Source organism: uncultured Nocardioides sp., assembly GCF_947488025.1.
Taxonomy (GTDB): Bacteria; Actinomycetota; Actinomycetes; order Propionibacteriales; family Nocardioidaceae; genus Nocardioides.
This window is the reverse complement of the sequence record NZ_CANKYS010000002.1, coordinates 168,449-224,729: the sequence shown is the minus strand read 5'-3', so window position 1 is coordinate 224,729 and position 56,281 is coordinate 168,449. Positions and strand designations below refer to the sequence as shown.

The 56,281-nt window shown below is 71.7% G+C and carries 57 protein-coding genes and 1 tRNA gene (2 of these 58 cut by a window edge); 48 read left to right on the top strand and 10 right to left on the bottom strand.

All coding sequences use genetic code 11. From position 1 onward, the window contains the following. Positions 1–911: the 5' portion of a MoxR family ATPase gene (locus tag Q1B24_RS04470; RefSeq protein ID WP_299923799.1), read on the bottom strand. The gene continues 97 nt to the left of window position 1, outside the view; the window shows 911 of its 1,008 coding nt (coding positions 1–911); it begins with the start codon at positions 909–911; its stop codon lies off the left edge, out of view. A gap of 379 nt (positions 912–1,290) precedes the next feature. Between Q1B24_RS04470 and mraZ the strand changes: the two genes are divergently transcribed. The 23 genes from mraZ to Q1B24_RS04355 all read left to right on the top strand — a co-directional run bounded on the left by mraZ (position 1,291) and on the right by Q1B24_RS04355 (position 23,814). After that, the gene (mraZ, locus tag Q1B24_RS04465) at positions 1,291–1,719 is read left to right on the top strand and encodes a division/cell wall cluster transcriptional repressor MraZ (RefSeq protein ID WP_056607086.1); all 429 of its coding nucleotides are present in this window, start codon (positions 1,291–1,293) and stop codon (positions 1,717–1,719) included. Positions 1,720–2,010: 291 nt separating this feature from the next. Continuing rightward, entirely contained in the window at positions 2,011–2,172 is a 162-nt protein-coding gene (locus Q1B24_RS04460; protein WP_268112445.1) for a hypothetical protein, read from the top strand. Between the two features lie 4 nt (positions 2,173–2,176). Further along, entirely contained in the window at positions 2,177–3,160 is a 984-nt protein-coding gene (gene rsmH, locus Q1B24_RS04455) for a 16S rRNA (cytosine(1402)-N(4))-methyltransferase RsmH (protein ID WP_299923781.1), read from the top strand. Further along, on the top strand, positions 3,157–3,717 hold the full coding sequence (locus Q1B24_RS04450; RefSeq protein ID WP_299923778.1) for a hypothetical protein: 561 nt from the start codon (positions 3,157–3,159) through the stop codon (positions 3,715–3,717). Before rsmH ends, Q1B24_RS04450 begins: the two co-directional genes overlap by 4 nt. A 94-nt stretch (positions 3,718–3,811) precedes the next feature. Next, the gene (locus tag Q1B24_RS04445; protein ID WP_299923775.1) at positions 3,812–5,590 is read left to right on the top strand and encodes a penicillin-binding protein 2; all 1,779 of its coding nucleotides are present in this window, start codon (positions 3,812–3,814) and stop codon (positions 5,588–5,590) included. 17 nt (positions 5,591–5,607) lie between these two features. Further along, on the top strand, positions 5,608–7,161 hold the full coding sequence (locus Q1B24_RS04440) for a UDP-N-acetylmuramoyl-L-alanyl-D-glutamate--2,6-diaminopimelate ligase (protein WP_299923772.1): 1,554 nt from the start codon (positions 5,608–5,610) through the stop codon (positions 7,159–7,161). Then, positions 7,158–8,558 (top strand): UDP-N-acetylmuramoyl-tripeptide--D-alanyl-D-alanine ligase, encoded by a 1,401-nt coding sequence (gene murF / locus Q1B24_RS04435; RefSeq protein ID WP_299923769.1) that lies wholly within the window; start codon positions 7,158–7,160, stop codon positions 8,556–8,558. The genes Q1B24_RS04440 and murF overlap by 4 nt, the downstream gene beginning before the upstream one ends. Continuing rightward, positions 8,555–9,667, top strand: coding sequence for a phospho-N-acetylmuramoyl-pentapeptide-transferase (gene mraY, locus Q1B24_RS04430; protein ID WP_299923766.1), 1,113 nt, complete (start codon positions 8,555–8,557; stop codon positions 9,665–9,667). Before murF ends, mraY begins: the two co-directional genes overlap by 4 nt. Beyond that, positions 9,660–11,204 (top strand): UDP-N-acetylmuramoyl-L-alanine--D-glutamate ligase, encoded by a 1,545-nt coding sequence (gene murD / locus Q1B24_RS04425; RefSeq protein ID WP_299923763.1) that lies wholly within the window; start codon positions 9,660–9,662, stop codon positions 11,202–11,204. Before mraY ends, murD begins: the two co-directional genes overlap by 8 nt. A gap of 29 nt (positions 11,205–11,233) precedes the next feature. Further along, complete coding sequence (gene ftsW, locus Q1B24_RS04420) at positions 11,234–12,565, top strand: putative lipid II flippase FtsW (protein ID WP_299923760.1); 1,332 nt, start codon at positions 11,234–11,236, stop codon at positions 12,563–12,565. 11 nt (positions 12,566–12,576) lie between these two features. Next, positions 12,577–13,656 carry an undecaprenyldiphospho-muramoylpentapeptide beta-N-acetylglucosaminyltransferase gene (gene murG, locus Q1B24_RS04415; RefSeq protein WP_299923757.1) on the top strand — a complete coding sequence of 360 codons (1,080 nt, stop codon included), beginning with the start codon at positions 12,577–12,579 and terminating at the stop codon, positions 13,654–13,656. Then, positions 13,653–15,065: a UDP-N-acetylmuramate--L-alanine ligase gene (murC, locus tag Q1B24_RS04410; RefSeq protein ID WP_299923754.1), complete on the top strand. Its 1,413-nt coding sequence runs from the start codon at positions 13,653–13,655 to the stop codon at positions 15,063–15,065. Before murG ends, murC begins: the two co-directional genes overlap by 4 nt. Further along, positions 15,066–15,935 (top strand): FtsQ-type POTRA domain-containing protein, encoded by an 870-nt coding sequence (locus Q1B24_RS04405; protein WP_299923750.1) that lies wholly within the window; start codon positions 15,066–15,068, stop codon positions 15,933–15,935. Positions 15,936–16,157: 222 nt separating this feature from the next. Beyond that, the gene (gene ftsZ / locus Q1B24_RS04400; protein ID WP_299923746.1) at positions 16,158–17,429 is read left to right on the top strand and encodes a cell division protein FtsZ; all 1,272 of its coding nucleotides are present in this window, start codon (positions 16,158–16,160) and stop codon (positions 17,427–17,429) included. Continuing rightward, complete coding sequence (locus Q1B24_RS04395) at positions 17,426–18,118, top strand: polyphenol oxidase family protein (RefSeq protein ID WP_299923743.1); 693 nt, start codon at positions 17,426–17,428, stop codon at positions 18,116–18,118. Before ftsZ ends, Q1B24_RS04395 begins: the two co-directional genes overlap by 4 nt. Next, entirely contained in the window at positions 18,115–18,813 is a 699-nt protein-coding gene (locus Q1B24_RS04390) for a YggS family pyridoxal phosphate-dependent enzyme (RefSeq protein ID WP_299923740.1), read from the top strand. Before Q1B24_RS04395 ends, Q1B24_RS04390 begins: the two co-directional genes overlap by 4 nt. Positions 18,814–18,874: 61 nt before the next feature. Continuing rightward, positions 18,875–19,360 carry a cell division protein SepF gene (sepF, locus tag Q1B24_RS04385; RefSeq protein WP_299923737.1) on the top strand — a complete coding sequence of 162 codons (486 nt, stop codon included), beginning with the start codon at positions 18,875–18,877 and terminating at the stop codon, positions 19,358–19,360. 14 nt (positions 19,361–19,374) lie between these two features. Further along, positions 19,375–19,668 carry a YggT family protein gene (locus tag Q1B24_RS04380; protein WP_299923734.1) on the top strand — a complete coding sequence of 98 codons (294 nt, stop codon included), beginning with the start codon at positions 19,375–19,377 and terminating at the stop codon, positions 19,666–19,668. Positions 19,669–19,772: 104 nt separating this feature from the next. After that, positions 19,773–20,531, top strand: coding sequence for a DivIVA domain-containing protein (locus Q1B24_RS04375; RefSeq protein ID WP_299923731.1), 759 nt, complete (start codon positions 19,773–19,775; stop codon positions 20,529–20,531). 158 nt (positions 20,532–20,689) lie between these two features. Then, on the top strand, positions 20,690–21,658 hold the full coding sequence (locus tag Q1B24_RS04370; protein ID WP_299923729.1) for a TraR/DksA C4-type zinc finger protein: 969 nt from the start codon (positions 20,690–20,692) through the stop codon (positions 21,656–21,658). Next, a complete protein-coding gene (gene lspA, locus Q1B24_RS04365) occupies positions 21,631–22,191 on the top strand; it encodes a signal peptidase II (protein WP_299923727.1) in 561 nt (186 codons plus the stop codon). The genes Q1B24_RS04370 and lspA overlap by 28 nt, the downstream gene beginning before the upstream one ends. Beyond that, positions 22,188–23,126, top strand: a complete 939-nt coding sequence (locus Q1B24_RS04360) for an RluA family pseudouridine synthase (protein ID WP_299923723.1) — start codon at positions 22,188–22,190, stop codon at positions 23,124–23,126. The genes lspA and Q1B24_RS04360 overlap by 4 nt, the downstream gene beginning before the upstream one ends. Beyond that, the gene (locus Q1B24_RS04355; protein ID WP_299923720.1) at positions 23,116–23,814 is read left to right on the top strand and encodes a GNAT family N-acetyltransferase; all 699 of its coding nucleotides are present in this window, start codon (positions 23,116–23,118) and stop codon (positions 23,812–23,814) included. The genes Q1B24_RS04360 and Q1B24_RS04355 overlap by 11 nt, the downstream gene beginning before the upstream one ends. A gap of 90 nt (positions 23,815–23,904) precedes the next feature. Here Q1B24_RS04355 and Q1B24_RS04350 read toward each other — a convergent pair whose 3' ends face one another. Next, a complete protein-coding gene (locus Q1B24_RS04350; protein WP_299923717.1) occupies positions 23,905–25,044 on the bottom strand; it encodes a ThuA domain-containing protein in 1,140 nt (379 codons plus the stop codon). A 175-nt stretch (positions 25,045–25,219) separates the two neighbouring features. On the opposite strand from Q1B24_RS04350, the gene Q1B24_RS04345 reads away from it, so the two are divergent. From Q1B24_RS04345 to Q1B24_RS04330, 4 genes are all read left to right on the top strand, one after another. Further along, positions 25,220–26,182, top strand: coding sequence for a DUF2332 domain-containing protein (locus Q1B24_RS04345; RefSeq protein ID WP_299923714.1), 963 nt, complete (start codon positions 25,220–25,222; stop codon positions 26,180–26,182). A 170-nt stretch (positions 26,183–26,352) separates the two neighbouring features. Continuing rightward, positions 26,353–29,916: a DNA polymerase III subunit alpha gene (dnaE, locus tag Q1B24_RS04340; RefSeq protein WP_299923711.1), complete on the top strand. Its 3,564-nt coding sequence runs from the start codon at positions 26,353–26,355 to the stop codon at positions 29,914–29,916. Further along, positions 29,913–30,500 (top strand): hypothetical protein, encoded by a 588-nt coding sequence (locus Q1B24_RS04335; protein ID WP_299923709.1) that lies wholly within the window; start codon positions 29,913–29,915, stop codon positions 30,498–30,500. Before dnaE ends, Q1B24_RS04335 begins: the two co-directional genes overlap by 4 nt. A gap of 68 nt (positions 30,501–30,568) precedes the next feature. Continuing rightward, a complete protein-coding gene (locus Q1B24_RS04330) occupies positions 30,569–32,314 on the top strand; it encodes a DUF3352 domain-containing protein (protein WP_299923706.1) in 1,746 nt (581 codons plus the stop codon). 33 nt (positions 32,315–32,347) lie between these two features. Here Q1B24_RS04330 and ybaK read toward each other — a convergent pair whose 3' ends face one another. Together ybaK and Q1B24_RS04320 are read right to left on the bottom strand one after the other, a co-directional pair. After that, entirely contained in the window at positions 32,348–32,836 is a 489-nt protein-coding gene (gene ybaK / locus Q1B24_RS04325; protein WP_299923703.1) for a Cys-tRNA(Pro) deacylase, read from the bottom strand. A 16-nt stretch (positions 32,837–32,852) separates the two neighbouring features. Further along, positions 32,853–33,518 (bottom strand): LON peptidase substrate-binding domain-containing protein, encoded by a 666-nt coding sequence (locus Q1B24_RS04320; protein WP_299923700.1) that lies wholly within the window; start codon positions 33,516–33,518, stop codon positions 32,853–32,855. An 85-nt stretch (positions 33,519–33,603) separates the two neighbouring features. Here Q1B24_RS04320 and hisD point away from each other — a divergent pair, with 85 nt between their 5' ends. From hisD to hisH, 4 genes are read left to right on the top strand one after another with little or no spacing between them, the layout of a single operon-like run. Further along, a complete protein-coding gene (hisD, locus tag Q1B24_RS04315) occupies positions 33,604–34,920 on the top strand; it encodes a histidinol dehydrogenase (protein ID WP_299925085.1) in 1,317 nt (438 codons plus the stop codon). Then, complete coding sequence (locus tag Q1B24_RS04310; protein WP_299923698.1) at positions 34,917–36,065, top strand: histidinol-phosphate transaminase; 1,149 nt, start codon at positions 34,917–34,919, stop codon at positions 36,063–36,065. Before hisD ends, Q1B24_RS04310 begins: the two co-directional genes overlap by 4 nt. Then, a complete protein-coding gene (hisB, locus tag Q1B24_RS04305; protein WP_299923695.1) occupies positions 36,062–36,670 on the top strand; it encodes an imidazoleglycerol-phosphate dehydratase HisB in 609 nt (202 codons plus the stop codon). The genes Q1B24_RS04310 and hisB overlap by 4 nt, the downstream gene beginning before the upstream one ends. After that, on the top strand, positions 36,667–37,314 hold the full coding sequence (gene hisH, locus Q1B24_RS04300) for an imidazole glycerol phosphate synthase subunit HisH (RefSeq protein WP_299923692.1): 648 nt from the start codon (positions 36,667–36,669) through the stop codon (positions 37,312–37,314). Before hisB ends, hisH begins: the two co-directional genes overlap by 4 nt. 1 nt (position 37,315) lies before the next feature. Here hisH and Q1B24_RS04295 read toward each other — a convergent pair whose 3' ends face one another. Then, positions 37,316–38,011 (bottom strand): hypothetical protein, encoded by a 696-nt coding sequence (locus Q1B24_RS04295; RefSeq protein ID WP_299923689.1) that lies wholly within the window; start codon positions 38,009–38,011, stop codon positions 37,316–37,318. 117 nt (positions 38,012–38,128) lie between these two features. Here Q1B24_RS04295 and Q1B24_RS04290 point away from each other — a divergent pair, with 117 nt between their 5' ends. Next, complete coding sequence (locus tag Q1B24_RS04290; protein ID WP_299923687.1) at positions 38,129–38,761, top strand: hemerythrin domain-containing protein; 633 nt, start codon at positions 38,129–38,131, stop codon at positions 38,759–38,761. Here the strand turns inward: Q1B24_RS04290 and Q1B24_RS04285 are convergent. Continuing rightward, positions 38,728–39,249: a hypothetical protein gene (locus Q1B24_RS04285; RefSeq protein WP_299923684.1), complete on the bottom strand. Its 522-nt coding sequence runs from the start codon at positions 39,247–39,249 to the stop codon at positions 38,728–38,730. The genes Q1B24_RS04290 and Q1B24_RS04285 overlap by 34 nt on opposite strands. 269 nt (positions 39,250–39,518) lie before the next feature. Between Q1B24_RS04285 and Q1B24_RS04280 the strand changes: the two genes are divergently transcribed. From Q1B24_RS04280 to Q1B24_RS04240, 9 genes are all read left to right on the top strand, one after another. Next, complete coding sequence (locus Q1B24_RS04280) at positions 39,519–40,301, top strand: alpha/beta hydrolase (RefSeq protein WP_299923681.1); 783 nt, start codon at positions 39,519–39,521, stop codon at positions 40,299–40,301. A 9-nt stretch (positions 40,302–40,310) separates the two neighbouring features. Continuing rightward, the gene (priA, locus tag Q1B24_RS04275; protein WP_299923678.1) at positions 40,311–41,057 is read left to right on the top strand and encodes a bifunctional 1-(5-phosphoribosyl)-5-((5-phosphoribosylamino)methylideneamino)imidazole-4-carboxamide isomerase/phosphoribosylanthranilate isomerase PriA; all 747 of its coding nucleotides are present in this window, start codon (positions 40,311–40,313) and stop codon (positions 41,055–41,057) included. 2 nt (positions 41,058–41,059) lie between these two features. Then, entirely contained in the window at positions 41,060–41,521 is a 462-nt protein-coding gene (locus Q1B24_RS04270; protein WP_299923675.1) for an NUDIX hydrolase, read from the top strand. Continuing rightward, positions 41,518–42,291 (top strand): imidazole glycerol phosphate synthase subunit HisF, encoded by a 774-nt coding sequence (hisF, locus tag Q1B24_RS04265; protein ID WP_299923672.1) that lies wholly within the window; start codon positions 41,518–41,520, stop codon positions 42,289–42,291. The genes Q1B24_RS04270 and hisF overlap by 4 nt, the downstream gene beginning before the upstream one ends. 27 nt (positions 42,292–42,318) lie before the next feature. Continuing rightward, the gene (locus Q1B24_RS04260; protein ID WP_299923669.1) at positions 42,319–43,236 is read left to right on the top strand and encodes an ABC transporter substrate-binding protein; all 918 of its coding nucleotides are present in this window, start codon (positions 42,319–42,321) and stop codon (positions 43,234–43,236) included. Continuing rightward, entirely contained in the window at positions 43,236–44,099 is an 864-nt protein-coding gene (locus Q1B24_RS04255) for an amino acid ABC transporter permease (RefSeq protein ID WP_299923666.1), read from the top strand. Before Q1B24_RS04260 ends, Q1B24_RS04255 begins: the two co-directional genes overlap by 1 nt. A 74-nt stretch (positions 44,100–44,173) precedes the next feature. Then, on the top strand, positions 44,174–44,899 hold the full coding sequence (locus Q1B24_RS04250) for an amino acid ABC transporter ATP-binding protein (protein ID WP_299925082.1): 726 nt from the start codon (positions 44,174–44,176) through the stop codon (positions 44,897–44,899). A 135-nt stretch (positions 44,900–45,034) separates the two neighbouring features. Next, positions 45,035–46,855, top strand: coding sequence for an ABC transporter ATP-binding protein (locus Q1B24_RS04245; protein ID WP_299923664.1), 1,821 nt, complete (start codon positions 45,035–45,037; stop codon positions 46,853–46,855). Beyond that, the gene (locus Q1B24_RS04240; RefSeq protein WP_299923661.1) at positions 46,852–48,660 is read left to right on the top strand and encodes an ABC transporter ATP-binding protein; all 1,809 of its coding nucleotides are present in this window, start codon (positions 46,852–46,854) and stop codon (positions 48,658–48,660) included. Before Q1B24_RS04245 ends, Q1B24_RS04240 begins: the two co-directional genes overlap by 4 nt. A 13-nt stretch (positions 48,661–48,673) precedes the next feature. On the opposite strand, the gene Q1B24_RS04235 is transcribed toward Q1B24_RS04240, so the two are convergent. After that, positions 48,674–49,108, bottom strand: a complete 435-nt coding sequence (locus tag Q1B24_RS04235; RefSeq protein WP_299923658.1) for an SsgA family sporulation/cell division regulator — start codon at positions 49,106–49,108, stop codon at positions 48,674–48,676. A gap of 208 nt (positions 49,109–49,316) precedes the next feature. On the opposite strand from Q1B24_RS04235, the gene Q1B24_RS04230 reads away from it, so the two are divergent. The 7 genes from Q1B24_RS04230 to Q1B24_RS04200 all read left to right on the top strand — a co-directional run bounded on the left by Q1B24_RS04230 (position 49,317) and on the right by Q1B24_RS04200 (position 54,498). After that, positions 49,317–49,820, top strand: a complete 504-nt coding sequence (locus Q1B24_RS04230; protein WP_299923655.1) for a PGPGW domain-containing protein — start codon at positions 49,317–49,319, stop codon at positions 49,818–49,820. Positions 49,821–49,868: 48 nt separating this feature from the next. Beyond that, positions 49,869–49,940, top strand: a tRNA-Val gene (locus Q1B24_RS04225). Positions 49,941–50,006: 66 nt separating this feature from the next. After that, a complete protein-coding gene (locus Q1B24_RS04220) occupies positions 50,007–51,836 on the top strand; it encodes an MFS transporter (protein WP_299923652.1) in 1,830 nt (609 codons plus the stop codon). A gap of 178 nt (positions 51,837–52,014) precedes the next feature. Beyond that, positions 52,015–53,424, top strand: a complete 1,410-nt coding sequence (locus Q1B24_RS04215; RefSeq protein WP_299923649.1) for an HAD-IC family P-type ATPase — start codon at positions 52,015–52,017, stop codon at positions 53,422–53,424. After that, positions 53,324–53,686 (top strand): DUF6325 family protein, encoded by a 363-nt coding sequence (locus tag Q1B24_RS04210; protein WP_299925079.1) that lies wholly within the window; start codon positions 53,324–53,326, stop codon positions 53,684–53,686. Before Q1B24_RS04215 ends, Q1B24_RS04210 begins: the two co-directional genes overlap by 101 nt. Positions 53,687–53,713: 27 nt before the next feature. Next, positions 53,714–54,007 carry an SHOCT domain-containing protein gene (locus Q1B24_RS04205; RefSeq protein WP_299923646.1) on the top strand — a complete coding sequence of 98 codons (294 nt, stop codon included), beginning with the start codon at positions 53,714–53,716 and terminating at the stop codon, positions 54,005–54,007. 131 nt (positions 54,008–54,138) lie between these two features. Further along, the gene (locus Q1B24_RS04200) at positions 54,139–54,498 is read left to right on the top strand and encodes a hypothetical protein (RefSeq protein ID WP_299923644.1); all 360 of its coding nucleotides are present in this window, start codon (positions 54,139–54,141) and stop codon (positions 54,496–54,498) included. 1 nt (position 54,499) lies between these two features. Here the strand turns inward: Q1B24_RS04200 and Q1B24_RS04195 are convergent, their stop codons facing one another. The 3 genes from Q1B24_RS04195 to Q1B24_RS04185 form a co-directional block, all read right to left on the bottom strand. After that, positions 54,500–54,934 carry a hypothetical protein gene (locus Q1B24_RS04195; RefSeq protein ID WP_299923642.1) on the bottom strand — a complete coding sequence of 145 codons (435 nt, stop codon included), beginning with the start codon at positions 54,932–54,934 and terminating at the stop codon, positions 54,500–54,502. A gap of 124 nt (positions 54,935–55,058) precedes the next feature. Then, positions 55,059–55,586 carry a DUF1269 domain-containing protein gene (locus Q1B24_RS04190; RefSeq protein WP_299923639.1) on the bottom strand — a complete coding sequence of 176 codons (528 nt, stop codon included), beginning with the start codon at positions 55,584–55,586 and terminating at the stop codon, positions 55,059–55,061. A 10-nt stretch (positions 55,587–55,596) separates the two neighbouring features. Beyond that, on the bottom strand, positions 55,597–56,281 hold the 3' portion of the coding sequence (locus Q1B24_RS04185) for a class II glutamine amidotransferase (RefSeq protein ID WP_299923636.1). 173 nt of this gene lie beyond the right edge of the window; the window shows 685 of its 858 coding nt (coding positions 174–858); the start codon falls outside the window, past its right edge; the stop codon is at positions 55,597–55,599.

Here is a 56,281-nt window from a genome sequence, read left to right as displayed (position 1 = left end):
CCGCTCATCGTCGCCTCGACGTTGGGCAGCAGCCGGTGGGCGAGGACCGGGGACGTGATCCCGTGGATGTCGTCGGGGAGCACGTAGTCGCGTCCCTGCGTGGCGGCGACGGCCTTGGCGGCCCGCACGAGGTGGAGCGTCGCGCGGGGCGAGGCACCGAGGTGCAGGTCGTTGCTGGTGCGCGTGGCGGTGGTGAGCGCCACGGCGTAGCGCTGCACGGCCGTTGACACGTGCACGCGGCCGACGATCTCGATGACCTTGCGGATCTCCCCGGCGTCGGTGACCGGCTCGAGGTCGTCGAGCGGGTTGTGCGCGGTGTGGCCCTCGAGCATCGCGATCTCCGCGGACTCCACGGGGTAGCCGACGGAGACGCGCGCCATGAAGCGGTCGCGCTGCGCCTCCGGGAGGGCGTAGGTGCCCTCCATCTCGATCGGGTTCTGGGTCGCGATGACCATGAACGGCTTCTCGAGCATGTAGGTCGCGTTGTCGACGGAGACCTGGCGCTCCTCCATCGCCTCGAGCAGCGCGGACTGGGTCTTGGGGGAGGCGCGGTTGATCTCGTCGCCGACCACGATGTTGGCGAAGACGCCGCCGGGGCGGAACTCGAACTCGCGGGTGTCCTGGTTGAAGATCGAGACGCCGGTGACGTCGGACGGCAGCAGGTCGGGCGTGAACTGGATGCGCGCGACGGTGCAGTCGATGCTGCGCGCGAGCGCCTTGCTGAGCTGGGTCTTGCCGACCCCGGGGACGTCCTCGATGAGGAGGTGGCCCTCGGCGAGCAGGACGACGAGCGCGGCGTTGACGACGTCGGGCTTGCCGGCGATGACGCGCTCGATGTTGTGGCGTACGGCGCCGGTGACCCGCCGCACGGTGTCCAGGTCGGGCGCCTGCCCGGAAGACCCACTCGTCACGTTGTTGTCCGTCCCCTCGTGCGTGCTCGCCACCACGGTATGTGGTGCGCGCAACATACCCGCCCGATCGCGCGAGAGGCGCCGCCGTCGTCGGACGTCCCCCACCCGGGCGACCCGCCGTCCCCCACTTCGCTCCACCACTCGTGCCCCGCTCTCCCCACCGGCGCTCCATCGAGGCCGTCCTGAGCGTGGATCCACGCTCAGGAGCGCGGACCCGGGCGTGCCGACGCGGGTGGCGTCGACGTACCGACCTGCCGTCAGCAGCCCGAAATTCGTGCGTGAAACACGCGGGATCTGGTTGACGGTGGAGCGAAGTGGAGTACTGTGGTGCGAAGTGGGGGACAGGGTCGATCTGCCCGCCGAGCAGGGGAGGTGCCGGATGTTCTTCGGCACCTACACGCCCAAGCTCGACGAGAAGGGCCGGCTCTTCCTCCCGGCGAAGTTCAGGGACGAGCTGACGGAGGGACTCGTGGTGACCAGGGGGCAGGAGCGCTGCCTCACCGTCTGGTCGCTGGAGGACTTCGGAAGGCTCACCGATCGGCTCCGCGAGGCGCCGGTCACGCAGAAGAACACCCGTGACTACGTCCGCATGCTGTTCGCCGCCGCCAGCCAGGAGGTGCCGGACAAGCAGGGACGCATCAACATCCCGGCACCGCTGCGGGAGTACGCCTCGCTCCGCAAGGAGTGCGTCGTCATCGGGTCGATGAACCGGATCGAGATCTGGGACCCGACCGCGTGGGCGACCTACTCCGAGGAGCAGGAGCAGAAGTTCTCCGAGCTCAGCGACGAGGTCTTCCCCGGCATCTGAGCCAGCACCCGACAACTCCACAGCTGACATCGCGACCCGTATCACCAGGTCTCGAGCCCGCTCCTCGCGTGGCCATCTGGGGCACTTCCCCGGCACCAGAGGGCTTCCTTTCCCCATCAGGGGAGCGGGCAGGGACCTGGTGCGGCGGCTCGCCCCGTGCCACTTGGCGGGGAGTGTCAGCCGCACCGCCAACCGATCAGCACCAGCCAGCACCAGCACCAGCACCAGCACGCAGCAGCCAGCACCAGCACGCATCCGCAGCACCGAGCAGCAACGAGTGGGGTCGAGACCATGAGCACCACCCAGCCTGTGGGACGCACGGCAGCGGCACCGCCGCTGCGGGTGCGCGACCAGGCGCGCGAGGCGGCTGCCCTGATCGCCTTCTCGGCCGCCACGGCGTGCGGCCTGGCGCTGGCCCTGCTGCTGCTGACGCACCTGGGCTCCCAGGGCTGAGCAGATGACGACTCCCCGCCACGCCCCGGTGCTCCTCGACCGGGTCGTCGCCCTGCTGGCTCCTGCGCTCGAGGCACCCGGCTCGGTCTACGTCGACTGCACGCTCGGCCTCGGCGGCCACAGCGAGGCGGTCCTCGAGCGGCTGCCGCACGCCCGGGTCATCGGCATCGACCGTGACCCGACCGCCCTGGACATGTCCCGCGAGCGGCTCGCGTCCCACGGCGACCGCTTCACCGCCGTGCACGCGGTGTACGACGAGCTGCCCGAGGTGATGGGGTCGCTGGGCCTCGACCACGTCGACGCCGTGTTCTTCGACCTCGGGGTCTCCTCGATGCAGCTCGACGTCCGCGACCGGGGCTTCGCCTACGCCGAGGACGCCCCGCTCGACATGCGGATGGACCCGACGACCGGCCGGACCGCGGCCGACCTGCTCAACACCGCCACCGCACAGGAGCTCACCCGCATCCTGCGCGAGTACGGCGAGGAGAAGTTCGCCAGCAGGATCGCCCGCGAGGTGGTCCGCCGGCGCGACACCACGCCCTTCTCCACCAGCGCCGACCTCGTCGAGCTGCTCTACGCGACGATCCCTGCTCCGGCCCGGCGTACGGGCGGCCACCCGGCCAAGCGCACCTTCCAGGCGCTGCGGATGGCGGTCAACGACGAGCTCGCCGTGCTGCGCCGCGCCATCCCGGAGTCCATCGAGGCCATCGGGGTCGGCGGCCGCGTGGTGGTGGAGTCCTACCACTCGCTGGAGGACCGGCTGGTGAAGCGGGCGTTCGCCGACGCCACCCGGCTCGACGTGCCGCCGGACCTGCCGTTCGTGCCCGAGGGCGCAGAGCCCGCCCTGCGGCTCGTCACCCGGGGAGCCGAGCAGGCCGACGAGCACGAGATCGCCGAGAACCCCCGGGCCGCCTCGGTCCGCCTGCGCGCCGTCGAGCGCGTCCTCCCGTCCTCCTCCTCTCCCTCTTCCCCAGGAGTCGCCCGATGAGCAGTCCCGCCCTGCAACCCCGGACCCGGGTCACGCGCATCGCCCAGGAGGCGGTCGACAAGGCGCGTCTCACCGTGGTGCCCCGGGTGCGGACCCGCGCGCCGCGCGTGCCGTTCATGACGCTGGTGAGCCTCGTCCTCGTCGGTGGCATCGTCGGGCTCCTGCTCTTCAACACCTCCATGCAGCAGGCGTCGTTCACCGCGTCGGCGCTCGAGACCGAGGCCGACACCCTCGCCGCCCGCGAGCAGACGCTGCGGATGGAGCTCGACGAGCTCCGCAACCCGCAGCGCGTGGCCACCGAGGCGCAGGCCATGGGCATGGTCATCCCGTCGGCGCCGGTGTTCCTCGACCTCGAGACCGGCGAGACCGTCGGCGTCCGGACGCCGGCCACGCCGGAGAACGCCATCCAGCTGCAGCCGCCGGCGCCGATCAAGCCGGCGGTCCTCGCGCCCGAGCCGACGTACGTCGAGGTGCCCGCCGCACCCACGGTCGAGGAGCAGGCGGCGACGGACCCCGGGGTGACGAGCGCGAAGCCGCGGAAGAACCGCAACCGCTGACGGCGCGGTCGCGCCGCTGCGCGGCGACGCGCACCTAGATTTGTCGAGCAGGCCGGGCCCAGCAGGGGGACCGTCCGGGAACTGAGGGAGACCAGTGCCGAGCACCCGCGCCACCGGCAAGCGCGGCGCCTCACGTGGCGCACCGATGCTGCGACTGCGCATCGGGTTCGTCCTCATCGCGATCGTCCTCTCCTTCTTCGGCGCCCGGCTCGTCCAGCTCCAGGGCGTCGACCCCCGCTCCTACGCCGTCCGCGCGGCCGCCGAGGGCGCGGTGCGGCTCCCGCTCGTGGCCGAGCGGGGCGACATCCTCGACCGCAACGGCGTACCCCTGGCCGACTCCGTCAAGGGCAAGATGGTCATCGCCGACCCCGACCTGACGGCCGACCGCGCGCCCGAGCTCGCGCGCCTGCTCTCCGAGCGGCTCTCGGTCGACTACTTCAAGACCCTCACGGCGCTGCGCGGTCGCAAGGAGGGCAGCCGCTACGAGTACGTCGCCCGACGGGTGCCCAGCACCCTCGCCGGCGACACGCTCGCGGCCCTCGACGAGGCCGGCTTCACCGGCATCAGCCTCCAGGACGACCCGATCCGCTCCTACCCCTCCGGCGACGTCGCCGCCAACCTGCTCGGCTACATGGGCACCGACGAGCCGCTCGGCGGCTTCGAGCGCACCTTCGACGAGCAGCTGGCCGGCGTCGACGGCGAGGCCACGTGGCAGTCCAACTCCGGCAAGGGCGTCCGGATCCCGCTGCGCGAGAGCACGCTGAAGGCGGCGCAGAACGGCGCGCCCCTGCGCACGACCATCGACCGCGACCTGCAGTGGTTCACCCAGAAGGTTCTCGCCCAGTCGGTGCGGCAGTACCGCGCCGAGAGCGGCGCCGCTGTCGTCATGGACACCCGCACCGGTGAGATCCTCGCGCTCGCCGACGTGCCCACCTTCGACGCCAACGCGCCCACCGAGGCCGACCAGGACGACCTCGGCTCGCGCGCGATGAGCGACACCTACGAGCCCGGCTCGGTGGAGAAGGTGCTCACCGCTGCCTCCCTCATCGACGCCGGCAAGGCGTTCCCGCGCCAGCGGTTCAAGGTGCCGCCCAACCTCGCGCGCCAGGATCGGGTGATCGGTGACTGGTTCGACCACGGCACCATCCGGCTCACGCTGGCGGGCATCATCGCCAAGTCGTCCAACATCGGCACCGTGCTCGCCGCCGACGCGTTCTCCCCGGTCGAGCTGGTCACCTACCTGCAGAAGTTCGGCCTCGGCCAGCGCACCGACGTCGGCGTACGCGGCGAGACCCCGGGCATCCTCACGCCGGGCGAGGCGATGACCTCGCAGACCAAGGACCGCGTCGCCTTCGGCCAGTCCCTGTCGGTCAACGTCGCCCAGATGGCGGCGGCGGTCAACACGGTCGCCAACGGGGGCGTGCGGGTCTCACCGAGCCTCATCGCCGGCTCTGCCGTCACCGACGACGGGGTCACCGTCGGCACCGACGTCGCCACCCGCACCCGGGTCGTCAGCAAGCAGGCCGCCCGGGCGACCGCCCGCATGATGGAGAAGGTGGTCGACCCCGAGGACGGCGTGGCGCCCGCCGCGCAGGTGCCCGGCTACCTCGTGGCCGGAAAGACCGGCACCGCCCAGCGCGTCGCCAGCGACGGCACCGGCTACGACGGCAGCACGTCGGTGTCCTTCGGCGGCTTCGCGCCCGCCGACGACGCCCGCTTCACCGTCTACGTCGTCGTCCACGCACCCAAGGTCGACGGGGGCGGCGGCTCGATCGCCGGTCCGGTCTTCTCCCGGATCATGGGCTACGTCCTGGGCCGCTACGGCGTCGAGCCGACCGACGGCAAGCCGTCGCGCCTGCCCGTCGAGTGGTGACTCGATACGCTCGGTCGGTGCACGAGCCTGTGAGTGCGGCGCGACCCCAGCGGGTCCCGTCGACCCCTGCGACCGAGCTCGCCCAGTGGCTCTCGGCCGCGACCGACGTGACCGTCCACGGCGACCTCGGCGTCGCCGTCTCCGGGATCTCGCTGAGCACCGCACGCATCCGGCCCGGTGACCTGTACGCCGCCCTGCCGGGCGCCCGCGCCCACGGAGCCGACTTCGCACCCCAGGCCGTCGCGGCCGGCGCCGTCGCCGTGCTGACCGACCCGGCCGGCCTCGACCGGCTGCCCGCGGGCACGCCGGCCGTCGTGGTGCCCGACCCGCGCCGTGTCCTCGGCCGCCTCGCCGCCCGGATCTACGGCGAGCCGGCGACGGGCCTGCGCGTCATAGGCGTCACCGGCACCCAGGGCAAGACCACCACCACCCGCGTGCTCGAGCAGGGGCTCACCGAGGCCGGGGTCACCTCGGCCGTCATCGGCACCGTGGGCACCCGGATCGCGGGGGAGGACGTGAAGACCCAGCTCACGACGCCGGAGGCACCGGACCTGCACGGCCTCTTCGCGGTGATGCGCGAGCGCGGCGTCGACACCTGTGCGATGGAGGTCTCCAGCCACGCCCTCGTGCTCGGCCGGGTCGACGGCGTCGTCTTCGACGTCGCGACCTTCCTCAACCTCGGTCGCGACCACCTCGACTTCCACGCCGACCTCGACGACTACTTCGCCGCGAAGGCCGGTCTCTTCACCCCGGAGCGGGCGCGGGTCGGGCTGACCAACGTCGACGACGAGTTCGGCCGTCGCCTGCTGGACGTCGCCGGCATCCCGATGTCGACGTACTCCTCCCGCGGCGCCGACGCCGACTGGCGGGCGGTCGACGTCGACCTGACCGCGGGCGGCGCGACCTTCACCGTGCTCGGCCCCGGCGTCGAGCTGCGCGCGGAGGTCCACGTCCCGGGCGAGTTCAACGTCTCGAACGCGCTGGCCGCGATCGCCTCGGCCGCGCTCGCCGGGCTCGACGCCCGGCAGGTCGCCGACGGCATCGCCCGGGTGGGCGGGGTGCCGGGACGGCTGGAGCAGGTCTCCGCCGGGCAGGACTTCACCGTGGTCGTCGACTACGCCCACAAGCCCGACGCGCTCGAGGCCGTGCTGGCCACGCTGCGCCCGTTGACCGACGGGCAGGTCGTGGTCGTGGTGGGCGCGGGCGGCGACCGCGACACCGTGAAGCGTCCGGTGATGGGCGAGATCGCCGCACGTCTCGCCGACGTCGTGGTGGTCACCGACGACAACCCCCGCACCGAGGACCCCGCGTCGATCCGCGCCGCGGTCCTGGCCGGCGCCCAGGGTCCGGCGGAGGTCGTCGAGGTCGGCGACCGCCGGCTCGCGATCCGTGAGGCCCTCCGCCGCGCGCGACCCGGCGACGTCGTGCTGATCGCCGGCAAGGGCCACGAGTCCGGGCAGGAGGTCGGCGACGTGGTCCACCCCTTCGACGACCGGGTCGTCGCCGCGGAGGAGGTCGCCGCGCTGGGTGCCGGTCACGACGGCACGGACCGGACCGGGAGCGACGCATGATCGAGATGACCCTGGACGAGATCGCCGAGGTCGTCGGCGGCACCGCTCACGGCGAGGCGGTCGTCAGCGGGGGCGCGTTCGTCGACACCCGTACGCCGGAGGCGCGTGGGTTGTTCGTGGCGATCGCCGGCGAGCGCGTGGACGGCCACGACCTGGCAGCCGCAGCCGGTGCGGCCGGTGCGGCCGCGGCGCTGGGCAGCCGACCCACCGACCTGCCCACCGTCGTCGTCGACGACGTGACCGCGGCGCTGGGGCTGCTCGCCCGCCACGTCGTGGACCGGCTGCCCGACACCGTGGTGCTGGCGATGACCGGATCCCAGGGCAAGACCGGCACGAAGGACTACCTCGCCCACCTGCTGTCGGAGGCCGGGCCGACGATCGCCACGCGCGGCAACTTCAACAACGAGCTCGGCGTGCCGTTGACCGTGCTGCGGGCGACGCCCGACACGCGCTACCTGGTCGTCGAGATGGGTGCGCGGGGCGTCGGCCACGTCGCCGAGCTCTGCGCCATCGCCCCGCCCCGGGTCGCCGCGGTGCTCAACGTCGGCACGGCCCACATCGGTGAGTTCGGCAGCCGCGAGGCGATCGCAGCGGCGAAGGGGGAGATCGTCGAGGCGCTGCCCGCCGACGGCACCGCCGTGCTCAACGCCGACGACGACCTCGTGGCCGCCATGGCCACGCGCACCGCGGCGCAGGTCGTCACCTTCGGTGCGGCTGCGGACGGCCGCACCCCCGACGTCGCCGTCAGCGAGGTCACCACTGACGAGCTGGGCCGCCAGTCCTTCGAGCTGGCCCACCGCGGCTCCGGCGCCACCGTCCACCTCGCCCAGGTCGGCGCCTTCCAGTGGCGCAACGCAGCCGCTGCTGCCGCCATGGCCCTCGCCGCCGGGCTCGACCTCGACACCGTGGCCGACTCGCTCGCCGACGCCGTCCCGGCCAGTCGCTGGCGCATGGAGCTGTCCGAGCGCCCCGACGGGCTCGTCGTGCTCAACGACGCCTACAACGCCAACCCCGAGTCTATGTGCGCCGCGCTCGAGACGCTCGCGGGCATCGGCGCCCGCACCGGTCGGCGTACGGTCGCCGTGCTGGGGCAGATGCTGGAGCTCGGCGACGGTGCGGCCGAGGCCCACCGGGAGGTCGGGGCCTACGCCGCCCGCTCCGGGGTCGACGTGCTGGTGGCCGTGGGTGACGACGCGGCCGGGATCGCGGACGGCTTCGCCGCCGTCGGAGGTGGGGGAGTGAGCAGGACCACGGCGGGGCGTGACGAAGCCGCCGACTGGCTGCGGCACAATGTCTCGGCTGCTGATGTCGTCCTGGTGAAGGCATCGCGGGGGGCGGCGCTGGAACTGATCGCCGACGACCTGACCGGGAGCGGCAAGGAAGGAAGCACCGCATGAGAGCCATCCTGTTCGGAGGAGGCCTCTCCCTGCTGATCTCCCTGCTCGGCACGCGCTACGCCATCAGGTTCTTCACCCGGCAGGGATTCGGCCAACCGATCCGCGACGACGGACCCACCACCCACCACGTCAAGCGCGGCACGCCCACCATGGGCGGGGCGGTGATCATCCTCGCCACGGTCATCGGCTACTTCGCGGCCAAGCTGATCACCCAGACCGCCCCGACCGCCTCGGCGCTGCTGCTGCTGTTCCTGCTGGTGGGCATCGGCGCGGTCGGCTTCCTCGACGACTTCCTCAAGGTGAGCCGGCAGCACAACCTCGGCCTGCGCAGCCGCGCCAAGATGATCGGCCAGACTGTCGTCGGGCTGGTCTTCGGGTTCCTCGCGCTGTCCCCGGTGCTCGAGGACGAGCGCGGCTGGCGACCGGCGTCCAACCACCTGTCCTTCATCCGCGACTACGAGGGCTTCGCGCTCCCGACGTTCCTGGCGATCCTGCTGATCTGGCTCATCGTCACCGGCGCCAGCAACGCGGTGAACCTCGCCGACGGGCTCGACGGGCTCGCGGCGGGCGCCTCGATCCTGGTCTTCGCCGCCTACACGCTGGTCAACATCTGGCAGAACAGCCAGTCGTGCGCGCTCGAGGCCGGACCCAAGTGCTACGAGGTCCGCGACCCGCTCGACCTCGCCGTCGTCGCCGCGGCCATCACCGGCGCCTGCTTCGGCTTCCTGTGGTGGAACGCCTCGCCCGCCCAGATCATCATGGGCGACACCGGGTCCCTCGCGCTGGGCGGCGCGATGGCCGGCTTCGCGATCATGACGCGCACCGAGCTGCTGCTCGTCATCATCGGCGGTCTCTTCGTGGCGATCACCCTGTCGGTGATGATCCAGGTCTCCGTCTTCAAGCTCAGCCGCGCGAGCGGGCTCGTGCGGTCGGTCTTCAAGATCCAGCCCGGGCACCGCGTCTTCCGCATGACGCCGCTGCACCACCACTTCGAGATGCTCGGCTGGGAGCAGGTGACGATCGTGATCCGCTTCTGGATCGTGACCGGCCTCGCCGTCGCCACCGGCCTCGGCATCTTCTACGCCGAGTGGGTCGCCGGCATTGGATAGCACCCCGCGCACCCCGCCCGACGTCGAGCAGCTCGGCCGCACCAGTGACTGGTCCGGCGTACGCGTCGTCGTCGCCGGGTTCGGCGTCTCCGGCTTCGCGGCCGCCGACAACCTGCTGTTCCTCGGCGCGCAGGTGACGGCGCTCGACGAGTCGACCAGCGAGGAGAAGGCGGAGAAGGCGCAGCTCCTCGAGACGCTGGGCGCGACAGTCCGGCTCGAGCCGGGCGCGACCGGCGTGCTGCCCGACGACGTCGACCTCGTGGTCACCTCGCCCGGGTGGAAGCCCACCGCGCCGCTCCTCGCCCAAGCCGTCGAGCGCGACATCCCCGTGTGGGGGGAGGTCGAGCTGGCGTGGCGGCTGCGCGACCCCGACGCCCCCGCGCCGTGGCTGGCCGTCACCGGCACCAACGGCAAGACCACGACGGTACAGATGCTCCAGTCCATCCTCACCGCCGCCGGGCTCCGCGCCGTCGCGGTCGGCAACGTCGGTCTGCCGATCGTCGAGGCGGTGATGGACCCCGAGCCCTACGACGTGATGGCCGTCGAGCTCTCCAGCTTCCAGCTCCACTACACGCGCTCGATGGCCGCGGAGTCGGCCGTGGTGCTCAACATCGCCGAGGACCACCTCGACTGGTACGACGACGAGCCGGGCGCAGGCGTGGACCCGGGCGCCCGGACCGGCATGGAGGTCTACGCGGCAGACAAGGCCCGCGTCTACGACGGCGTGCAGCTCGCCTGCGTCTACAACCTCGCCGACCCCGCCACCGAGGACATGGTCCGCGAGGCCGACGTCGTCGAGGGCGCCCGGGCCGTCGGCTTCACCCTCGGCACGCCGGCCCCGGGCGACCTCGGCGTCGTCGAGGACCTCCTCGTGGACCGCGCGTTCATCGAGGACCGGGCGACCAGCGCCGCCGAGCTGTGCACGCTGGGCGACCTCGCGTCGCCCGCACCCCACTTCGTCGCCAACGCCCTGGCCGCGGCCGCGCTGGCCCGCGCCCACGGCGTCAGCCAGCAGGCCGTGCGTGACGGCCTGCGCGCCTTCCGTCCCGACGGCCACCGCATCGCCCACGTCGCCGAGGCCGCCGGCGTCACGTGGATCGACGACTCGAAGGCCACCAACCCCCACGCCGCCCAGTCCTCGCTGTCCGCGTACGACGACATCGTGTGGATCGCGGGCGGGCTCGCCAAGGGCGCCCGGTTCGACGACCTCGTCGCCGCCGTGCGCGGCCGGCTTCGCGGCGTCGTGCTGCTCGGACGCGACCGGCAGGTCGTCGCCGACGCTCTTTCGCGACACGCGCCCGATGTGCCGGTCATCGATGTGGGCGCCGACGAGACTGGGGATCCGATGGAGCGCGTGGTCGACGCGGCCGCCGGGCTCGCCAGGTCCGGTGACACGGTGTTGCTCGCGCCGGGGTGCGCCTCCATGGACATGTTCGCCAACTACGGCGCCCGCGGCGACGCGTTCGCGGCCGCCGTCCACGCGCACATCACCCGCACCGACCAGCCCCGCCACCCAGACCAGCCCGACAGCGACTAGCAGCCACCGACCCGAGGGGAGCCGCGACGATGACCACCGCGAACCCCGGAGGAGTCGGCCTGGACGTCGGCCCGTCGCTGGAGCCGCAGTCCGCGCAGCCCCACCAGCCCCACCAGCCCCATCAGGGCGGCGGGACGGCCGGGGTCCGGCGTCCACCGCTCGGGTCGGGACTCGTCGCGGGCCTGCGTTCGGTCCGCGAGGCGCTCGACAAGCCGCTCGCGTCCTACTACCTGCTGCTCGGCTCGTCGGCCCTGCTGCTCACCATCGGCCTGATCATGGTGCTCAGCGCGTCCAGTGTGCGCTCCTACCTCACCTACGACGACTCCTACGCCGTGGTGAAGCGTCAGCTGCTGTGGGTCGCGCTCGGGCTGCCCGCGGCGTGGATCGCGTCCCGGATCCCGGTGCGGCACGTCCGCAGGCTCGCCTACCCGGGCTTCCTGGTGGCCCTCGTGCTGCTCGCCCTCGTCGCCCAGTTCGGCGTGCTGGTCAACGGCAACAAGAACTGGCTCGCCCTCGGTCCGGTCAACATCCAGCCCGCCGAGATCGCGAAGCTCGCGATCGTGCTGTGGGCCGCCAACATCTACGCCCACAAGGAGCGCCGGCTGCGCGAGCTGCACCACCTGCTGGTGCCGGTCGTGCCCGGGCTCTTCGCCGTCATCGCCCTCGTGCTGGTCGGCCGCGACCTCGGCACCGCGATGGTGCTGGCGGCCATCCTCCTCGGCATGCTGTGGGTGGTCGGGGCGCCCCTGAGGCTCTTCGGGCTCAGCCTGTCGGTGCTCGGCGTCGCCGCCGTCGCCCTCGCCGCCACCGACCCGGAGCGGCTCGAGCGCATCACCAACTTCACCGACCCGTTCAAGGACTACACCGACGCGGGCTGGCAGCCGGCCCACGGTCTCTACGCCCTGTCGAGCGGTGGCTGGTTCGGCCAGGGCATCGGCGCCTCCGCCCAGAAGTGGGGCGACCTGCCCGAGGCGCACACCGACTTCATCTTCGCGGTGCTGGGGGAGGAGCTCGGCCTCGTCGGCACGCTGCTCGTCATCGGGTTGTTCTTCACGATCGCCTACGCCGCGGTCCGTGTCGCCCTCAGCACCGAGGACCCGTTCGTCCGCTACGCCACCTTCGGCATCGTGGTGTGGCTGCTCGGCCAGATGATGATCAACGTCGGCATGGTGCTCGCCGTCCTGCCGGTCATCGGCATCCCGCTCCCGATCGTGTCCTACGGCGGGTCGGCGCTGCTGCCCTCCCTCGTGGCCCTGGGTCTCGTGATCGGCTTCGCGCGCCGCGAGCCCGAGGCCGCGGCCGCGCTGGCGGCGCGCCGACGCAACCGCTCCGCCGGTCTGTCCGCGGGTCCCGCTCGCTAGATTTGCCCCTGATGCGCGTTCTTCTCGCCGGCGGCGGCTCCGCCGGCCACACCTCGCCCCTGCTCGCCACTGCCGACGCCCTGCGCCGGCTCGACCCGACGACCGAGGTCACCTGCCTCGGCACCCGCGAGGGGCTCGAGGCCCGCCTCGTCCCCGAGGCCGGGCTCCCGCTCGAGGTGGTGCCTCGGGTCCCGCTCCCGCGCCGGCCCGGCCCCGACCTGCTCCGTACGCCGACCCGCCTGCGCGCCGCGCGCGCCGCCGCCCTGGAGGTGGTCGACCGGGTGCGTCCCGACGTCGTCGTCGGCTTCGGCGGCTACGTCTCGGTGCCCGCCTATCTCGCCGCCCGCAAGCGCGGCCTGCCCATCGTGGTGCACGAGGGCAACGCGATCCCCGGCATCGCCAACAAGCTCGGCGCCCGCATGACCAGGCACGTCGCCACCAGCTTCCCCGGCACCGACCTGCCGCGTGCCGTGTGCACCGGCCTGCCGATCCGCCGGCTCATCTCGACGATGGACCGGGGTGCGCTGCGTGCCGAGGCCCTGGCCGCCTTCGGGCTGCGCGCCGACCTCCCGACCCTCATGGTCACGGGCGGCTCGCAGGGCGCTGCGCGCATCAACGCGGCTGTCTCCGGGGCGGCGCCCGCCCTCGCCGCCGCAGGCGTGCAGGTGCTGCACGTCGTCGGACCCAAGCACGAGCTCAGCGTCGCGTCGGGGGAGGTGCCCTACGTCGTGCTCAACTACGTCGACCGGATGGACCTCGCCTACGCCGCCGCCGACGCCGTGCTCTGCCGCGCGGGCAGCAACACCGTCACCGAGGTCTCCGGCGTCGGCCTGCCGGCCGTCTACGTCCCGCTGCCGATCGGCAACGGCGAGCAGGCGCTCAACGCGCGTCCGGTCGTCGACGCCGGTGGCGGGCTGCTCGTGTCCGACGCCGCCCTGACCCCGGAGTGGGTCGCGGCCAGCATCCCCGGACTGGTCAACGACACGGCGCGACTCGCCGCCATGGGGGCCGCCGCCACCGGTGTGATCCCGCTCGACGCCGACGAGAAGCTCGCCCGCATGATCCTCGACGCCGGAGGTGCGCGCGCGTGAGGATCCCGGTCCCCGACGAGGTGCTGCCGGCCGAGGAGCTGGGACGGGTGCACTGCGTCGGCATCGGCGGTGCCGGCATCTCCGCCATCGCCCGCATCCTGGCGCAGCGCGGCATCACCGTCACCGGCAGCGACGACCACGACACCCCGTTCCTGCCCGCGCTGCGCGAGCTCGGCGTGGTGTGCCACCTCGGCTACGACGCCGCCCACGTCGGGGGCGCCGACACGCTGGTCGTGACGACCGCCGCGCGCGAGGACAACCCCGAGGTGCTCGAGGCCCGACGCCGCGGCCTGCGGATCCTGCCGCGCTCGGCCGGGCTCGCCGCGGTGATGGCCGGGACGCGCGTCCTCGCCGTCGCCGGCACCCACGGCAAGACGACGACCACGGGTTTGCTCACCTCCGCGTTGCTCGCGGCCGGGGTCGATCCGTCGTACGCCGTCGGTGGCGTGCTGACCGCCACCGGCCGCAACGCCGACGCCGGGGCCGACGACCTGTTCGTCGCCGAGGCCGACGAGAGCGACGGCGCCTTCCTCCACTACCGGCCCCACGCCGCGATCGTCACCAACGTCGAGGCCGACCACCTCGACAACTGGGGCACCGAGGAGGCCTACCACCGCGCCTTCGAGGACTTCGCCGACACCCTCGACCGCGACGGCTTCCTCGTCTGCGTGGTCGACGACCCGGGTGCCGCGCGGCTCGCCGGGCTGGCCCGCGAGCGCGGCCTCGACGTCGTCACGGTGGGGGAGTCGCCCGAGGCCGACCTGCGCGTGCGCGACCTCACGCTCGACGGCTCCACCTCCTCGTGCCGGGTCACCCGCGGCGACGACGTCCTCGGCGAGCTGCGCCTGCGCATCCCGGGCCGCCACTACGTCCTCGACGCGGTGGCCGCGCTGGCCATGGGCCTGCGCCTCGACCTGCCGTTCGACGCCCTGGCCGAGGGGCTGGGCGACTTCACCGGCACGGGTCGCCGGATGGAGCTCAAGGGCGAGGTGGGCGGCGTGCGTGTCTACGACTCCTACGCCCACCATCCCGTCGAGATCCGCGGCGACCTCGAGGCCGCCCGCGCACTCGCCGGCGAGGGTCGCGTCGTCGCCGCCTTCCAGCCCCACCTGGTCTCGCGCACGCGGATCTTCGGCGAGGCGATGGGACGCGAGCTCGGGGCGGCCGACGAGGTCGTCGTGCTCGACGTCTACGTCGCCCGCGAGGATCCCGATCCCGACGTCACCGGCCTGCTCGTCGCCGACGCCGTTCCGCTGCCCGTCCAGCACGTCACCTACGTCGACGGCCTGGGTGCAGCCGCGCAGGCGCTCGCCGAGCGCGCGCGACCGGGCGACCTGGTCATCACCCTCGGCGCGGGCGACATCACGGGCGTCGGGCCGCGGGTGCTCGACCTGCTCGGAGGTGGCTGAGTGGACCGCGAGGCGCCGGAGCGGGGCGCGCGCGACGCAGGCGGGACCACGAGCACCGGCAGCGGCGAGCCCGGCGCGGGCGCCCCGCGGGACGACACCGGGTCGGGCGTGGGGGGCAGCAAGCACGACGCCCGTCGGAACCGCTCGGAGCGCCGGACGCGCCGCCGCTTCGCGCGGCGGCAGTGGGCCCGTCGCTGGCTGTCCCTGCGCTACGTCGTGGCCGCGCTGCTGCTCCTGGCGCTGCTGGCCACGTCGGTCCACCTGGTCTTCTTCTCGACCAGGTTGCAGGTCAAGCGGGTCGAGGTGGTCGGCAACAGCCTGCTGAGCGACGGCCGGATCCGCGAGGTCGCCGACGTCCCGGTGGGCGACCAGCTCGCCCTCGTCGACCTCGGCCGGGCCGGTGCCCGCGTCGGCTCGCTCGCCGAGGTGGAGTCCGTCGACGTCACCCGCACCTGGCCCGACGCCGTACGGATCTCCGTGGTCGAGCGCACCGCGGTGGCGGTGGTGGAGCTCGCCGGCAGGCTCCGCGGCCTCGACGCCGACGGCGTCGTGTTCCGCGACTACGAGACCGTCCCCCGGCAGATGCCACGCGTACGCCCCGGGGCCAACGCCGGCACCGACGCGCTGCGCGAGGCGGCCACCGTGGTCAGCGCGTTGCCGGAGGACCTCGTGACGCGGGTCGACCACGTCGAGGTGGCCACCGTCGACCAGATCACCCTCGTCCTGCGCGACAAGCGCCAGGTGCTGTGGGGGAGTGCAGAGGAGTCGCAGCTCAAGGCCCAGGTGGTCGACAAGCTGCTGGCCGCGCAGCGGGCCCCCTACTACGACGTCAGCGTCCCGGGGAACCCCACCTATCGCACCACCCCCTGACGCCGCGGCCCAGAAATTCTTCGCCGACCTGGGACGCGCGGGCGTGTCCGACGGGGAATCGCGGTGCTCGGTGCCTAATGTCTTGCGAAAGGCGAGGTTGACATAACTATAACCCTCAGGCTCACGGTTAGAGTTCCGCGGGCCGCGGAGGGTGCAGGAACCTCGTCCATCCAGACTTCACCCCCAGACTTCACAGACCCACTCGAGGAAGGCCCCGGAGCCGTGGCAGCAGCACAGAACTACCTGGCGATCATCAAGGTCGTCGGCATCGGTGGCGGCGGCGTCAACGCCGTCAACCGCATGATCGAGGTCGGCCTCAAGGGCGTCGAGTTCATCGCCATCAACACCGATGCCCAGGCACTCCTGATGAGCGACGCCGACGTCAAGCTCGACATCGGGCGTGAGCTCACCCGCGGCCTCGGAGCCGGCGCCAACCCCGACGTGGGCGCCAAGGCCGCCGAGGACCACGCCGACGAGATCGAGGAGGTCATCAAGGGCGCCGACATGGTCTTCGTGACCGCCGGCGAGGGTGGCGGCACCGGCACCGGCGGCGCGCCGGTCGTGGCCCGCATCGCCCGTTCGCTGGGTGCCCTGACGATCGGCGTGGTGACGCGCCCGTTCGCCTTCGAGGGTCGTCGTCGCGCCAACTCGGCGGAGGAGGGCATCAGCCAGCTCCGCGAGGAGGTCGACACCCTCATCGTGATCCCCAACGACCGGCTGCTGTCGATCACCGACCGCAACGTGTCGATCCTCGACGCCTTCAAGCAGGCCGACCAGGTGCTGCTGCAGGGTGTCTCGGGCATCACCGACCTGATCACCACCCCCGGCCTGATCAACCTCGACTTCGCCGACGTGAAGTCCGTGATGGCCAACGCCGGCTCCGCCCTGATGGGCATCGGCTCGGCCCGCGGCGAGGACCGTGCCGTCGCGGCTGCGGAGATGGCTGTCTCGAGCCCCCTGCTCGAGGCCAGCATCGAGGGTGCGCACGGCGTGCTGCTCTCCATCGCCGGCGGCTCCGACCTCGGCCTGTTCGAGATCAACGAGGCCGCGGCCCTCGTCTCGCAGGCCGCGCACGCCGAGGCCAACATCATCTTCGGCGCGACGATCGACGACGCCCTCGGCGACGAGGTGCGCGTCACCGTCATCGCGGCCGGCTTCGACGGCGGCATGCCCAAGCGTCGTTCCGACGGCAACGTGCTGCGCCAGGGCCAGCCGGCCCAGACGCAGGAGCAGACCCGCGCGGCGGCGCAGCAGCTCTCCTCGACCCCGCAGGCCCCGGCGCGCAACGAGCCGGCGTCCGCCAGCCCGGCGCAGGCGACGTTCGCCCCGTCGACGCGCGACGACCGCTCGCAGTCGGCGCCCTCGCAGCAGGGCCAGCACGGCGGCCAGCAGTCGCAGCAGGGCCAGCAGTCGCAGCAGCCTGCCCCGTCGCGGCCGGCCCGTCAGGTGCAGTTCGACGACGACGACCTCGACGTCCCTGACTTCCTGAAGTGAGGTTCCTGCACCGCGACACCCTGGCCACGGCGCACGGCGCCGTGGCCGTGGGCTTCACCGAGCCCCTGCCGATCGTCGCCGACGTGAGCCGGGCGCGGGCCACCGTGCTGGCCGACGTCGCCGCGGCGACCGGCAGGACGCCCTGGGTGATGCACCAGGTGCACGGTGCCGACCTGCACGTGGTCGGCGACGCCGACGTCGCCGACCACCCGGTCCTCGACGTGGACGCGCTGGCCACCACGCGCGGCGACGTGGCCCTGATGGCGCGGGCGGCCGACTGTGTGCCGCTGCTGCTCGCATCCCCCGAGGGTGCGGTGGCGGCCGTGCACGCGGGCCGACGCGGCCTCGCGCTCGGGGTCGTTCCGCAGGCCGTCAAGCGCCTGCGCGAGCTCGACGCCACCCGGCTCACCGCCTGGATCGGGCCGCACATCTGCGGCCGGTGCTACGAGGTGCCGCAGCAGATGCAGGGGGAGGTCGCCTCGCTCGTGCCTGCGTCGCGGGCCACGACGTCGTGGGGCACGCCCGCCCTCGACCTCGGGGCGGGGGTGCGCGCCCAGCTCGAGGCGGAGGGTGTCGACGACGTACGCGCGGTCGACGCCTGCACGCGCGAGGACGACCGCTGGCCGTCCTACCGACGCGACGGCGACGCCGCCCTGCGCTTCGCCGGCGTGGTCTGGAGGGAGTCGTGAGCCGCGGTGACGAGGTCGCTGCGAGCCTCGACGTCGTACGCCGCCGTATCGCCGCCGCGTGCGCCGAGGCCGGGCGCTCGGAGGACGACGTGTCGCTCGTCGTGGTCACCAAGTTCTTCCCGGCCTCCGACGTCCGGCTGCTCGCCGAGCTGGGCGTCACCGACGTGGGGGAGAACCGCCACCAGGAGGCCGAGGCGAAGGCCGCCGAGTGCGCCGACCTCGGCCTGCGCTGGCACTTCATCGGCGGCCTCCAGTCCAACAAGGCCGCGGCCGTCGCTTCCTACGCCGACGTCGTGGAGTCGGTCGACCGGGCCAAGCTGGTCGGCCCGCTCGCACGCGGCGCGCACTCGCGGGGTCGCGACGTCGACGTGCTGCTCCAGGTCAGCCTCGACCCGCCCGGCGCCGACAACCGGTCCGGCGCGGCGCCCGCCGACCTCGCCGACCTGGCTCGGCGCGTCGAGGAGGCCGGCATGCTCCGGTTGTGCGGCCTCATGGCCGTCGCGCCGCTGGGGGAGGACGCCGACGCGGCCTTCGCCAGGCTCGCCGAGGTCCGTGAGACGTTCGTGCGCGACCACCCGCGGGCGACCGCGTTGTCGGCCGGGATGAGCGGCGACCTCGAGGCGGCGATCCGCCACGGCGCGACACACGTGCGTGTCGGCTCCGCGGTCCTCGGTGAGAGGCCCACGGTCCAGTAATGTCCACAACAGTCAACAGGTGCCCGGTCCCGGGTGCCAGGTCTAGCGGAGGAAAAGTCTCATGAGCGGCGCGATGCGCAAGATCGGCGAGTACCTCGGCCTGCTCGAGGACACCGGCCACTACGACGACTACGACGACGACAGCGAGACCACGACCCAGGACGCTGTCGACCAGCGCCCGGTCGTGCGCGAGCGTCGCCCTGCCCCTGTGTCCGACCTCGCCGAGCGCCGTCGTCCGGCCTCGGTCCAGACAGGAGTCGTGGCCGAGTTGAGCCGCATCACCACCCTCCACCCCCGCAACTACAACGAGGCCCGTCTCGTCGGTGAGAACTACCGTGACGGCACGCCCGTGATCATGAACCTCAGCGAGATGGACGACAACGACGCGAAGCGTCTCGTCGACTTCGCCGCCGGCCTGATCTTCGCCACGCGCGGGTCCATCGAGCGGGTGACCAACAAGGTCTTCCTGCTCTCGCCGCCCAACGTCGCGGTCTCGGCCGAGGACAAGGAGCGGATCGCCGAGGACGGCTTCTTCAACCAGAGCTGATCCATAATTCAGTCGTGGTGATCTTCGGTTCGATCCTCTGGTACATCCTGTTCATCTTCATCGGCCTGCTCTGGATCCGGTTCATCGTGGACTGGGTGCAGGTGTTCGCGCGCCGGTGGGAGCCCAAGGGGCCGCTGCTCGTGGCCCTCGAAGGCGTGTACTCCGCCACCGACCCGCCGATCGTGGCCCTGCGTCGTGTCGTCCCGCCGCTCCGCATCGGTCAGGTCGCCCTGGACCTGAGCTTCCTGTTGGTGATGGTGGGAGCATGGCTGCTGCTCAACGTGGTCGCGACCATCTTCGGCCTCTAGAACCATCCGTCACACGGGTCACTGTGCCCGGTGGCGTCCCGGGCGCTATTGTCTTCTGACAGCAGAGCCACCGTGCATCGAAGAGTGAAAGTTTGGGTGAGGTCATGCCGCTGACGCCTGAGGACGTGAGCAACAAGCGCTTTACGCCTGTCCGTCTCCGTGAGGGCTACGACATGGGCGAGGTGGACCAGTTCCTCGACGAGGTCGAGGCCGAGCTCGCCCGGCTGACCAAGGAGAACGACGATCTCCGGTCCAAGCTGTCGGCTGCGCAGTCCGGCGGCCCGTCGACGTCCGCCCCGGCGACCACGTCGTTCGCCCCGGCCGCTGCCGAGCCGGAGCCCGAGCCCGAGCCGGAGCCGGAGCCCCAGCGGGCCGCCCCGGCGCCCGTGGCAGCCGCTCCTGTGGAGACGGTCCGCGTGCAGACCGTGCCGGAGGCGTCCAACGCCGCCGCGCGCCTGCTCGAGATCGCGACGCGCAACGCCGACGAGCTCGTCGAGGACGCGAAGAACGAGGCCGACCGCATCGTCGGCGCCGCGCGCACCAAGGCCGAGCGGGTCGAGTCCGAGGCCAAGACGAAGGCCGACCGCATGGAGGCCGACGCCCGCCAGCGCTCGCAGATGCTCGACTCCGAGACCGCCGAGCGCCGCCAGCAGATGTTCGGCGACCTGGAGAAGGAGCGCGACAAGCTCAACAGCGATGTCGAGACCCTCCGCCAGTTCGAGCGCGAGTACCGCTCCCGCCTGAAGACCTACTTCACGCAGCAGCTCGAGGCCCTGGCCAACGGCAGCGAGACGCAGGCTCCGGTCGACAGCGGCAACGCGCCGAAGCGCCTGCGCTCGGTCCTCGGCGACGACGAGAACTGATCGTCGCGACCGACGCCCAGCATCGAGAACGACCGCCCCTCGGGGTGGTCGTTCTCGCATTTCGGCGAGCCGAGGTTGGTTCGTCAGGGTGCACCGGCTAGCCTCCCTGCCACCGTGTGGTTCCCGCCACACCTGGAGGATGCTGGAGGCCCTCGGAGATGGCTGGCACCACGCGCAAGTCCCTGGCCGGCACCGCGGCCGCAGCTGCCAAGCGGGTGATCGGTCGCAAGAGCGCCGCGAGCCCGGACGACGCCGCTGCCGGCAAGACGTCGACGAAGAAGGCCCCCGCCAAGAAGGCCGCGGCGAAGAAGGCCCCGGCGAAGAAGGCGCCGGCGAAGAAGGCCCCGGCGAAGAAGGCGCCAGCCAAGAAGGCCCCGGCCAAGAAGGCCCCGCCCTCCAGGACTGCGGCGAAGAAGACACCGGCGAAGAAGACACCTGCGAAGAAGACACCTTCCAGGACGGCCGCCGCGACGTCGGCTCCCGCGAAGAAGGCGCCGGCCACGAAGGCTCCCGCGAAGAAGGCTCCAGCGGCGAAGGCCCCGGCCAGGAAGGCGCCGGCCAAGAAGTCCCCCGCCGCGAAGGCAACCGCGAAGAAGACGACCATTAAGAAGACGGCCGCGAAGGCCGCGCCCACCACCTCCACCTCGACGAAGAAGGCTGCACCCGTGACGAAGGCCGCTCCGATGCCTGCCAAGAAGGCAGCGCCGGCGAAGAAGGTACGCAAGGCCACCCCCTCCACGCTGGTGGTGCTCGACGGCGAGGACCCGTGGACCAGGGGCGAGCTCAACGAGGTCGTCAAGGAGCTCAAGGAGCACCGTGACCGGCTCGCGGCCATCGTGGGGGAGTCGGAGCAGGAGCTCGCCGGCCTCATGCGCGACGCGGGCGACGGCGCCGGTCACGACCAGGCCGACGTGGGTGCGACGAGCTTCGAGCGCGACCACGAGCTGACCGTCCTCGCCCGTGAGCGGGACACGCTGGTGCAGATCGAGCGGGCGCTGGCCCACATCGACGACGGCTCCTACGGCGTCTGCGACTCCTGTGGCAACCCGGTGGGGAAGAATCGGTTGATGGCGGTGCCGCATGCCACACTGTGCATGTCATGCAAGCAGCGCGAGGAGCGTCGCTGAATCCCAGCGACCAGGCCGATCCCGTCCCGGCTCGACCCCGCGTCGACGCACGGATCGTCTTCGCGGCGGTGGCCCTCGTGGTCTACGGCCTCGACGTCGCCAGCAAGCAGTGGGCGCTGTCGGAGCTGGCCGACGGTGACATCCCGGTCCTCGGCGACTGGCTCACGCTCCACCTGACGTTCAACCCCGGTGCCGCGTTCAGCACCGGCACCGACTTCACCATCGTCTTCACCTGCCTCGCCATGGTGGCCGTCGTGGTCGTGCTGTGGCTGAGCCGCCGGATCGCCAGCATCGGCTGGGCGCTGGCCCTCGGGCTGCTGCTCGGCGGTGTGGGCGGCAACCTCACCGACCGCATCGTGCGCGAGCCGGAGCCCTTCCGCGGGCACGTCGTCGACTTCCTCATGCTCCCCAACTGGCCCGTCTTCAACCTCGCCGACATCTGGATCAACGTCGCGGCAGGCCTGATCATCCTGCAGACCTTCCGGGGCATCGCCCTCGACGGCACCCGCGACTCCGAGCGCGAGGCGGCGTGACCACCCACACCGACCAGCGCACGGTCCTCGTCCCGGACGGTCTCGCCGGCGAGCGGGTCGACGCAGCGATGGCCCGGATGTTCGGCTTCTCCCGCACCCGCGCGGCCGACCTCATCGCCCAGGGGCTGGTGCACGTCGACGGCGCCGCCGTCGCCAAGAGCGACCGGATCGACGCCGGAGCGATGCTCGACGTGACGATCCCGGCCGAGCGCGACCCGCTCGAGGTGAAGGCGGAGATCGTCGAGGGCATCCGGATCGTCCACGACGACGATGCCATCGTGGTCATCGACAAGCCGGTGGGCGTCGCGGTCCACCCCTCTCCCGGGTGGAACGGCCCCACCGTGGTCGGTCACCTCGCCGGCGCGGGCTATCGCATCTCCACCAGCGGGGCGAGCGAGCGACAGGGCATCGTCCAGCGCCTCGACGTCGGCACCAGTGGCGTGATGGTGATCTGCAAGTCCGAGCACGCCTACTCGGTGCTCAAGAACGCGTTCCGCCACCGCACGGTCGACAAGACCTACCACGCCCTGGTCCAGGGACATCCCGACCCGCTCTCGGGCACGGTCGACGCCCCGATCGGTCGCCACCCGCACCACGACTACAAGTTCGCGGTGATGGCCGACGGCCGCCACAGCATCACCCACTACGAGACGCTCGAGGCGCACCGGTTCGCCAGCCTGCTCGAGGTGCACCTGGAGACCGGGCGCACCCACCAGATCCGGGTGCACATGAGCGCGCTCAAGCACCCCTGCGTGGGCGACCTGACCTACGGCGCCGACCCCACGCTGGCCAAGCGGCTGGGACTCGAACGGCAGTGGCTGCACGCCATGCGCCTGGGCTTCGAGCACCCGGAGACAGGCGACTACGTGACCTACGAGTCGACCTATCCCGACGACCTCGCGCACGCGCTCGACGTGATCCGCGATGAGCACTGACCTGGTCCTCCGCCCGGCCTCCGTCGACGACCTCCCGGCCGTCGCCGAGCTGCACCTCGCGGCTCGCCGCGGGGCAGGCGTCGCGTTCCCGTCGCCGGTGCACCCCGACGACGAGGCACGGGCATGGGTCGCCGGCTGGGACCTGACGGCGTACGACGTCTGGGTGGCCGAGCGCGGCGGCGAGCCGGCCGGCTACGCACGCTGGACCGCGACGTGGCTCGACGACCTCTACGTCCACCCCGACCACCAGGGCCACGGTGTCGGGACCGCATTGTTCGACCTCGTCGCCTCCACCCGACCCGGCGGCTTCTGCCTGTGGGTCTTCGAGTCCAACACGCCGGCCCGGGCGTTCTACCGCCGCCGCGGGTGCCTCGAGCTCGAACGCACCGACGGCTCGGCCAACGAGGAGCACGCGCCCGACATCAGGGTGGCGTGGCCCGGAGCCGACCCGCTGGCCTTCCTGCGCGGCCTGATCGACGAGACCGACCTGGTGCTCGGCGACGTGCTGGCGCGACGTACGGCACTGACCCGGGCCGTGCAGTCGGTCAAGCCGTCCACCGAGCGCGACGCCGTGCGCGAGGCGGAGATCGTCGAGCGCGTCGCCGCCGTGGTGCCCGAGCTCGGCACGCAGCGGGTGGCGCGCATCGTCGACGTCATCATCGCCGAGTCCCTCGACGCCTCCCGCTGATCCGACGGCGCCCGCCCCGACGTGCGACGACCGGCCGCGCCCGGGAGGGCACGGCCGGTCGTCACCGTGGGGTGTGTGCCGGCGGGGTCGTCAGTAGTCGACCAGGCCGTCCTGCCACTCGACGAGGTCGGCGAGCTTGGAGACGAGGGTCTCGTCCTGCAGCCCGTGCGCCTTGCCCTTGGCCTTCTTGAGGATGTGCGCGGCAGCGGCGTGGTCACCCTCGTCGGCAGCGGCCTCTGCCGCGGCCAGGGCGTCGGCCACGTCGGCGCCGAGCTTGGCGTTGCGGTTGCCGCCCTCGCTGAGGTCGGCGGTGATCTCCTCGACCTCGGGGAAGGTCACGCAGTTGCCGCCACCCTCCGCGACGCCCGCGGTCCACTCGATGCCGCCGAGCAGGTGCTCGAGGAAGAGCGGGTCGCTGTAGGAGGAGTCCACGTGGCCGGCGCCCTCGTACCAGGAGCGGCCGCCCTCGAAGTTCTGGCACCAAGAGATCGGGTGGTCGGTGCCCATCGCGCCGGAGCCGGGGTCGTAGGTCGACTCGTCGAGGGTGAGCAGGACGTGCACGTCCTCGCGGGGGTTGGCGGTGAAGTTGTACCACTCGTCGAAGCGCGACCACTCCTTCGGCAGCATCGTCGTCGACGGGTGGTTGGGGCTCTCCACCACCATCGTGGCCTGCTGCTGGGCGGGGTGGTTGCGGAAGCGGGCCGAGCCGCCGGTGAGCTCGCTGAACCACGGCACGGCGTGCATCTCGTCGGTCGCGGCGTGCAGGCCCACGAAACCGCCGCCCTGGCGGATGTAGCCCTGGAACGCGGCGAGCTCGGCGTCGTCGAGCGTGCGTGGGCGGGCCGGGTCCTGGTTGTTGGTGCCGTCGACGGGCGAGGCGAACATGATCGTGGCGTACTGCGAGAGCGCCTCGGCGCTGGTGAACGGCGTCGAGTCCATGGTGAGGTCGGGCTGGCCGGGGGAACGACCGATCGGCGGGTCCCACACGTCGACGGTGAAGCCGTTCTCCTCGCCCATCGCGATGACCGCCTTGGTGGTGTCGTCGATGTGGGAGTGACGGAAGCCGAGCGTCTTGCCCACGATGAGCACCTTGTAGGGCTCGGCGGCTTCGGCCGCGGCCGCGCTGGGTGCCGCGTCGGACTCGGCTCCGGCGGACGCGTAGGTGGCTCCGGTCAGGAGCAGGGCGCCGGCGGCCAGGCCGGTGGTGATCAGGCTGAGCAGTTTCCTCATGGATCGTCCTCTTTTCGGGAGGGTGGGGGGAGTTTGTTTGTATGGAACCCAAACAAATGCAACTGGGGGGAACGCTATGTGACCCACGTCACCCAGTCAACGGGCCCCCGTCACGACCGGTCCTGGTCGCGCGGGCCGGGACGAGCCCGAGGAGAGGGCGGAGGATGATGGCCGGGTGCTGCTCTACGACGACGTGGTGACCGAGTACCGCGACTTCGCGACCTATGCCGCGGGCGACTCTCCGTGCTTCGAGGAGTGGGCGCTCGGCGTCGCCGGTGACGCCGAGGTCCTGGACTGGTTGTCGACCCTCCCGCCGATCAAGCGCCAGCCCAACCTGGTCTTCGCCGCCGCTCGCTGGCACGGCGCACCCGCCCCGGCGCCGTACGACGCCCTGCGCGCGGTGCTGCGCGAGCAGGAGACCGCCGTGCGGGCGACCGTCATGGCGCGGGCGACCCAGACCAACGAGGTGGGCCGCCTCGCCACGCTCGTCCCGGTGCTCGGCCTCGTCGAGGGCCCCCTGGCGCTGGTCGAGGTCGGCGCGAGCGCCGGGCTCTGCCTGTTCCCCGACCGCTACGACTACGCGTGGGCGCCCCTCGGCGGGCTGCGGGGGAGCGGCGGGCCCGTGCTGGGTGCGCGCGCCACCGGGAGCCTGCCCGTGCCCGGCGCCCACCCGACGGTCGCGTGGCGCGGCGGCGTGGACCTCAACCCCCTTGACGTCGAGGACGCCGACGCGATGGCGTGGCTGACGAACCTGGTGTGGCCCGAGCAGGACGAGCGGCGTGAGCGCTTGCGCGCCGCCGTCGACGTCGCCCGCCGGGAGCCGCCCGTGATCCGGGAGGGCGACCTCCTCGACCACGTCGAGGGCCTCGTCGACGAGGCAGCCCGCCACGGCACGCCGGTCGTCCTCCACTCGGCGGTGGTCGCCTACCTCGAGGAGCCGGACCGCGAGCGCTTCCACGACCTCATGACAGGCCTGGTGGCCGCGGGCCGCTGCCGGTGGATCAGCAACGAGGGGAGCCGGGTCCTGCCCGGCGTCACCGGCGGGCTGGAGGTGCCCTCCGGGCGGTTCGTGACCGCGCTCGACGGCACGCCGGTGGCCTTCAGCCACGGCCACGGCCACGCGATCGACTGGCTGTGAGCGCGGCACCCGCAGCGGTGCGGATCGGGCCGGGTGTCCTGTCGGTGGGGCCGGGCACACTGACGTAGGCTGACGGCTCTTCCCCCTCCTTCTGGATGCCCGCTGCGCAGCCAGCACCTCTCCACGATCGACCCCGTCAGCGACCCCCGAAAGGCGCGGAAGTCTCCTCCATGTCGTCCGGCTCCTCCACCAGCTCCGCGGACAACTTCGTGCACCTGCACGTGCACACTGAGTACTCCATGCTCGACGGGGCGTCGTTGCTCGACGGCCTGTTCGCGCGCACCAGCGAGCTGGGCATGCCGGCCATCGCGATGACCGACCACGGCAACCTGCACGGCGCCTACGACTTCTACCGCAAGGCCAAGCAGCACGGCGTGAAGCCGATCATCGGCATCGAGGCCTACCTCACCCCCGGCACCATGCGCGGCGAGCGGCGTCGGGTCCGCTGGGGCCAGGGCGACCAGGCGGAGGAGGGCGGCAAGGACGTCGCCGGCGGCGGCGCCTACACCCACATGACCATGTGGGCGGAGACGACCGAGGGCATGCACAACCTCTTCAAGCTCGCCAGCCTGGCCAGCCTCGAGGGCTACTACTACAAGCCCCGGATGGACCGCGAGCTGCTCCAGCGCTACTCCAAGGGCATCATCGCCAGCACGGGGTGCCTGTCCGGCGAGATCCAGACCCGGTTGACGCTCGGCCAGTACGACGAGGCGCTCCGCGCTGCCGGGGAGTTCCAGGACATCTTCGGCAAGGACAACTTCTACCTCGAGCTGATGGACCACGGCATCGCCGCCGAGCGGGCCACCCGGGCGGACCTGCAGAAGATCGCCGCGACGCTCGGCCTGCCGACCATCGTCACCAACGACACCCACTACACCAACCCCGAGGACGCCGACGGCCAGGACGCCCTCATCTGCGTCGCCTCGGGCAAGCGGCTGGCCGACACCAACCGGCTCAAGTTCGACGGTGGCGGCTACTACATCAAGTCCGCCGCCGAGATGCGTGAGCTCTGGGCCGACGTCCCCGACGGGTGCGACAACACGCTCGAGATCGCCGAGCGGTGCAACGTCGAGTTCGTCGAGTCCACCGGCGGCTACATGGCCCGTGCCGACGTGCCCGCGAGCGAGACCGAGGAGAGCTGGTTCCGCAAGGAGGTGTGGCGCGGCATCGAGGCCCGCTACCCTGGCGAGCGGTTGACCCAGGAGGTGCGCGACCGGGTCGAGATGGAGCTGGGCGTCATCTCGCAGAAGGGCTACTGCGGCTACTACCTCGTGGTCGCCGACTTCATCCAGTGGTCCAAGCGCAACGGCATCCGCGTCGGGCCCGGCCGTGGATCCGGAGCCGGCTCCATCGCCGCCTACGCGTTGAGCATCACCGACCTGTGCCCGCTCGAGCACGGCCTGTTCTTCGAGCGGTTCCTCAACCCCGAGCGCCCCTCGATGCCCGACTTCGACATCGACTTCGACGACGCGCGTCGCGGCGAGGTCATCAAGTACGTCACCGAGAAGTACGGCACCGAGCGGGTGGCGCAGATCGCGACGTTCGGCCGTCTCAAGGCCAAGGCCGCCATCAAGGACGCGGCGCGCGTGCTCGACCACGGGTTCGCCATCTCCGACCGCATCACCAAGGCGCTGCCCGCCGACGTGATGGGCAAGGGTGTCGCCCTCAAGGACATCTTCGACCCCCAGCACAAGCGCTACAACGAGGGCGGCGAGTTCCGCGCCCTGCACGACTCCGACCCCGACGTGCGCACGATCTTCCACACCGCCCTCGGCCTCGAGGGGCAGATCCGCAACTGGGGCGTGCACGCCGCCGGCGTGATCATGTCGAGCGAGCCCATCATCGAGGTGGTGCCGATCATGGCGCGCCCGCAGGACGGCGCCGTCATCACCCAGTTCGACTACCCGATGTGCGAGTCGCTCGGGCTGGTCAAGATGGACTTCCTGGGCCTGTCCAACCTCCGCATCCTCGAGGACGCGCTGGCCAACATCCAGGTCAACCGCGACGAGACGGTCGTGCTGGAGGAGCTGCCCTTCGACGACCGGGCGACCTACGAGCTGATGGGTCGCGGCGACACGCTCGGCGTCTTCCAGCTCGACGGCTCGGGCATGCGGGCGCTGCTCCGCTCCCTGCAGCCCGACGCCTTCGCCGACATCACCGCTGTCAGCGCGCTCTACCGCCCCGGGCCGATGGGGGCCGACTCCCACAACAAGTACGCCCGCCGCAAGAACGGCCGCGAGGCGATCGAGCCGATCCACCCCGCGCTCGCCGAGGCGCTCGAGCCGGTGCTGGGGGAGACCTACGGCCTGATCGTCTACCAGGAGCAGGTGATGGCGATCGCCCAGGTGCTCGCCGGCTTCACCCTGGGCGCCGCCGACAACCTCCGCCGTGCGATGGGGAAGAAGAAGAAGGAGGAGCTCGACAAGCAGTACGCCGGCTTCCAGGCCGGCATGCTCGAGCGCAACTTCCCCCAGACCGCGATCGACAAGCTCTGGGAGATCCTGCTCCCGTTCTCCGACTACGCCTTCAACAAGTCGCACTCCGCCGCCTACGGCGTCATCACCTACTGGACGGCCTACCTCAAGGCCAACTACCCAGCCGAATACATGGCCGCGCTCCTCACGTCCGTCAAGGACGACAAGGACAAGATGGCCATCTACCTCAACGAGTGCCGGCGCATGAAGATCCAGGTACTCCCGCCCGACGTCAACGAGTCGCACGCCAACTTCACCCCGGTGGGCAACGACATCCGCTTCGGCCTGACCGCCGTGCGCAACGTCGGCAGCAACGTCGTCGACCGGATCGTCACCGCCCGCGAGGAGAAGGGCCGCTACACCGACTTCAACGACTTCATGGACAAGGTCCCGGCGCTGGTGTGCAACAAGCGGGTCGTCGACTCGCTGATCAAGGCCGGCGCCTACGACGACATGAAGCACCGGCGTCGGGCGCTCTCGATCATCCACGAGGACGCTGTCGAGAAGTACGTCCAGGCCAAGAAGGACGACGAGAGCGGGCAGGACTCGCTCATCGACATGCTGATGCCCGACGACGTGGGCGCTGCCGGCGCGACGGTCGTGATCCCGGAGGTCGACGACTGGGACAAGATGACCCTGCTCGGCCACGAGCGGGAGATGCTGGGCCTCTACGTCTCCGACCACCCGCTCCTCGGTCTTGAGCACGTGCTGTCCCAGGGCACCGACTGCACCATCGGCCAGCTGATGCTCGACGAGGACCGCGCGCACAACTCGACGATCACGGTCAGCGGCCTGATCACCTCGGTGGCGCGGCGGATCACCAAGCGCGGCGACCCCTGGGCGACGATCACGCTCGAGGACCTCGACGGCGCCATCGACGTCCTCCTCTTCCCGAGCGCCTACACCCTCGCCTCGACGCTGCTCGTCGAGGACAACATCGTCCGGATCAAGGGCCAGCTCTCGCGCGACAAGGACCAGCCCGAGCTCCGCGCGCAGGAGGTCACGGCCCCCGACCTGACCCAGGGTCCTTCCGGGCCGGTCGTGATCAGCCTGCCGTCGACGCGGTGCACCCCACCGGTCGTGGCCCAGCTGCGTGACGTCCTCGGCACCCACCCCGGGATGACCGAGGTGCAGCTGCGGCTGCTCACCCGGAGCTCGACCAAGGTGCTGCGCCTCGACGACAACCTCCGCGTGAGCCCGAGCCCGGCGCTGTTCGCCGACCTCAAGCAGCTGCTCGGCCCCGGTTGCCTGGCGGGGTGAGCGACGTGACACACGCCGCCGACCCGCAGGGCGGGGCCGGCGAGGGGCCCGTGACCGCCTCCCAGCGGCGGTTGCTGCTCCGCGTCCTGGCGATCCTTGCCGGGTTCGTCGCCGCCGGCGCAGCCGGTGGGGTGCTCTGGGAACGGTTGTGGGACGCACCCACCGGACTCGCGTTCGAGGGCCGCTGGTACCTCGAGCCCGCCGGGCCCGACTTCGCCTTCGAGGCCATCGCCCTGTTCGTCGTCATCGCCTTCCCGATCGGGCTCCTCCTGGCTGTGCTGGCCGGTCGGTGGCGCGGGCACGAGACGGTCACCGTGGTGACGGTGCTCGTGGCGGCCGGCGTCGCCGCGGCCGTGATGTACGCCGTCGGCAGCGCGCTCGGGCCGCCCGACCCGCAGGCGCTGGCAGTCGGCCGGCCCGACTACACGCCGCTGCCGGGCGACCTGGGGCTGACCGCTCCCGACCAGGGGCGGGTGCCGTGGCACTCGACGGCACTCGTCGCCCTGCCCGCCGGTGCCATGGCTGGTCTGGTCGGGTCCTACCTCTTGGGGAACAGAGGGTTCGCGCGGCGCTCGCGTGGGTAGGCTTGCGCCGCCCGCAAGTGGGCAGTCCCGGCACCGCCGGGACCCGTGCGACGGGGGAGCAGAGCGACATGAGCATGACACCGGGCGGGCCGGCCGACAGGCCTGACTACCTCGACGGATCGGGACCCGCGCAGCCGGCGCCCGACAACGACAACAAGAAGCGTCTGATCGCGGTGGGCGCGATCGTCGCCGGTGGGGCGGTCATCGCCGGCGGCGCCTGGGCGGCCACCAGCTTCTTCGCCACCGGCGCGCAGCCCGCCGAGGCTCTGCCGGCCGCGACGGTCGCCTACGTCAGCGTCGACCTCGACCCGAGCGGCGGCCAGAAGATCGAGGCGATCAAGACGCTGCGCAAGTTCCCCGGGTTCACCGACGAGGTCGACCTCCAGGCCGACGAGGACCTGCGCGAGCGCCTGTTCGAGGAGGTCACCTCCTCCGGCGAGTGCAAGGGCCTCGACTACGCCTCCGACGTCGAGCCCTGGCTGGGCTCGCGGGCGGCGATGGCCGTCGTCGACCTCGGGGAGGACGAGCCGACCCCGGTCGGCGTCATCCAGACCACCGACGGCGGCCAGGCCGAGGAGGGCCTCGCCACCCTGATCGAGACCTGCGGCGGCCCTGCCGGCGAGGACGAGGCGGACGAGAGCGGCAGCGACGTCGGCGGCTGGGTCGTCGAGGGCGACTGGATCGTCCTGGCCGAGACCAAGGACATCGCCCAGCAGGTCGTCGACGCCGCCGACGGCTCGACCCTGGCTGCCGACTCCGCCTTCCAGGAGTGGACCGGCGAGGCGGGCGACGACGGTTTCGTGTCGATGTACGTCGGCAAGGGCGTCACGAAGTACGTCGAGGACTTCGCCGGCGCGGGCATGATGGGCATGCCCGGCTCCATGCTGGCCCCGGCGCCCGACGCCATGGGCTCCTTCGACGAGGAGTGCCTCGAGAGCGCCGCCCCGGCGGACGTCGAGGCGTGCTTCGAGTCCTCCTCGGACGACACCACGTCCGAGCCGACGCAGGAGGTCCCCGAGGAGCTCCAGCAGATGATCAACGACTTCGACGGCGCGGCGGCGACCGTCCGCTTCGACGACGGAGCGGTCGAGGTCGAGTACGCCATGTCCGACTACAACCAGGACATGACCCGCTACATGACGAGCGAGGAGGGTGTCGACATGATCTCCGCCCTTCCCGAGGACACGGTGGCGGCGTTCGGGTTCGCCCTCGAGGAGGGCTGGGCGCAGGCGATGCTCGACTACGTCAAGACCCTGGCCCCAGACGAGAGCGCCTCGATCGACGACCAGCTCGCCCAGTTCGAGCAGGAGACCGGCCTGGCCTTCCCCGAGGACGTCGAGACCCTGCTCGGCGACGGCGTGACCGTCTCCATGGGCAGCGGGCTCGACCCGGACGCCGTGGCCAACGGTGGTCCCGGCGAGGTGCCGGCCGGCATCCGGATCAAGGGCGACGCCCAGGAGATCCAGGCCGTGCTCGACAAGATCAGCGCCCAGGCCGGCCCCGAGGCCGCCGAGCTCCTCCAGGTCACCGAGGGCGACGGCTATGCGGTCCTCGCCCTGCAGGACGACTACCGCAGCGCCCTCGAGGGCGCGGGAAGCCTCGGCGACAGTGCGACCTACTCCGGGGTCGTCGAGGCCGACGAGGCGCAGTCGGTCCTCTTCGTCAACTTCAACGCCGACGACGACTGGCTCGTGCGGCTGGCCGGTGACATGCCCGAGGTCAGCGAGAACCTCGAGCCGCTGGCTGCGCTCGGCATCAGCGGATGGGTCGACGACGAGGTCGTCCACGGCCTGGTCAAGCTGACGACCGACTGAGTCAACGACCGACTGAGTCAACGACCGACTGGGTCAACGACCGATGGTGGCGGTCACCGCGGCGGTGATCGCCACCAGGTCCTTCGGTGCGAGCTCGATGTCGAACCCGCGCCGACCACCGGACACCAGGATCGTGTCGTGGTCCAGGGCGGAGGCGTCGAGCACCGTGCGGTGGCGGCGCTTCTGCCCGACCGGCGAGATGCCGCCGGCGACGTAGCCCGTCGCGCGCTCGGCGGCCGCCACGTCCGCCATCACCGCCTTGCTGCCGCCCAGCGCCCGGGCGAGCGCCTTGACGTCGAGCTGTCCGGTCACGGGCACGATCCCGACCACCAGCTCGGCGTCCAGCGACGCCATCAGCGTCTTGAACACCCGGGCGGGGTCGGCGTCGAGCGCCTCGGCCGCCTCGAGCCCGTACGACGTCGCGCGCGGGTCGTGCTCGTAGGCGCGGACCTCGAAGGGGATGCCCGCGGAGGTGAGCGCCACGGTGGCCGGCGTACCTCCTGCCCCACGCGTCTTCGCCATCAGCCGGCTCGCGCGGTCAGTTGGGGGACCAGGCGGTGCGCGCCACCTGCGTGGCCGGCAACGACGGGATGACGTTGATCGCGCGCAGCTCCTCGGTCAGCAGGCGGGTCACGAGCGTGAGCCGCTCGGTGGCATCCTCCGCCTCCAGGAGGGACTGCCGCTCCGCCATGGGGAGCGGCGCCAGCGCGGACAGGGTCCACGCGAGGTAGTCGGGGTCGCGGGGGAGCGTCCCGCTGAACGGGTCTCCCTGCAGCTCGGTCATCGCCGCCCGGAACGCCGTGAAGGTCGCGCGGGCGCGCTGGAGCACCTCGGCCGGGACCTCCACCTCGGGCTCGGGGAGGACGACGGCCAGGCCCTGGGGGAAGTCGGCACCGCGCTGCATCTCCTCGAGCACCAGCCGCTCGCGGGCGACGGCGACGATGTCGAAGGTGCCGTCCTCGAGCCGGTCGACCTCGGTGAGCTGCAGGATGCAGCCGACCCGGTAGACCGACTGGGCGCCGTGGTCCCCGACCTCGTAGCCCTCGCGGATCGCCACCGTGCCGAAGACGCGCGCTGCGGGGTCCTCCACCTCGAGCAGGTGGCGCACCAGCATCCGGTAGCGGTCCTCGAAGACGTGGAGCGGCACGCTCATGCCCGGGAACACCACGGTGCTCAGCGGGAACATCGGCAGCGGATCGCTCACACCGACGACACTAGTGGCCGCTGTCCACCCTGCACCCGCGACTTCGGCTCGACCCGCGGGGGAACCTAGAATCAGGAGCATGTCCCTGATCCGTCGCATCGACCTGAGGGGCGCCGACCCGGCGTCCGTCGACTACCGCGCGAGCGTGCCCCGCGCCGAGTTCGACGTCGAGGCCGCCACGCATCAGGTGCAGCCGATCCTCGACGCCGTCCGCTCGCGGGGCGTGGAGGCCATCACCGACTTCTCCGCCCGCTTCGACGGCGTACGCAGTGACGACATCGCGGTGCCGCGCGAGGCGCTGGCGACCGCGCTCGAGGGCCTCGACCCGGCCGTGCGGGCCGGCCTCGAGGAGTCGATCCGGCGCCTGCGGGCGACCTGTGAGGCCGAGCTCGAGCGCGACGTCACCAGCCAGGTCGCGCCCGGGGCGACCGTCACCCACCGCAAGGTGCCGATCGACCGCGTCGGCCTCTACGTCCCCGGCGGGCTCGCGCCGCTGGTGAGCAGCGTCGTGATGAACGTCGTCCCGGCGCAGGTCGCGGGGGTGCGCTCGATCGCGCTGGCGAGCCCGCCGCAGAAGAACCGCGACGGCCTTCCGGAGCCGACCATCCTCGCTGCCTGCGCCCTGCTCGGCGTCGACGAGGTCTACGCCGTCGGCGGCGCCCAGGCGATCGCCATGTTCGCCTACGGCGCCGGTCCCTGCGAGCGCGTCGACCTGGTGACCGGGCCGGGCAACATCTACGTCGCGGCCGCCAAGCGGCTGCTGCGCGGTGTCGTCGGCATCGACTCCGAGGCCGGACCCACCGAGATCGCGATCCTGGCCGACGACAGCGCGGACGCCGCGTTCGTCGCCGCCGACATGATCAGCCAGGCCGAGCACGACCCGATGGCCGCGTCCGTGCTGGTCACCGACTCGGTCGAGCTCGCCGACGCGGTCGAGGCCGCTCTCGACAAGCAGGTCTTCGCCACCCGCCACACCGAGCGCATCCGCACCGCGCTCGGCGGGCGGCAGTCCGCCGTCGTGCTGGTCGACGACATGGACCAGGGCGTCGACGTCGTCGACGCCTACGCCGCGGAGCACCTCGAGGTCATCACCCGCGACGCCGCCTCCCACGCCGCGCGCGTGCGCAACGCGGGCGCCATCTTCGTCGGCCCGTGGTCGCCGGTGTCCCTCGGCGACTACTGCGCCGGCTCCAACCACGTGCTCCCGACGGCGGGCTGCGCCTGCCACTCGAGCGGGCTGTCCGTGCGCGCGTTCACCAAGTCGGTGCACGTCATCGACTACTCGCGCGAGGCACTCGCCGAGGTCGCCGGCCACGTCGTGACGCTCGCCGAGGCAGAAGACCTCCCGGGTCACGGCCAGGCGGTCAGCGTGCGCTTCGACAGCGACCGGCCGCACCGGTGAGCGGGTCGTTCCCCCCGCTGCGCGACGAGCTGCGGGGGATCGAGCCCTACGGTGCGCCCCAGCTCTCGCTCGAGCAGGCGCCCGTCCAGCTCAACGTCAACGAGAACCCCTACGGCCCCTCGCCCGAGGCGGCGGCCGACATCGCCCGAGCCGTCGGCGAGGCTGCCGTCTCGCTCAACCGCTACCCCGACCGCGAGTTCGTCGAGCTGCGCGCCGCGTTGGCGGCGTACCTCGACACCTCCGGCGGGTCGGGCATCACGCCGGAGATGGTGTGGGCGGCCAACGGCTCCAACGAGGTCATGCTGCAGCTGCTGCAGGCGTTCGGTGGTCCGGGGCGCGTCGCGCTGTCGTTCGCCCCGACGTACTCGATGTATCCCGAGTACGCGCGCGACACGATGACCGAGTGGGTGGCCGGCCACCGCGCCGAGGACTTCTCCCTCGACCTCGACGCCGCGCGTCGGCTGGTCGAGGAGCGCCGGCCGTCGGTCGTCCTCCTGCCCAGCCCCAACAACCCGACCGGGACCGCCTTGCCGCCCGAGGCGGTGACCATGCTGTGCGAGGCGGCCGCCTCCTACGAGCCCGCGGGCCTGGTGGTCGTCGACGAGGCCTACGGCGAGTTCCGCCGCACCGGCACCCCGAGCGCCCTCGAGCTCCTGCCGCGGCACCGCAACCTCGTGGTCACGCGCACCATGAGCAAGGCGTTCGCCCTGGCGGGGGCACGACTGGGCTACCTCGCCGCCGACCCCACGATCTGCGACGCGATCCGCGTCGTACGGCTGCCCTACCACCTCTCGGCCGTCACCCAGGCGACCGCGCTGGCGGCACTGCGGCACGCCCCCGAGCTGCTGGGCAAGGTCGACGACCTGCGCGTCGAGCGCGACGCGACCGTGGCGTGGCTGCGCGAGCAGGGGCTCGAGGTCGCCGACTCCGACGCCAACTTCGCCTTGTTCGGCCGCTTCGCCGACCGGCACGCGGTCTGGCAGGGTCTGGTCGACCGCGGCGTCCTGATCCGCGAGACCGGCCCCGACGGATGGCTGCGCGTGTCGATCGGCACGACCGAGGAGATGGCAGCCTTCAGGAAGGCCCTGCTGGAGACGCTGCACGAGACGACCGAGACGACCAAGCCGACGAAGGAGCTCGCATGAGCCGCACCGCGAAGATCGAGCGCACCACCAAGGAGTCCGGCGTCCTCGTCGAGGTCGACCTCGACGGCACCGGCCGCTCAGACGTGTCGACCGGCGTGGGGTTCTACGACCACATGCTCGACGCCTTCGCCCGCCACTCCCTGGTGGACCTCGTCGTCCAGACCAGCGGCGACACCCACATCGACGCTCACCACTCGGTCGAGGACACCGCGATCGTGCTCGGCCAGGCGCTCCGCGAGGCCCTCGGCGACAAGGTCGGCATCCGGCGCTTCGGTGACGCCACCGTGCCGCTCGACGAGGCGCTCGTCCAGGCCGTCGTGGACGTCTCGGGCCGCCCCTACTGCGTGCACAGCGGTGAGCCGGAGGGCCAGGAGTACGTCGCCATCGGCGGCACCGGCGCCACCTACATGGGCTCGCTGACCCGCCACGTCTTCGAGACGATCTCCTTCCACGCCCACCTCGCGCTCCACGTGCGGGTGCTCGGCGGCCGGGACCCGCACCACGTGGTCGAGGCGCAGTTCAAGGCCTTCGCCCGCGCCTTCCGCGACGCCGTCGCGATCGACCCCCGCGAGACCGGCGTACCGTCCACGAAGGGCAGCCTGTGACGGCTCCCGACGTCGTCGTCCTGGACTACGGGTCGGGCAACCTCCGCTCGGTCGTGCGCGCCGTGGAGCGCGCCGGAGCCACGGTCACGCTGACCGGTGACTTCGAGACCGCGCTCGCCGCCGACGGCCTCGTGGTGCCCGGGGTCGGTGCCTACGCCGCCTGCATGGCGGGCCTGCGCGAGATCAAGGGCGAGCGGATCATCGGTCGGCGTCTCGCCGGCGGTCGTCCGGTCCTCGGCATCTGCGTCGGGATGCAGATCCTGTTCGCGGGCGGGGTCGAGCACGGCGTCGAGACCGAGGGCTGCGACGAGTGGCCCGGGCTGGTGACGCGGCTGCAGGCCGACGTGGTGCCGCACATGGGCTGGAACACCGTCGAGGCTCCCGCAGGCACCCGGTTGTTCGCCGGGGTCGAGGACGAGCGGTTCTACTTCGTCCACTCCTACGCTGCCCGCTCGTGGGACCTCGTCACCAACGACCGCACGGCGGCGCCGCTGGTGACGTGGGCCGAGCACGGGGGCGACCGGTTCGTCGCTGCGGTCGAGAACGGGCCGCTCTCCGCGACCCAGTTCCACCCGGAGAAGTCCGGCGACGCCGGTGCGGCCCTGCTCGCCAACTGGGTGGCCTCGCTGAGGGTCGGGGCCTAGCTCACCGGCTGCGACGAACCCTCGGTGTCAGCGGCTCGTCGTCGAAGATCGTGCCGATGTCCGGGCGTCCCCAGACGTCGGTGCGTACGCGGGTGCCGACTGCGCGCTGGTCGCGGACACCGGCCCGCACCCATCGCGGATCGCCGATGCAGTCGCGCGGGACCGACACCACCACCACGTCGCGCGCCGGCAGGACCTGCTTCGTGATCTCGCAGCCCCCGCCCATCTGGATGGTCGAGTAGGTGTCGCACGCGCCGCCGGGCTCCGGCTGCGTCGGGGCGCTCCAGAGCTCGGCGACCACGCCGCGGCGGCGCTGGTGGGACAGGTCGACCTCGAAGTCGCGATCGTCCGTGGCGAGCGTGAAGGTGACGTGCCGGTCGGCGAACCCGGTGAGGCCGCGGTAGTGCGCGCGCAGGACGACGTCGTCGCGTCCGTGGTCCACCGTCAGCCCGACGAGGTCGGTGGAGGTGTCCTGGGGCTGCGTCGTGACGTCCCACGTCCCGCACGGGGGCGGCTCGGTGGTGAAGGTGAGCTGGGTGACGTCGCGCGCGGCGTCGCGACCCCACCACCGATCGGCGTGTGCGGTCGCCGTCGACAGGGCCAGGAGGGCAGCGGCGAGCGTCGCCGAGGTCAGTGTGCGCTCGAGCGGTCGCATGGTGGGTCCCCCCGTCGTCAGGCGACCCCGGCGGGTCGACACGTGGTCGACCGTAGTCTGGGCCGCCCGGCCGGTGCCCGCAGCCGAACCACGTGCCGCCCGGGAGATACCCCGAAATCGGGTCGCCCGGGGATACGGCGGCTGGTTACCGTCCGGAGCATGACGGGGACCTTGAGCATGAACCAGGTGATCCACGCGGCCGTGCGGCGCGACGTGGGCAGGACCGAGCAGGCGCTGCGCACGCTGCCCGACGGCGACACCGCGCGCGCCCGCCAGATCCGGACCGCGTGGCGCAACCTGGTCCGCGAGCTGACCCACCACCACGAGGCCGAGGACGAGCACGTGTGGCCGTTCCTCCAGGCGCGCGGCGTGGACCTCGCGCTCCTCGAGGAGATGGAGTCCGAGCACGTCGCGATGAAGCAGGCGCTGGCGTCGGTGTCGACCAGCCTCGACTCCGTCGTCGCCGCACCGTCGACCCTCAACGCCGCTGCCGCCGCCGACGAGGTCGCACGGGCCCGCGAGGTGATCAATGGCCACCTCGACCACGAGGAGCGCGACGTCGAGGGTCCGCTGGCGGCCCTGCACGACGACGCGGAGTTCAAGGCGATGACCAAGAAGCTGCGCCCGGCCAGCCCGGTCGACGCGGCCAACTCGCTGGCGTGGATGGAGGACGGCGCGGGGGAGCGCGAGCGGTCGTCGCTCCGGGCCGCCATCCCGGGGCCGGTCATCACCGTCCTCACGCGGCTGCTCGCCCGGCGCTACCGCCGCGAGGTCGCTCCGGTCTGGCGCTGATCGGCCTCCGCCAGCGCCTTCAACGTCAGCAGCTGCTTGCGCGCCATCACCAGGTCGCCGACCGAGAGCGCGGGCGCCAGCCACCTGCGGGTGCGCGCCACGACCTTCAGCACGAGACGTACGTCGCCGCCGTGGGGCAGGACGGCGTACGACAGGTGGGCGCCCATGATCGCCGCGGTGAGCTCCCGGCCCGGGTCGACGGCCACCACCCGCCCCTGGTCGCGCCCGAACGCGCGCGTGAACGGATCGCCGACCTGCGGCTCCGGCACGTCGCGCCGGTCGCGTGGTGAGCGTCGCCCCAGGTTGTCGACGAGGTCGTAGGAGTAGGGCGCCAGGCGCATCTGCCTCACCCGTGCCCACACGGTCGCGGGTGCGGCGTGGACCGTGACGCCGCGCCACGCCTCGAGCGTGGGGCGAGGGACGAAGGCGTCGCACCCGTAGGCGCGACGCACCTCCGCTTCGCACACGCCCCACCGGTCGCCGATCACGTCTCCACGCTAGCCGGAGGCAGAACCCGGTCACGAAGCCAGCCGGGACCGTTGACCAAGGAGGGACGAGGTCGCGGCACGAGCCCCGACCGATCGCCGAGCCGGCCACCGACTCAGTCCGTCGACCCTCGTGCCCGGCGTCCCCCCACAGTGCGGTGGCTGTGGTCCATCAGATGGACCACAGCCACCGCGCAGTCGTCGCCGAACGGCGTCACCCGGCAGTCGGGTCACGTGGAGGGGACTGCGGCGCCCAGCGCTGAACGCACCTGATGGACCAGCAGATCGGCGTCCACGGCGCGCTCAGCGTCGACGAGCACGCGCCGTTGTCGCGCGAGCTCAGCACCAGTCTCCGCGTGTGGCACGTGCACCGTCCCGGGTACGGCGCCAACGGTCCGGCGCGCGTGCCGGGATCGATCGAGGCGGACGCCGATCTCGTCGCATCCGTGCTGGACCGGGTCGGCACCGGGCCCGCGCACGTCGTCGGCGCGAGCTACAGCGCAGCGGTCGCCCTGAGCCTTGCGGCTCGGCACCCGGACGCCGTCCGTTCCCCCGCGCTCGTGGAGCCACCGCCGTACGACACCCCCGGCGCGACGGACTTCCGGTCCGCCATCGAGGAACTCGTCGACGTGCACGCCCGGCTGGGTGGCCGGACGGCACTGGACCACGTCATGCGGATGGCCGACGGTCCCGGCTGGCGGGCCCACGGCGAGCGGGACCTGCCCGGGTCGGTCAGTGACATGGAACGGGACGCCGAGACGTTCTTCAGGTCGGACGTGCCCGCGCTCCTGGGCTGGACCTTCGATGACGAGCATGCCGCCGTGATCGCGTGCCCCACGCTCCTCCTGGGCGGTGCGGCCAGTCATGCGTGGTTCGCCGAGATGCTCGATCGCCTCCAGCGGGTCGTCCCGAGCACGACGCTTGCCAGCGTGCCCGGCTCGGGCCACTCCGTGGCCCTCACGCATCCGGTGGAGGTCGGCGCGGCAGTCCTCGCCCGCGTGAGGGACGTCTCGCCCGGACGCCCGGCGGGCGGGCAGGGCGCCGACAACTCCTAGGATCGACCCATGCCCAGCACCCCCGAGCAGCCCTACCTCGAGCTCCTGCCCGCCGTGGACATCAAGGGCGGCCAGGCCGTCCAGCTCGTGCAGGGGGTGGACGGGTCGGAGAAGCGCTTCGGCGACCCGATCGAGGCGGCGCTGCGCTGGCAGGAGGCCGGCGCGGAGTGGATCCACCTCGTCGACCTCGACGCGGCCTTCGGCCACGGCCACAACCGCGAGCTCCAGGCCCGCATCGTCGGCACGCTCGACATCCAGGTCGAGATGAGCGGCGGCATCCGCGACGACGAGTCGCTGGAGGCGGCCATGGCGACCGGGTGCCGCCGGGTCAACATCGGCACCGCCGCGCTCGAGCAGCCCGAGTGGTGCGCCCGGGCGATCGCGACGTACGGCGACCGGGTGGCGGTCGGCCTCGACGTCCGCGGCACGACGCTGGCCGCGCGCGGCTGGACCCGCGACGGGGGCGACCTCTACGAGACCCTCGCCCGCCTCGACGGGGAGGGCTGTGCCCGTTACGTCGTGACGGACGTGAACAAGGACGGCATGCTGCAGGGACCCAACCTCCAGCTGCTCCGCGACGTCTGCGCGGCCACCGACAGGCCGGTCGTCGCGAGCGGCGGCGTCACCACGCTCGACGACATCGAGGCCCTGATGGGCCTGGTGGGCGAGGGCGTCGAGGGCGCCATCGCGGGCACCGCGCTCTACGAGGGCCGCTTCACCCTCGAGGACGCCCTTGCGCTGACGAAGGGCTCCTGAGCATGGATTTCACCGACTACCACACCCGGCTGGCCGCCTACGTCCTGCTCGTCGACGACGGGGCAGCAGACGGGCAGGAGCGGGTGCTGCTCGCGTGGTGGAACGGCGAGGGGCACAGCGATCCGGCGTGGTCGCTGCCCGGCGGCGGGATCGAGTTCGACGAGTCGGTCCGCGACGGCCTGGTGCGCGAGGTGTTCGAGGAGACGGGCTTCCACGTCGAGCCGGGTGGGCTGCTGGCCGAGCACTTCTTCACCGGGCGCGGTCGGACCTTCGACGGCTGGTTCCGCTCCCAGCGGTTCGTCTTCGACGCGACGATCACCGGTGGCGAGCTGGGCACCACCGAGGTCGACGGGTCGACCGACCACGCCGCGTGGGTCCCGCTCGCCGAGCTCGAGGGACAACCGCGAGCAGACATCGTGGACGTCGCGCTGGCGGCCCGTGCCGCCCGGACGGTGCCGCGATGAGCCTCGCGATCCGGGTCATCCCGTGCCTCGACGTCGACGGTGGCCGGGTGGTCAAGGGGGTCAACTTCACCGAGCTCCGCGACGCCGGCGACCCGGTCGAGCTGGCCCGCCTCTACGACGCCGAGGGCGCCGACGAGCTGACCTTCCTCGACATCTCCGCCTCCCACGAGGGCCGCGCGACGACGATGGAGGTCGTGAGCCGCTGCGCCGAGGAGGTCTTCATCCCGCTCACCGTCGGCGGCGGCGTGAGCAGCGTCGACGACGTCGACCGGCTCCTGCGCGCTGGTGCCGACAAGGTCGCGGTCAACACCGCCGCCATCCACCGCCCCGAGCTGGTGGCCGAGATCGCCGGCCGGTTCGGCAACCAGGTGCTGGTGCTGAGCGTCGACGCGCGCCGCGTCGGTCCCGACCACGAGGGCACCGCGAGCGGCTTCGAAGTCACCACCCACGGCGGACGGAAGAGCGCCGGCCTCGACGCCATCGAGTGGGCCGTGCGCGCCGCCGAGCTGGGCGCGGGCGAGATCCTGCTCAACGCGATGGACGCCGACGGCACGACGGACGGCTTCGACCTCGAGCTCATCCGGGCCGTACGCCGCGAGGTGGGCATCCCGATCATCGCGAGCGGGGGAGCGGGCGCGGTCGAGCACTTCCCGCCCGCCGTCGACGCCGGGGCCGACGCCGTGCTGGCGGCCACCGTCTTCCACTTCGGGACCCTCACCATCGGCGACGTCAAGGCCGGTCTGTCCACGGCCGGTCATCCCGTCCGCTGACGGCACGCGGAGTCGTAGGATTCCGCCATGCTGAAGACCTCCCGGCGCTCGACCAAGCGCCACCTCGCCGTCGCCTCCCTCGCGTCCGCCGCGATCGCGCTGTCCGCGTGCGCCCCGACCGACGAGGCCGACAGCGGCACCGACTCCGGCTCGGAGACCTCGGGGGGCTCGGAGTCCGAGGCGCCGGCCGCCGACGAGTGCACGCCGGACACGATGGAGACCGTCGCCGACGGCACGCTGACGATCGCCACCGACGACCCGGCGTACGAGCCGTGGTTCGTCGACAACGACCCGACCAACGGCGAGGGCTACGAGTCCGCGGTGGCCTACGCCGTCGCCGAGCAGCTGGGCTACACCCAGGACCAGGTCACCTGGGTGACGGTCCCGTTCAACAAGGTGGTCCAGCCCGGCCCGAAGGAGTTCGACTTCGACGTCAACCAGGTCTCGATCACCGAGGCCCGCCGCGAGGCCGTCGACTTCTCCTCCGGCTACTACGACGTGGTGCAGGCCGTCATCACCAACAAGGGCAGCGCGATCGACGGCGCCACCAGCCTCGCCGACCTCGCCGACGCCAAGCTCGGCGCCCAGGTCGGCACGACCAGCTACACCGCCATCACCGACCAGATCCAGCCCTCGGCCGACCCGGCCGTCTTCGACACCAACGACCAGGCGGTGCAGTCGCTCAAGAACGGTCAGATCGACGGCATCGTCGTCGACCTGCCGACGGCCTACTTCATGACCGCGGTCCAGCTCGACGACGGGGTCATCGTCGGCCAGCTCCCGCTCCCCGAGGGGGAGCCCGAGCAGTTCGGCGCCGTGCTGGCCAAGGACAGCCCGCTGACCGACTGCGTCTCGTCGGCCGTCGACACGCTGCGCGAGGACGGCGTCCTCGACCAGATCGGCCAGGAGTGGCTGGCCCAGCAGGGCGCTCCCGAGCTGTCCTGATGCCTGACCAGGTGGACACCGCCTGGGAGCCCTCCGAGGTCCAGCGCGAGCGCGACGACTGGCGGCGCCGGCGCACGGTCCGCAGTGCTGTCATCGCGTCGGGCAGCACGCTGCTGCTGCTCGGCGTCGTCGGCGGGCTGGTGGTCAGCTCGCCGGGCTGGGAGCGCGTCCAGGAGACCTACTTCGACTGGGACAAGGCGGTCTCGTCCTTCCCGGCGGTGCTCGAGGGCCTCTGGCTCAACATCCGGGTGATGGCGCTCTGCGCGGTGCTGATCGTCGCGTTGAGCCTGACGATCGCAGTGATGCGCACCATCCGCGGTCCCGTCGCGTTCCCGCTGCGCCTGGTCGGGACGGCGTACGTCGACATCTTCCGCGGCCTGCCCCTGCTGCTGGTGATCTTCCTGCTCGGGTTCGGCGGCCCCGCACTCAGCCTGTCCGGGCTGCCCACGTCAGCGCTCTTCTGGGGGTGCGCGGCGCTGGTGCTGTCCTACTCGGCCTACGTCGCCGAGGTGTTCCGGGCCGGCATCGAGTCCGTGCACCCGAGCCAGCGCCTGGCCGGCCGGTCGCTGGGACTCAGCTACGGGCAGACGCTGCGCCGCGTCGTGCTGCCCCAGGCCTGGCGCCGGGTCATCCCGCCGCTGATGAACGACCTGGTCTCGCTCCAGAAGGACTCCGGCCTGATCGCCGTGCTGGGCGTCGTGGACGCGATCCGGGCGGCCCAGATCGAGACGGCCATCGACTTCAACTACACGCCCTACGTCGTCGCCGGCGTGCTGTTCTGCTGCCTGACGATCCCGATGGCCAGGCTCACCGACCGCTATGCCCGCAAGAAGGGCTACCACGGGGCAGGAGGCCACCTGTGAAGCTCACCCCACGACGTTCTTCTCCTTCGCTGCGCTCCGCCGAACAACGCCGCGGGGACCCCGAGACCTCCCACCTGCTGTCTCTCGGCGGCGTCCGCAAGTGCTTCGGCGACAACGTGGTGCTCCGTGACGTGGACCTGACGATCGAGCCGGGTCAGTGCGTCGTGCTGATCGGCGCCTCCGGCTCGGGGAAGTCGACGCTGCTGCGGTGCGTCAACCTGCTCGAGGTCGTCGACGACGGCGTGATCACCTTCGAGGGTCGCGACATCACCCACCCGTGGGTGGACGGCGACGAGGTGAGGTCCCGCATGGGGATGGTCTTCCAGGCCTACAACCTCTTCCCGCACCTCGACGTGATGGGCAACGTCACCCTGGCGCTCCGGCTCGTGCACGGCGTGGGCGCCGAGGAGGCGCGCTCGCGCGGCCTGGCGATGCTCGAGCGGGTCGGGCTGGCCGCCAAGGCGCACGCCAGGCCCGACGACCTGTCCGGCGGGCAGCAGCAGCGGGTGGCGATCGCCCGGGCGCTGGTGACCAACCCGCGCCTGATGCTGCTCGACGAGGTGACGAGCGCACTCGACCCCGAGCTGGTCGGCGAGGTGCTCGACCTGTTGACCGACCTCAAGGCCGAGGGCGTCACGATGCTGCTCAACACCCACGAGATGGGCTTCGCCCGCGACGTCGCCGACGAGGTCTGCTTCCTGCACGACGGGCGCATCCATGAGCGGGGCAGGCCCGAGCAGGTGCTGGGCGACCCGCAGGAGGAGCGCACCCGCGCGTTCCTGTCGCGCCTTCGCACCTGACCCCTGAACGGGTGGTCATCCGGGGCTCGTGATTCGCCCGGTGTCGGTGGCGAGGAATAGCCTGACGGACGGCTTGGTTGCGCTCGGCAACTGACCGGGGCAGACATCGGGACGACGAGGAGGCGGGCGACACCTGTGGGCGAGGACGCGGAGCTGCGGGGCACCACCACTCTCGACGGCTTCCGGGTCCTGTGGGTCGGCATCAAGCGCGAGCCGATCGTCTTCACGGTGGCCACGCTGGGAGCGGTGCTCTTCGGGGTGCTGACCGTGGCCGACGCCTGGGTGCTCGGCTGGGCGACGCAGCACGTCGTGATCCCGGCCTTCGAGACCGGCGAGATCGGCACCGACATGCTGGTGTGGGTGGTCGCCCTCTTCATGGGCGTGGCCATCCTGCGCGCGGTCGGCATCGTCGCGCGCCGGCTCGGCGGCGGCATCATGTACTACCGGATGCAGTCCCACACGCGTCGCGGCGTGACCCGGCAGTACCTGTCCCTGCCGATGGAGTGGCACCAGCGCCACCCGACCGGCCAGCTGCTGTCCAACGCCTACTCCGACGTCGAGGCCGCCTGGTCGCCGATCATGCCGCTGCCGATGGCGCTCGGCACCGTGGTGATGATGGTCATCGCCGTGGTCCAGATGTTCCTCGCCGACGTGGTGCTGGCGCTGGTGGGCCTGCTCGTCTTCCCGGCCGTCGTGGTGGCCAACCTGCTCTACCAGCACTTCTCCTCCCCGCTGATGACCCGGGCCCAGGGGCTGCGCGCCGAGGTCAGCGAGATCGCCCACGAGTCCTTCGACGGCGCGATGGTGGTCAAGACGCTCGGTCGCGAGGTCGAGGAGACCGACCGCTTCCGCGCGAAGGCCCACGAGCTGCGCGACGTCAACATCCGCGCCGGACGCTTCCGCGCGATCTTCGACCCGACCCTGGCCAGCCTGCCCAACCTCGGCGTGCTCATCGTGCTCGCGGTCGGCGTCTCCCGCGTCGCCAGCGGCGCGACCGAGGCCGGCGACGTCGTCACCGTCGCCTACCTGCTGACCATCGTGTCCTTCCCGATCCGCGCGATCGGCTGGCTCCTCGGGGAGTTCCCGCGATCGGTCGTGGGCTACCGGCGCGCCAGGGCGGTGCTCGACGCCACCGGCAACATGGCCTACGGCCTCGACGAGCTGCCGACCCGCGCGACGGGCGGCGCGCTCCTGGAGGTCGAGGACCTCCACTACTCCTACGACGCCGACGCGCCGCTGCTGCGCGGCGTCGACTTCGACGTACGCCCGGGGCGCACCGTCGCCCTGGTGGGGGCCACCGCGTCGGGCAAGAGCACGCTGACGAGCCTGATGACCCGGCTGGTCGACCCCGACGCCGGCCACATCCGCATCGACGGCCACGACCTCACCGGCCTGCGCAAGGGCGAGCTGCCCCGCGACGTGGCCCTCGTCCCGCAGACCGCCTTCATGTTCGACGACACCGTCCGGGGCAACGTCACGCTCGGCGCCGACGTCGCCGACTCCGACGTGTGGGCCGCCCTGCGCACGGCCCAGGCCGACGGCTTCGTCGCAGCCCTGCCCGAGGGGCTCGACACGCGGCTGGGGGAGCGCGGCACCTCGCTGTCCGGCGGCCAGCGCCAGCGGCTCTCCCTCGCCCGGGCGCTCGTGCGCCGTCCGCGGCTGATGATCCTCGACGACGCCACCTCCGCGGTGGACCCCGAGGTCGAGGCGCGGATCCTGGCGTCGCTCCGTGGCGACCGCGGTGACGATGACGGATCGGCCGCCTCGCTCGTGGTGGTGGCCTACCGCAAGGCGACGATCTCGCTGGCCGACGAGGTGCTGCACCTCGACGAGGGGCGCATCGTCGGACGCGGCACCCACGCCGAGCTCCTGTCCACCAGTCCCGCCTACGCGCAGCTGGTCAACGCCTACGAGACCGACGCCTCCGCCGACGCCGCCGAAGGGACCTCGCGATGAGCGCCACCGCCCCCACCTCCGGCACCCGCATGGACACCGGGGAGGACATCGGGGCCATCGCCACCCTCCGCCTCGGCGCGAAGTACTCACCCGAGCTCCGCGAGGGCCTCGGGCTCACCCTCTTCTACGCGGTGATCGCCTCGTGCGGCCAGATCGTCGTGCCGATCGCGGTGCAGCAGACCCTCGACCGCGGCCTCAACGGTCCTGGTGGGCCGCGCCTCGACTACGTCGCCTGGATGGGCGTGCTGGCCGCGGTCGCGATCCTCGTGACCAGCTGGGCGTCCTACCTGATGACGAGCCGGCTGTTCACCGTCTCCGAGCGCGGGCTCGCGACGCTGCGCACCAAGGCGTTCCGCCACGTCCACGACCTCCCGCTGCTCACCCAGAACACCGAGCGCCGCGGCGCACTGGTCTCGCGGGTGACCAGCGACGTCGACCAGGTCAGCCAGTTCCTGGTCTTCGGCGGCCTCATCTTCGTCGTCAGCATCGGGCAGATGCTGGTCGCGACCGTGCTGATGGTCGTCTACAGCTGGCAGCTGGCCCTGGTCGTGTGGCTCGCCTTCGCGCCGCTGTTCCTCTCGATCCGCTGGTTCCAGAAGAAGCTGTCGGCCGCCTACACCGTCGTACGCCACCAGGTCGGCGTGCTGCTCGGCGCGATCTCCGAGCCGGTCGTCGGCGCCGCGGTCGTCCGCTCCTACGGCATCGAGGACCGCACGCAGGCGCGCATCGACACCGCCATCCAGGACTGGCAGGACGCCTACACCCACGCGCAGACCTACACCGTCACCTCGTTCTCCCTCGGCGGGCTCTCGGCCGGCCTGGCCAACGCCGGCGTGATCGTGATCGGCGTGCTGCTCGGCTTCACCGGTGACATGACGTCCGGCAAGGTGCTCGCCTTCGCCTTCCTCGTCACGCTCTTCGTGGGTCCGGTCCAGATGGGCACCCAGATCCTCACCGACGCGCAGAACGCGATCGCCAGCTGGCGCCGGGTCCTCGGCATCCTGGAGACCCCGGCCGACCTCCTCGACCCCGGCCCCGACGGCGAGGTCCTGCCCCGCGGTCCGATCGACGTCCGGTTCGCCGACGTCAGCTTCGCCTACCCCGACGGGCCTCCGGTGCTCCGCGAGGTGGACCTCGCGATCGACGCCGGCACGCGCGTGGCGATCGTGGGGGAGACCGGCTCGGGCAAGTCCACCTTCGCCAAGCTGCTCACCCGCCTGATGGACCCGAGCGACGGCTCCGTGCTGCTCGACGGAGTCGACGTACGCCGCATCGACGCGCGGTCCCTGCGGCGCAGCGTCGTGCTGGTGCCGCAGGAGGGATTCCTGTTCGACGACTCGATCGCGGCCAACGTGCGCTACGGCAAGCTCGACGCCACCGAGGACCAGATCCGGGCGTCGGCGGTCGAGCTCGGCATCGACGACTGGCTGCGCGGCCTCCCGCGCGGGCTGCACACCCAGGTCGGGCAGCGGGGCGAGTCGCTGTCGGCCGGCGAGCGCCAGCTCGTCGCGCTGCTGCGGGCCCACCTCGCAGACCCCGACCTCCTGGTCCTCGACGAGGCGACCAGCGCGGTCGACCCGGCGCTGGAGATGCAGATCGGCCGCGCCCTCGAGCGACTCATGCAGTCACGGACCTCGGTCACCATCGCGCACCGGCTGTCGACGGCCGAGAGCGCCGACGAGGTGATCGTGGTCGACAAGGGGCGCGTGGTGCAGCGCGGACCCCACCGCGAGCTCGTCACGCAGGCGGGGAGCGTCTACGCCGGCCTGCACGCGAGCTGGATCGCCCAGCACTCCCGGGTGTAGGCCGGGGCGACGATCAGGACGCGAGGAGCTGGCTGATCAGCAGGTCCGCGTCGAAGGCGTCGGACTCGGTGCCGGGGGCGACCACGGCGACGGTGCGGGCGATGAAGTCGAGCACGTCCGCCGCGCGGGCGAGCAGCACGAGGTGGCCGTCGGGCGAGCTGAGCTCGATCGAGACCATGGCGCGGCCGCTGAGCCCGATGGCGGGGGAGACGTGGACGTCGCCGTCGCCGGCCGGGGCCTCGGTGCCGCGGATCAGCAGGTCTCGGCCGAAGGTCCACACCAGGTTGCCGTCGGAGGTGACGAAGGTCATGGCCACGGCGAACGGGTCGGAGCTCGCATAGCTGAGCACCGTGTCGATCTCGTGGCGGATGCCGCGGTCGTCCATGCACTCGACGGTGATGTCCAACGCGACGTCGGACAGGGTGTGCCCGTTACCGGACAGGTTCATCGAGGGCTCCTAGTGGTCGCCCGGGGCGAGGCTTCCCCGGGTTGCGTGCTCATGAGACGGCATGCCGGGATGCTCATGATGCAAAACGGCAAAATATGACCCGAACCGGTCCAGACCGGATCTTGATGCTGGCTCGGAGCGAACTTGACGGTAACCCGGGCTTTCGCCCGCAGAGAAACCGCTGGCCCGGCCGGGTAGGTTCTTACGCATGACGGGGGTAGCCAAGCGCATCGGTCTCGAGGTCCTGGGATGGACGTTGCTGCTCCTCGGTGTGGCGGCGATCTTCCTGCCCGGCCCGGGACTGCTCGGCATCTTCGCCGGCCTGGCGGTGCTCTCCCAGCAGTACGACTGGGCGGAGAGGCGCGTCGAGCCGGTCCGGCTGCGCGCGATGCTGGGCGCCGCGGAGAGTGTGGAGACCTGGCCCCGCATCGTCGCCTCCTGCCTCGGTGCGATCGTCCTGGCCGCGTGCGGCGTGCTCTGGATCATCACGCCCCCGGCGCCCGACTGGTGGCCGGTGTCCGAGACGTGGTGGCTGCCCGGTGGGATCTGGACCGGCGTCACCCAGGTGGCCTCCGCGTTCATCGCGGTCGGGTTGATCATCTACAGCTACCGGCGCTTCCACGGGCACCCCGAGAAGGCCGACGAGCTGCGCCGTGACATCAAGGCGCGCGGGCGCAGGACGGCCGACCGCACCGTCGGCGCGGATTCCTGACCCGATTCCGGCTCAGGCCGCACGATGGGATACCGTTCTGCCGAGCTCGGGCGATTGGCGCAGTGGTAGCGCGCTTCGTTCACACCGAAGAGGTCACTGGTTCGAACCCAGTATCGCCCACCGAGTCCGCGACAGTCCCTGACCTGCGCCACGAGCAGATCCAGGGGCTGTCGGCATGTGGGACCCATGGTCGGTCCAACGATCCATCGCGCCCGAGGTGACGGCCCGTCACCAGGACGCTGGTGCTCGACGCGCCGGTCAGCTCGATGCGACGGCGTAGCGCCGGGAACAGCGCCACGGCAACGGCGCTCGATGAGCGTTCCCTCGGTGCGGGTGAGGCCAGGCGCGGCCGTTGGGCTCACGATCGGATCGACCGGCCTTCTCCTTCTCGGCGACGTCCGCGCGTCGCCCCGCACCGACGGGTGTAGTGATCTCATGGCTCCAGCCGAGAGCTCGAACGGCATCCCCCGCCAAGGCATTCTCCTCGCCGCGGCGATGTTCGTCTTCGTGATCGACACGTCGTTCATGAACGTCTCGATCTCGGCTGTCGTCAAGGACCTCGACACAACGGTGAGCGGCGTCCAGTCAGCCGTGGCGATCGAAGCCCTCGTGTCCGCTGCGTTCATCCTGATCAGCAGCAAGGTCGGTGATCTCTTCGGTCGCAAGCGCGCGTTCGTCGTCGGCATGGTGTTCTACGCCGTCGGAGCACTGGCCATGGTCTTCGCCCAGGACTTGACGGCGATCATCGTCTTCTGGGCGATCCTCGGTGGGCTCGGGGCCTCGCTCTACCTGCCCGCGATGCAGTCGCTGATCCACGGGAACTTCACCGGCAAGGTCCGCGCCAAGGTGTTCGCGCTGGTCGGAGCGTCAGCCGCAATCGCCGCCGCTATCGGTCCGCTGGTCGGAGGCTTCGTCACCACCCTCATGTCGTGGCGCGTCGGGTTCCTGTTGGAGGCGCTCATCATCGGCATCGTGCTGCTCGGAAGCCGGGGCATCCGTGACGTGCCGTACACCGGAGACCGCTCGGTCGACCTGGTCGGGGCGTTCTTGTCGGTCATCGGCATGGGCGGGCTCGTCATCGGGGTCCTCGTGTGGCAGGAGGGCGGCGAGTCCGTCGCGCTGCTCCTCGCGATCGGAGCCGCCGCGATGGGTGGCCTCGTGTACTGGCTGGTCCGACGCAAGCGCGAGGGACAGCCCGCGCTTCTCGATCCGGGCCTCTTCTCCTCGAAGTTGTTCAGCACGGGCGTCGCCCAGATCTTCCTCCAGCAGGTCGCGCTCGGCGGGCTGCTCATCGCATTGCCCATCTTCCTGCAGCTCGTCTGGGGCTACAACGCGCTTGAGGCAGGCATCACGCTGGCGCCGCTGTCGCTCACGATGTTCGGTGTCGCACTGCTCGCCGGACGGAGGGCGGGGCGGCGGAGGGCGAGCAGCATCATCCGAGCGGGCTTCGTCCTGCTCGCCGCATCGATCGTCGGCCTCATCCCACTGGTGCCTCGGGCGGACTCCGGTTGGCACCTGGTCCTGCCGCTCATGCTTGCCGGAGCCGGCCTCGGCCTCCTCGCATCCCAGCTCAACAACTACGCGCTCGCTCCCCTCTCGGAGGAACGGGTCGGCGAGGCTGCTGGGGTGACCTCGGCAACCGGGTCGTTCGGCCTGTCGTTCGGTCTCGCCTTCGCCGGCGCGATCATGCTCGCCACTTTGTCGACCGCCTTCACGACCATGGCGGGGTCGAGCAGTGTCCTGCCGCCGGCTGACCAGGAACGGGTCGCGTCGGTTCTCGAGGAGGACGCGCAAGTGATGAGTGACGCGCAGCTCGAAGAGCTCCTCGCCGCGCAGCCCGAGAGCGTGCAGGACGAGATCCTGGGCATCAACGCCGATGCTCGGGACCTGGCGCTCCAGGTAGCGCTCGTTGTCGCGCTCCTCGCGGCGCTCGGCGGTATCGCCATCTCCTTCCGCATGATGCGCCTGCCTGATCCAGCGCCGTCGACCGCGGACCACGATGCAGGGCTGTACTGACGACCCCCGCGGGTGGCCGGCCGCGTGACCGATCCGGCCCGGCACGGGTTGTTCGCGATCACGTCGTGGTCATCCACCTTGGACGGGCGGCCCATCCCTCACCCGCCGGGGGTGAGGCCAGAGGACCCGGCCGGTCACGACCATTGAGCCTCGACCAACCAACACGTGGAGGCCTGCTATGGCAAGCCCCGATACCGCTGCTGTCGCGGATCGTCGTGGCTTCGATCCGGTCGCTGCCGACGTCGACGAGGTGGCGCGTGAGCTGGGGGTAGATCCTGCTCGGGGGCTCTCCGGGGACGAGGCGCGAGTCCGGCTGGAGTCATACGGAGCAAACCGGTTGGCCGGGGGAAAGAAGGAACCGGGGTGGCGGGCATTCCTGCGTCAGTACCAGGATTTCATGCAAGTCATCCTCCTGGGTGCGGCCCTGGTGAACCAGCTGGTCACCGGAGACACCGGCACCACCGTCGTGCTGGCTGGGCTCACCGTCTTCAACGCCGTGATCGGCCTGCGCCAGGAGTCCAAGGCCGAGGAGAGCGTCAAGGCGCTCGCGCAGATGATGAAGACGATCGCCCGGGTTCGCCGAGATGGCCAGGCGGTGGAGATCGACGCCGAGGAGCTGGTGCCCGGCGACGTCGTCCTCGTCGAAGCGGGCAACCTGGTTCCTGCTGACGCCCGGGTCTGCCTCGCCGCGACCTTGGAGATCGAGGAAGCGGCATTGACCGGTGAGAGCCTCCCGGTCGGGAAGTCCACCGAGCCAGTCATGGGGGATGACGTCCCGCTCGGCGACCGGACCTGCATGGCCTACATGAACACGTCGGTCACTCGCGGACGCGGAGAGCTCATCGTCACCGCTACCGGCATGGGTACGGAGATCGGCCACATCGCCCACATGCTCGCCAACACCGAGACCAGCAAGACGCCGCTTCAGAAGCAGCTCGACGCCCTGTCCAAGATCATTGCCGCGATCGCCGCCGTCGCGCTCGTGCTGGTCGTGCTGCTGGGACTCGCCCGCGGTGAGTCCTTTGACACGCTGTTCGTCACGGGTGTCGCGCTTGCCGTGGCCGCCATCCCGACCGGCCTTCCGGCCGTGGTGACCGCGCTGCTCTCGATGGGGACCAGGGAGATCGCCAGCCGCCACGCCATCGTCAAGCGCCTGCCCGCGGTGGAGACGCTGGGATCGACGTCCGCGATCTGCTCCGACAAGACCGGCACCCTGACCCTGAACAAGATGACCGCCCGCGAGCTGATCATCCCCGGTCACAACCGGTACACCGTGTCCGGCGAGGGCTACAGCACGAGGGGCGACATCAGCCATGTGGGTGGGCAGCGCCACGACCTCGACCCCTACCTGCTGCCGATGGTGCTGTGCGCCGACGCCGTCCTCGACGGGGAGAGCCTGATCGGCGACCCGACGGAGGGTGCGCTCATCGTGCTCGGGGCCAAGGGCGGGCTCGACAGGGAGCAGGATGACGGGGGAGGGCTTCGCGATCCTGGTCGACCTCGTCGACCGGGGGCTCATCCGCATCCTGGACCTCGCCTTCGTCACCAAGGACCCGGACGGGTCCATCCACGCGATCGACATCCGTGACATCGACGGCGACGGCGAGCTCGACCTGACCGTCTTCGAGGGCGCGTCGTCGGGACTGCTGGACGAGGGAGACCTGGACGAGGCCGGCACCGCGCTCGAAGCGGGCAGCTCCGCGGGCATCCTCGTCTACGAGAACGTGTGGGCCGCGCCCTTCGCCCGAGCCGTGCGTCGGGGCGGCGGGCAGCTGGTGGCCAGCGGTCGCATCCCCGTCCAGGCCCTGCTCGCTGCCGCCGAGGCCGCCGACTCCGGCGCCCCGGCCTGATCATCCACGAGAGAACAGGAACACGTCATGCCAGGTCTCATCCGCGGTGTCGCACGCACCGCCGCCATCGCCGGTACCGCCACGGCCGTGTCCAACCGGGTCTCGCGCCGACAGGCGGGCCGGTGGGCCGAGCAGGAGCAGCAGCAGCAACAGCAGCAGTACGCCGAGGCGCCGCCCCAGCAGTACGCAGAGCCGCCCGCACCGCAGGCCACCATGGACGACAAGCTGGCGCAGCTCAAGGAGCTCGGCGAGCTCAAGGCCGCCGGGGTGCTCAGCGAGCTCGAGTTCGAGCAGCAGAAGGACCGCATCCTCAACGGATGACGCCACCGCGCCGCATGGGCCACGGACCCTCCGGGTACCGGAGCAGCAGCACCCAGACGTAACGGCTCGGGCCTTCGCACGTTGACGTGTGCGGGGGAAGGCCCCCCGCGGGTCCTGAGCGAGGTGGCACGGTGAGCAACGGGTTGTGGGACTACCGCGGCGCTGTCTGGGACTACCGCGAGTCGACCTGGACGCTGGACGGCGACCTCGTCGGCTACGCGGTCGAGGCCGCCGACGGCCGCGTCGGCACTGTCGTTCGGGCTTCCAGCTTGTCCGCCGCGGCCTACCTGGTGATCGACGCCGCGCCCGAGGTCGAGGGTTTGCGTCTGGTGCCGGCAGGCGCGGTCGCGTCGATGGACCATGACGACCGCACGGTCCGGATCGGCCTCACCCGGCTCGAGGTAGCGGCCGCCCCGGCCTCGCAGTGCGAGCTCGACGGCGCAGCACGCGCCGAGTACGACGGCTACTTCGCCGACCTGGACTTCCGCTGACCTACTCGCGCTCGTCCTCGAAGTGGACGGTGACGGCGTAGATGACGAGCACGTCCAGCATGATCAGCAACCCGTACCAGCCGGGCGAGGCGGAGAGGAACGCCAGGTTGGTCACGGCGCTGAAGGAGGCGATCACCATGGTGGCCACCCGGCTCCAGGGCTTGCGCATGACCAGGCCGACACCGGTCAGCAACGCGAGGGTGCCGAGTGCCATGTGGGCGATGCCCCACCCGGCGTAGCTCTGGAACAGGAGCAGGTCCGTCGCGTCGGCGTCGTACACCCGGTTCTCCAGGAGGGCGATGAACCCGCCGAGGACGTGGAAGCCGCCGATCAGCACCAGCATGATCGACGCGAAGCCGATCATCCCGGTCCAGAGCCGGGAGCCAGGTTCGTCGAACGCGTCCTGGGGGTTCGGTCGGCTGGTCTCGCTCGTCATCGTGCTGCTCCTCGTCCCGCTGCTCGTCCGGGCTCTTCGTCCGGATGCCTCGTGGACAGGCTCGCACCGCACCGGTGCCGGGGCGTCACCCTGCGCGGGTGACGTCCGGTGCTCAGGACTTCGGTCAGGGCTCAGCGGGTCCGCCGGCCCTGCGGAGCTCCTCCATCGCCTCGACGATCGCCACCGGTGCGTCGTCGGAGAGCTCAGCGTGCAGCAGCACCACGTCACCTCGCTTGAGCTCTCGCTCCATGGCGGGGCGCACCTCGTCCAGGTTCCCGTCGCTCGAGAGCACCAGGAGTGCGGACGAGCCCGGGGTCAGCTGTGAGCCGAGCTCCTCGACGAACTGCTCGTCGATGCCGGACTTGCGCAGGCGTGCTGCTGCGCTGGCCACCCCCGCTCCGACCGCTGCCCCCGCGAGGGGGGCCAGCACGACCATGCCGACCAGGCCGCCGAGGATCGACCCCTTGCCGGCGGTCGCGGCCGTCGAGTGCTTCAGGTGCCCGATCACCGGTTTCTGCGCCTGCGGCATCCACGCGATCGTGATGGCGTCGTGGACGGTGAGGGCCTTGCGCTCGGCGAGGCTCTTCAACCGCACCGCTCCGGCCTCGGCCCCGAAGGGGGTGTCGTAGCGCCAGACCGTCAGGGCCGTCATCGCGGTCGCCTCACCGGGTCTCTGCGGCGGAGCCCGCCGGGGCGGCGGCGGGGGAGAAGGGATGCATCTGCTCCCGGCCGCCCTCGATGACGAGGCAGGTCGACTCCGGCACCTCGCGCCACGCGCCCTGCAGGGATCCCAGCGGCTCGGACACCACGAGACGCGCATCGTCGGACAGCTGCTGGAGGGCCGGGTTGTCGGGATGCTGGAGCCGGAGGGCGCTGACGTCGACGTTGTGGAACAGCGACCGAGACCTGCCCTCGCTGGAGTAGCGGAACGCCCACGTCACGTCTCCGTCGGTGGTGGCGACCGTCATCTGGATCGGGTACTGCACGCCGTGGCGCCGTCCCGTCTCCTCGATGAAGCCGACGGCCCGTGCCACTGCGGCCGGGGGGTCCTGCTCGAGCCCGTAGGTGAGGGCGAGGTAGAAGAACAGCTCTGAGTCCGTCGATCCCTCGATGAGGGGGAACAGCGCGGGCTCCACCTCCAGCGTCAGGTCGCGCTTCACCGACGTGAAGTCCGCGATCGCCCCGTTGTGCATCCAGAGCCACCGCCCGTGCCGGAAGGGATGGCAGTTGCTCTGCTGCACGGGTGTGCCGGTCGTCGCGCGGATGTGCGCGAACACCCGACCCGCGGAGGCGTGGCTCGAGAGCTCGCGCAGGTTGCGGTCGCTCCAGGCGGGCTCGGTGCTGTGG

Excerpts from the sequence above, each read along its gene's own strand:
- mraZ (WP_056607086.1), top strand. The coding sequence starts at position 1,291 with ATGTTCTTCGGCACCTACACGCCCAAGCTCGACGAGAAGGGCCGGCTC.
- Q1B24_RS04460 (WP_268112445.1), top strand. The coding sequence starts at position 2,011 with ATGAGCACCACCCAGCCTGTGGGACGCACGGCAGCGGCACCGCCGCTG.
- rsmH (WP_299923781.1), top strand. The coding sequence starts at position 2,177 with ATGACGACTCCCCGCCACGCCCCGGTGCTCCTCGACCGGGTCGTCGCC.
- Q1B24_RS04450 (WP_299923778.1), top strand. The coding sequence starts at position 3,157 with ATGAGCAGTCCCGCCCTGCAACCCCGGACCCGGGTCACGCGCATCGCC.
- murF (WP_299923769.1), top strand. The coding sequence starts at position 7,158 with ATGATCGAGATGACCCTGGACGAGATCGCCGAGGTCGTCGGCGGCACC.
- mraY (WP_299923766.1), top strand. The coding sequence starts at position 8,555 with ATGAGAGCCATCCTGTTCGGAGGAGGCCTCTCCCTGCTGATCTCCCTG.
- ftsW (WP_299923760.1), top strand. The coding sequence starts at position 11,234 with ATGACCACCGCGAACCCCGGAGGAGTCGGCCTGGACGTCGGCCCGTCG.
- murG (WP_299923757.1), top strand. The coding sequence starts at position 12,577 with ATGCGCGTTCTTCTCGCCGGCGGCGGCTCCGCCGGCCACACCTCGCCC.
- sepF (WP_299923737.1), top strand. The coding sequence starts at position 18,875 with ATGAGCGGCGCGATGCGCAAGATCGGCGAGTACCTCGGCCTGCTCGAG.
- Q1B24_RS04375 (WP_299923731.1), top strand. The coding sequence starts at position 19,773 with ATGCCGCTGACGCCTGAGGACGTGAGCAACAAGCGCTTTACGCCTGTC.
- Q1B24_RS04370 (WP_299923729.1), top strand. The coding sequence starts at position 20,690 with ATGGCTGGCACCACGCGCAAGTCCCTGGCCGGCACCGCGGCCGCAGCT.
- lspA (WP_299923727.1), top strand. The coding sequence starts at position 21,631 with ATGCAAGCAGCGCGAGGAGCGTCGCTGAATCCCAGCGACCAGGCCGAT.
- Q1B24_RS04355 (WP_299923720.1), top strand. The coding sequence starts at position 23,116 with ATGAGCACTGACCTGGTCCTCCGCCCGGCCTCCGTCGACGACCTCCCG.
- Q1B24_RS04350 (WP_299923717.1), bottom strand. The coding sequence starts at position 25,044 with ATGAGGAAACTGCTCAGCCTGATCACCACCGGCCTGGCCGCCGGCGCC.
- dnaE (WP_299923711.1), top strand. The coding sequence starts at position 26,353 with ATGTCGTCCGGCTCCTCCACCAGCTCCGCGGACAACTTCGTGCACCTG.
- Q1B24_RS04330 (WP_299923706.1), top strand. The coding sequence starts at position 30,569 with ATGAGCATGACACCGGGCGGGCCGGCCGACAGGCCTGACTACCTCGAC.
- ybaK (WP_299923703.1), bottom strand. The coding sequence starts at position 32,836 with ATGGCGAAGACGCGTGGGGCAGGAGGTACGCCGGCCACCGTGGCGCTC.
- hisB (WP_299923695.1), top strand. The coding sequence starts at position 36,062 with ATGAGCCGCACCGCGAAGATCGAGCGCACCACCAAGGAGTCCGGCGTC.
- Q1B24_RS04290 (WP_299923687.1), top strand. The coding sequence starts at position 38,129 with ATGACGGGGACCTTGAGCATGAACCAGGTGATCCACGCGGCCGTGCGG.
- Q1B24_RS04280 (WP_299923681.1), top strand. The coding sequence starts at position 39,519 with ATGGACCAGCAGATCGGCGTCCACGGCGCGCTCAGCGTCGACGAGCAC.
- priA (WP_299923678.1), top strand. The coding sequence starts at position 40,311 with ATGCCCAGCACCCCCGAGCAGCCCTACCTCGAGCTCCTGCCCGCCGTG.
- Q1B24_RS04270 (WP_299923675.1), top strand. The coding sequence starts at position 41,060 with ATGGATTTCACCGACTACCACACCCGGCTGGCCGCCTACGTCCTGCTC.
- hisF (WP_299923672.1), top strand. The coding sequence starts at position 41,518 with ATGAGCCTCGCGATCCGGGTCATCCCGTGCCTCGACGTCGACGGTGGC.
- Q1B24_RS04260 (WP_299923669.1), top strand. The coding sequence starts at position 42,319 with ATGCTGAAGACCTCCCGGCGCTCGACCAAGCGCCACCTCGCCGTCGCC.
- Q1B24_RS04255 (WP_299923666.1), top strand. The coding sequence starts at position 43,236 with ATGCCTGACCAGGTGGACACCGCCTGGGAGCCCTCCGAGGTCCAGCGC.
- Q1B24_RS04240 (WP_299923661.1), top strand. The coding sequence starts at position 46,852 with ATGAGCGCCACCGCCCCCACCTCCGGCACCCGCATGGACACCGGGGAG.
- Q1B24_RS04235 (WP_299923658.1), bottom strand. The coding sequence starts at position 49,108 with ATGAACCTGTCCGGTAACGGGCACACCCTGTCCGACGTCGCGTTGGAC.
- Q1B24_RS04230 (WP_299923655.1), top strand. The coding sequence starts at position 49,317 with ATGACGGGGGTAGCCAAGCGCATCGGTCTCGAGGTCCTGGGATGGACG.
- Q1B24_RS04220 (WP_299923652.1), top strand. The coding sequence starts at position 50,007 with ATGGTCGGTCCAACGATCCATCGCGCCCGAGGTGACGGCCCGTCACCA.
- Q1B24_RS04215 (WP_299923649.1), top strand. The coding sequence starts at position 52,015 with ATGGCAAGCCCCGATACCGCTGCTGTCGCGGATCGTCGTGGCTTCGAT.
- Q1B24_RS04205 (WP_299923646.1), top strand. The coding sequence starts at position 53,714 with ATGCCAGGTCTCATCCGCGGTGTCGCACGCACCGCCGCCATCGCCGGT.
- Q1B24_RS04195 (WP_299923642.1), bottom strand. The coding sequence starts at position 54,934 with ATGACGAGCGAGACCAGCCGACCGAACCCCCAGGACGCGTTCGACGAA.
- Q1B24_RS04190 (WP_299923639.1), bottom strand. The coding sequence starts at position 55,586 with ATGACGGCCCTGACGGTCTGGCGCTACGACACCCCCTTCGGGGCCGAG.